The following is a 54,356-nucleotide window of genomic DNA, read 5'->3' as shown; positions in this document are numbered from 1 at the left end:
CGTACCTTGTGTACGGGGCGTTTTTTGTTGTCTGTCGTCATTACGGTCTGTACCTGGTGCCCTGCTGATTATGTGCCAGGGGATGGTGGCAGGTGCGTTAACCGACCGGAGCAGCGGGATCGAGCCTGTGGGCGTTAATTACGAACCTTGCCAAAGAAACCGTCGACCGATGCCCGTAGCGACTGAGCGCTGGCGGTTAGTTGATGTGCGGCGGCTGCGAGTTCGCTTGCGGTAAGCTGGCTTTCGGAAACCGCAGTTTTGATTGTGCCGGCCTTTTGTGCGGCCTGATAAGTGCCATCAGATGCGTTTTGCACATTTTGGGCAATGTCGCGGGTGGCATCGGCCTGCTGGCTCATGGCGGTGGCGATAGAGGACGAAATATCGTCCATGTTGGAAATGATCCGCGAAATTTCCTCGATCGCGGTAACGGATTCCCGCGTGGCCGTTTGAATATCGCCAATCTGTTTGCTGATTTCCTCGGTTGCGCGGGCGGTTTGGGTGGCCAGGTTTTTCACCTCGGATGCAACAACGGCAAATCCCTTGCCCGCATCGCCCGCCCGGGCGGCCTCGATGGTGGCGTTTAGCGCCAATAGGTTGGTTTGATTGGCGATATCGGAAATTAGGCCCAGAACCTCGCCAATATGTGCAGCCGAATTGGCCAGCCCGGCAACCAGCTGGTTGGTGTGATCTGCCTGTGACACAGCCTGTCGGGCAATTTCGGATGATGTATTGGCCTGCTGGGTAATGTCGCGAATGGAATGGGTCAGTTCCTCGGCGGCGGCGGCAACGGTTTCAACGCTGCCATTGGCATTTGACGATGCATGATTGACCTCTTCGGCCATTGCCATGTTTGCCTTGCCATTTTGGGTCAGCGCGCCGGATGTCTGGTCTATTTTGCTGGCGGCGGCTGAAACACTGGAAACCACGGTGGCAATTTCGCGATCGAACTGGCTGATGGCATCGTTACGTTTTTCATTGGCGCGATTAAGCTGTTCCTGGTTTTTGGTTTTTTCCTGCGACAGTTGTTCTGTGTGTTCCATGTTGCGTTGAAAAACCTGAACAGACCGGGCCATGTCGCCAATTTCGTCAATGTCATCGGTGTAGGGGATGGGGGTGTTTGCGTTCCCCGCCGCCAGGGTTTTCATGTCGCTTGATAATTGATCAATCCGCCGGGAAATGTTTTTGCGCGCATGGATCGAAAACAGGGCAGCAACCACAAAGCCGGCTATGGTAATCACAATCATCGTCAGGACAGATATTTGAACACGGTCGTGCAAATTCTCGACCCCGGCATCCATGTCATCATGGATCAATTCTTCGGCTTCGTCGGCCAGTTCAATGAAATGGTCAAACGAAGTATCGAATTTTTCATCGGCACTGCTGCCAGCGGTAAGATTGGTGCTGTTACCCTGTTGCTGTTTGGCATCGTATCGTTGATGGGCACTGGCGGTAAATTCGGCAACAGATGATTTTACTTCGATCATCTTGTTTTGCACACCGGCGTTTTGGCTGGCGACAAAGGTGCCTTCGTCATTTTGTCCGCCCGAAATGATGGCATCGACATACCATGCACATTCCGCCAGCAGGTCCCATACTTCCTGGATATCCTCGCTGCCGTCGCCTGACATTATTTCTTCGAAAACAAGGTGGGCACGGGTTGCCGTCAGCTTGATTTCCATTGCCGCATCACCAAGCGGTGCCAGTTCGACCGCCACCTTGTCGGCTTCCTTGCCCATGCCAAGGGTGAAAATTACCCCGGCGCTGCCGGTAACTGCGGTGATGACCGCCATAATAATAAAGGCAAACAACAGGCGCTGGCTGATATTTTTGTTGAATGGCATTGTGACGGTCCCCGAATGCGAATGTGTTTCTATACATTGGGGGGCCGGCCCGCTGTTCAATGACCGAAATTTTCAATTGCACCATTTAAGGGCATAAACAGGCTTTGAAATATATTTTTATCGCAAAATATTTGCCGCAAATGTGCTTTTGATCCCGATATTTCAGATCTGTGGATGCTTAAAAACAGGTTCGGGCGGGTGGTAAGGGGCACCCGCCCGAACCTGTAATCGATATATCATGTATATTTCCCGGGGTGTTTCCGGCTACAGGAAAAAAATCATCAGAAGCAGTAACGTTGCTGCTGCCGCCAGCACGTTGGTAAAAAGAAACCAGACAAAGTTGTGCCAGGTCTTTTCGTGTTCCTGAACCAGATTAGGGTCGTATCCGCTACCTTGCATGTCATCCTCCGTAAAGAATGGTGTCGCAGTTGGTTACTTTGGATGTAACCGGTTTTTGATGGTTTTATTAAGCAACACCAGCGGGGTGAATTTGTGCCGGGAATGTAACTATTTAATGGCGAGAAAATCTTTGGATTTAATGCAAATATTGAAGTTTTCCGGCATGAGAAATGATGTTTCCCGGGCCTTGTTGCCTGACGAAAGCTGGTGATTTCGGACATAAAAAAACCGCCCGATAATATGGGCGGTTTGAATTAGTTTCAGGCGTGCGTGAAGCACAGCACAAAAAGCCAATATGATTAATTGACTGAAATTACAGTAAAAAAAGTGCCATCAAAACCACAAGAGCAATGACGCTGCCGGTCGAATATTTTACAAAGCGGGTATAACCGGCATAGATGTCTTTGTGGGTGTTGGTCAGTTCGTAATCGTTTCCCTGCACAGGGGCCTCCATTTTATAAAAGGGCACGGCCAGAACAATGTGGCACCAAACTGCCATAATGTAATTCATGCATCATGGCGAAACCGAAAAACCCCCAACTAAAATTCGGTGGCAGATTGTTCTGGAGTCTTTCTTGTTATAAACGGCTGCTGCATCGCGTGCAAGACGGGTTTTTATCGCCCAATTCAACCATTTGCGTAAAACGCGATGGTTGAATTGGGTTCGGTAGCAGACATAAATCAAAGCTGGCACCACCATTGACGCCAGCGGTGCTTTCATCCCTGTCGGGTGACCGGGTTGATTTGGGCAAAATCCGGGCTGTGCGAATCGCGAACGGTAACCCGGCCATCATCGCCAACAACCACCCGGTTTTCCGCAACCCAGCGGATCACTTGCGGGTAAATCCGGTGTTCCTGGCGCAAAATGCGCTGGCCAAGGCTGTGGGCGTCGTCATCGGCCAATACCGGGACAACGGCTTGGGCAATAATCGGCCCGGCATCCATTTCGGGCACGACAAAATGCACCGTGCAGCCGGAATATTTAACCCCGGCGGCAATGGTTTGTTCGTGGGCATGAAGGCCCTTAAACGATGGCAGCAGGGACGGATGAATATTGATCAGCCGTCCTTCCCAGCGTTTAACGAAACTTTCGCTGACCAGGCGCAAATACCCGGCCAGCACCACAAGGTCCGCCCCGCTTTGCGCAATCAGTTCGCTTACCGCATGGTCATAGGCCTCGCGTCCGCCGGGATAACCCTTATGGGCCAGGCTTTTGGCCTCGATCCCGGCGTTACGGGCACGGTCCAACCCTTTGGCATCGGGCTGGTTGGAAAAAACCAGCACAATTTCCGCCGGATAATCGGCGCTATTGCAGGCATCAATGATAGCCTGCAAATTGCTGCCGCTGCCCGAAACCAGAACCGCCAGTTTCAGCCGGTTTACTTTTCCCATGCCCGGCCCATGTTTTTAATGATCACCTGGGGGCCATCGCCTGCGCGCGGGCCGATGGTGCCAATCTGGCTGATGGTTTCGCCATGTTCGCGAAAAAGGGCCTCGGCTTCGTCGGCTTTGTCTGCCGGAACGACAACGCACATGCCGATGCCGCAGTTAAAGGTGCGGGCCATTTCAACTGACGGAATGCCGCCTTCTTTGGCCAGCCACTTGAAAATCGGCAGGAAATCCCAGCAATCGGCATCGAAAACGGCGGTCGCATTTTCGGGCAGAACACGCGGGACATTTTCGGTCAGGCCGCCGCCGGTAATATGGGCAAAGGCCTTTACATAACCGGCCTTATGGGCGGCAAGGCAGCTTTTGACGTAAATTCTGGTCGGTTCAAGCAAGGCTTCGCCAACCTTTGTGCCCGGTGCAAACGGGGCGTCATCGTCATAGGCAAGGCCTGCTTTTTCAACAACCTTGCGGACCAGCGAATAACCGTTGGAATGCACACCACTGGATGCCAGGCCCAAAATAACATCGCCTTCGGCAACGTTGCTGCCATCAAGCAGGTCGCCGCGTTCAGCCGCACCCACGGCAAAACCGGCCAGATCATATTCGCCATCGGCATACATGCCCGGCATTTCGGCGGTTTCGCCACCGATCAATGCACAACCGGCCTGCTTGCAACCTTCGGCGATACCGGCAACCACATCGGTTGCTTTATCGACCGCCAGTTTGCCGGTGGCGAAATAATCCAGGAACAACAGTGGCTCGGCACCCTGAACAACAAGGTCGTTCACGCTCATGGCAACCAGGTCAATACCAACGGTATCGTGCTTGTCGGCGAGAAAGGCGACTTTCAGCTTGGTGCCGACGCCATCGGTGCACGAAACCAGCACCGGGTCGTTGTAACCTGCGGCTTTAAGGTCGAAAAGTGCGCCGAATCCACCCAGTCCGCCGGAAACACCGGAACGGCTGGTGGCCTTGGCCAATGGTTTAATTGCATCGACAAGGGCGTTACCGGCATCAATATCAACGCCGGAGTCCTTATAGGTGAGGCCGTTGCGGGCGGTCATGGGCGATCCTCGCACTCACTGAATTTAAAAGGGAAAGCGGATAAGCCCGCGTTTATCATCGTCACCCCGGCAGTGATAACATGGTAGCGATGATAAACGCGGACTTGATAAATTCCGCTGGCCCGAAAATACTCAAACCCGTGATGAATGCAATGATCTGCTGTGCATGGGAGACTTTTCTTTCCGTCATGCGTTACCTATGCAACAAGGTCTTTGTAAAGCCGCGCTGGTAAAAGGCACAGGCAAACCATTTTCAGGGGCCTGAACCATGACAAAACGGGCAAAGAGGCAAACGTGCTGGATCGATTAAAACCAATTCATCTGCTGGCCGGAATGATCGCCGGAATTCTGGTTCTGGTTACAGCGGCGGCAACGCCTGCTGTTGCGCAGGATTTGTATACTGTTAGCGGCGTTCATGTGGATGAACGCGCCGATAGTGCAACCAAAGCCCGTGATGTGGCGTTGGCAAGCGGGCAGCGTGCAGCATTTTCGCGCCTGATCAACCGGTTAACGGTTTCAGACGGTGGGGCAGGTGTTGCTACACCCGATCAACGTACGATTACCAATATGGTGCGTGATTTTGGCGTCTCAAACGAAAAAACCTCGTCGGTGCGCTATATCGCCGACATGACGGTGCGCTTTAAGGCCGACCAGGTGCGGGCATTCTTGCGTAATCGCAATGTGCCCTTTGCCGAAACGACGGCCCGCAAGGTTCTGATTTTGCCGGTATATTCTGATCAGGGATACACGAACCTGTGGGATGACCCCAACCCGTGGCGCGATGCCTGGAACCAGGTAAGCAACAATAGCGGACTGGTGCCTGTAACACTTGCTGTGGGGGATCTGGGCGATATCGGTACGGTTTCGGTGGAACAGGCCCAAGGGGGTGACCAGGCGGCAATTGACAAAATCGGCCAGCGTTACGGGGCCAATGTTGCCGTTGCGGATGCGACCATGAGCGGCAGTGGCAATGGCCAGGCAGTGGACGTGTCGGTGACGCGGTATGATGCTGGCGGGGCGCCGCAGGTTTTTGGTGTGCATGAAAGTCAGGCTGAGGGCGAGTCGGTTTCGGCGATGCTGCAACGGGCCGCCGCCGACGTGCGTGCCCGGCTGGAAAGCAGCTGGAAGCAGGCCAGTATGATTGATTACAGCGCCAGCGGCGAATTAATGCTGTTTGTACCAATTACCAGCATGGATGACTGGGCCGGTATTGAAAGCCGCCTTGAGAACCTGCCGGTGATTAAACTGATGCGGGTCGTGGCGATGTCGCGGCGCGAAGTGCAGGTTGATGTTGAATTTGCCGGGACTCCGGACCAGTTCCGTGTTGCGTTGGCACAACAAAACCTTGATTTGCAGCAAATTGACCAATTGTGGTTTGTTGAGCCATCGGGCAGTGACCGGCTGGCTAAATTAATGGGCAATCCCTAAGCCGGGGCAATTTGGCTTTGTTGTTGATGCGGCAATGATATAAGGCAGCATCAACCAGTCCGGTTGTGCCGGTTGGACCGGGAAAATTTAACGGGCGCACGGCCATGGGACGTGTGCCCGTCTGTTTGCGATGCAACATTGTGTTATGATGGTGCTGCAAATATCTATCGCCGCCGCCAAATGGGGGCACAGGGGTGGCTGTTGCCATTGAACGTCGCAGGGAAGACAGGAAACTGACATGACGATCCGCGATCAGATGCGTTTCTGGCTTTTTGCCCTTGGGGCGTTCTTTTTTCTGGTGTGGTTATTTTCCGGTATTTTATTGCCGTTTGTCGCGGGAATGGCGATTGCCTATTTTCTTGATCCGCTGGCAGATAAACTCGAGGCGCGCGGCCTTAGCCGCACGGTGGCAACGGCGATTATCACAGCGCTGTTCTTTTTATTCCTTGTTTTTGTGTTGCTGTTGATCGTGCCGCTTATCGGCAGTCAGCTTGCCGGTTTCCTGGAACGCCTGCCGGGTTATATTTCTGATTTGCGGACGCAGGCGGGGCCTTATATTCAGCATATCGCCGATAAAATTGCCCCTGAGACGCTTAATAGCGTTGGCGAATCGATCAAGGGGCAAACGGCCAATGCCATTAAATGGGCCGGTAACATTCTGGGCAACCTTTTGACAGGAAGCCTGGCGTTGTTGAATTTCCTGAGTTTGGTTTTCATCACGCCGGTGGTTTCGTTTTATCTGCTGCGCGACTGGGACAAAATTGTTGCCAAGATTGATAGCTGGTTGCCGCGCCGGCTGGCAGGCGATATTCGCCAATGCGCGCGCGATATTGATCTTACCCTTGCCGGGTTTGTACGTGGGCAATCCACGGTCTGCTTGTTGCTGGGCCTGTTTTATGGCGTCGGGCTAACCCTGGTAGGGTTGGAATTCGGGTTTCTGATTGGCCTGATGACCGGTATTTTGTCGTTTGTCCCTTATTTTGGCATGCTGGTTGGCTTTGCCGTGGGGCTGGGGGTGGCGATTGCCCAGTTTGGCCTTGGGCTGGATGTGGTGTTTGTCGTTGGTGTGTTTTTGCTGGGCCAGTTAATGGAAGGCAACTTCCTGACACCGAAACTGGTTGGCGATAAAGTTGGCCTGCATGCCGTTTGGGTGATGTTTGCCCTGTTGGCTGGTGGCGCGGTGTTCGGGTTGCTAGGGGTGATGCTGGCGGTGCCGGTTGCTGCCGCGATTGGTGTGCTGGTGCGATATGGCCTGGCGCAATATCTCGATAGTCGCCTGTATGATCATGCGCCACATCCGATTGCCGCCGGGGCGGGAACCGGCGTTGACGGGAACGGCGAAGTAAACGTTATTGCCACCCGGCAGGAAGGCACTGCATCGCCGGATACGAATGCGCACGTCAAGACGCCGCCGCCTGCATCTGCACCCGATACATCCAAAAATGACACGACCGAAGACCCCCGCGGATGATGAAATTGAAACACAAACAATGACTGCACCGACGATGGAACCCGTAATGCCGCAGCAATTGCCCCTGGCGCTGGAAATGCGCCCGGCCTTGGCACGGGCGGATTTTATGGTGACCAATTGCAACCGCGAAGCTGTTGCCTGGATTGACCGTTGGCCAGCCTGGCCGGTACCGGCCCTGTGTTTGTATGGCCCGGCCGGGTCCGGGAAAAGCCACCTGGCCGAGGTGTGGCGGGCGCTGTCCGGGGCATCAAGTGTCGCCGGGGCGGACCTGATCGGCGCTAACCCTGATAAATTGCTGGGCGAAGATACCGGGCTTGTCATTGAAGATGCCGATATGGCCCTGGATGAAACGGTGTGTTTTCATCTGTATAATATGTTGAAAGAACGCAACGGGCACTTGTTGCTGACAGCACAACAGCCGCCCTCGCGCTGGAATGTAAAACTGGCCGATTTGCGCTCCCGCCTGGGGGCGGCGCTGGTGTGTGAAATATCCCCGCCCGATGATGATTTGCTGGTGGGATTGCTGATAAAGCTGTTTGCAGATCGTCAGATTGCACCGGCCCCGCAAATTGTCGCCTATATCGTGCCGCGTATTGAGCGTTCCTTTGCGGCCCTAACCCAGCTTGTCGCGGCAATTGACCGCCGCGCCCTTGCCGAAAAGCGCGCCGTTACCCTGCCACTGGTGCGTGCCGTGATGGAAGATAACCCATAGCCGGCCAATGGTCGCCCGGGGGCAAAAGCACAACTGCATAATCCATTGTTGGAACCGTGTGGTGTCGCAGGCGTTTACCAGTCACCAAGGGATGGGGACGAAACAGCGCGTCCTTGTATTACGTGGTTGCCATGCCAAAGTGGAGAAACTCTGTGTTTTGCAATAGGTAGCTGAAACTGTTGGCGCTATACAGGGTATTCCAATAACAGGCAGGAACAGTTGTGTGATCGAAAAACGCAATGTCGTGAAAAAATCCCTTAAATCGCAAACCGATGCCCTGGTGGCGGGTGGTCATGTGTTAGGGTGGCGGGAATGGATCGGGTTGCCAGATTTTGGCGTGCCCCTGATCAAGGCAAAGGTTGATACCGGGGCGCGGACATCATCAATCCATGCGACCCATATCGAAGTTGTTGAAATTGATCATAAAAAATTCGTCAAATTTGTCTTGCCCCATTACCGCGGTGACGGGCATGGTCGGGTAAACTGCCAGGCGCCTTTATTGGCTATTCGCCACATTCGCAGTTCCAACGGCAAACAGGATGAACGCTATATTGTTGCCACCCATGTTGCGGTTGGTCACCATCGGGTGAAGGTGGAAATATCGCTGGCGAACCGGTCGTTAATGGGTTTTCCGATGTTGCTGGGGCGCACAGCGATCAAGGCCGGAAGATTTTTGGTTCAACCGGCAAAATCTTATCTGGCGGGAAAGCCGGAACACGTTTATATGGCCGAACAATCGGTCGGTGAATAACGCTCGCCTGTGTTGCGGTGTTGTTGGCGTTCCACATAGTTTTGCTTTAACGGGAGTCCATTTTATGAAAATCGCGATGCTTGCACGCAACGCCAATCTGTACTCCCACAAGCGGCTGGTGGAGGCCGCCGAGGCACGCGGCCACCAGATTGATGTGATCAACACCCTGCGGGTGACGATGAACATCACGTCGATGAAACCGGAAATTTATTATGGCGGTGAAAAGCTGAGCGGTTATGACGCGGTTATTCCGCGTATTGGTGTGTCGGTGACGTTTTTTGGTCTGGCGGTGTTGCGCCAGTTTGAAATGATGGGCGTTTATCCGCTCAATGAATCGGTCGCCATTGGCCGGTCGCGCGATAAATTGCGTTCGTTGCAAATTCTGGCGCGCCGGGGCATTGGCCTGCCGGTTACCGCCTTTGCCCACGACCCGCGCAAAACGGACGAGGTTTTGTCGATTGTCGGCGGAGCGCCTGTGGTGATCAAGTTGCTTGAAGGGACCCAGGGCATTGGAGTGGTTTTGGGTGAAACCGAAAAGTCGGCCAAATCCGTGATCGAGGCCTTTCGCGGCGCCAATGTTGACATCATGGTGCAGGAATTCATCAAGGAAGCGGGTAATTCCGATATTCGCTGTTTTGTTGTTGGCGGCAAAGTGGTTGCCAGCATGGAACGAACCGGCGCACCGGGTGATTTCCGATCCAACATCCATCGGGGGGGATCGGCCAAGTCCATACGTATTACCCCGCAGGAACGTGCAACAGCCGTTGAAGCCGCCAAGGCAATGGGGCTTAATGTGTGCGGTGTGGACATTTTGCGTTCCAACCACGGGCCGGTTGTGATGGAAGTAAATTCCTCGCCGGGGCTGGAAGGCATCGAAGGGGCAACCGGAAAAGATATTGCCGCCATGATTATTGAATTCATGGAGCGCGACTATCGGCCCGGTAAGGTAAAGACAAAAGGCAAAGGATAACAAGTTGCTGGAATACGACGAAACGGTGGCGCAGCAGCGCCGGAAAAATTCCGACTTTGAACTTGGAAACAAAAAAGTCGCACCCGGCACCCGTCAGCTTGTTGATATTCCAATTTCACTTTTATCGAACCATACCCCGGTTAATTTGACGGTAAATGTCGTGCATGGCAAACGACCGGGGCCGACCCTTTTTGTCAGTGCAGCTGTGCATGGCGACGAAATTGTCGGTGTTGAGGTTATTCGCCGGGTTTTAAAATCGCCGGTATTGCGCCATTTGCGCGGCACATTGCTGGCGGTGCCGGTGGTAAATGCATTTGGGTTTTTAAATCACACCCGTTACCTGCCTGACCGGCGCGATCTTAATCGTTGCTTTCCGGGCAGTGCCCATGGCTCGCTTGCCGGGCAGCTTGCCCATCTGTTCTTGAAAGAAGTTGTCCAACGGTCCGATTTCGGGATTGATTTGCACACCGCTGCCGCGAACCGCGTGAATTTGCCCCAGGTGCGGGTGAATGAAGGCGATGATCATATCATGTCCTATGCCGAATCGTTTGGTGCGCCGATTATCCTGACATCACCCTTGCGCGAAGGGTCCTTGCGCCAGGCGGGCAAGGATATTGGCGTGCCGATCCTGCTTTATGAAGCGGGCGAGGGGCTTCGTTTTGACGAAATGGCCATTCGGGCCGGGGTTTCGGGTGTTTTACGTGTGATGCGTGAATTGGGCATGGTGGCCGCACGGTCGGTGCGTGCGCCGCGTTTGCCATCGTTTAAATCATCGGGCAGCCAATGGTTGCGCGCCCCGGTTGGCGGGTTGTTGCGAACGTTTAAGCTGGCGGGTGATTTTGTGCGCGCAGGCGATGTTGTTGCCGCAGTGTCTGACCCGTTTGGCCAGACTGACACCGAGGTGCTGGCCCGGCAGGATGGCCTGATCATCGGGCGGACCAATTTGCCGATTGTTAATCAGGGTGATGCGCTGTTTCATGTGGCATCGATCAAGCGTCCGGCGGAATTGCAGGAACGGCTTGATGCCATTGAAACCCATCTTCAGTCTGATCCGCTGCTTGATGAAGATGAAATTATCTAGGTCCATTGACCATTTTCCGTATGATAACGGGCAAGCCACTGGCGAACTTTGCCGGGCAATGTTATAGCAGGGTTCATGGAAACGATTACAAAAACAGAAGACCTTCGCGTGCTGTGCGACAGGCTGCGGCAATTTGATTATGTTACGGTCGATACCGAATTTATGCGGGATTCGACCTATTGGCCGCAACTGTGCCTGGTTCAGGTATGCAGCCCCGAATTTACCGATACCGGTGCCGCGATTGACCCGCTGGCCGATGGCATTGATTTAACGCCCCTGTTTGATCTGATGCAGGATGAAAGCGTGATCAAGGTTTTTCACGCGGCCCGGCAGGATATTGAAATATTTGTTCATCTAAACGGCAAGGTGCCGCACCCGGTGTTTGATACCCAGGTTGCCGCCATGGTTTTGGGCTATGGGGACCAGGTTGGTTATGAAACGCTGGTGAACAAGGTTGCTCGTAAAAACATCGATAAGTCGATGCGTTTTACCGATTGGTCGCGCCGCCCGTTATCGTCAAAGCAGCTTAGCTATGCGATTTCGGATGTGACGCATTTGCGCACCATTTATGAAAACTTCCACGAACGTCTGGCGGCCAATGACCGCGCACCGTGGCTGTTTGAAGAAATGGAACGCCTGACCGACCCTGGCATTTATACCATCGACCCGGCACAGGCATGGCTGCGGCTAAAAACCCGGTCCAACAGCCCGAAATTTCTGGCAGTTGCCAGGGCATTGGGCGAATGGCGCGAAACCGAAGCCCAACGCAAAAACCTGCCGCGTAACCGGGTTTTGCGCGACGATACCTTGCTTGATATTGCAGCCCGTCAGCCGCAAAACGAAAATGATCTTGATAAAACCCGGGGTGTTGGCCGCAATTTTGGTGCCAGCAAACAGGGGCAGGCAATTATCGATGCGATAAAGGCCGCCCTTGCCGAGCCGCAGGAAAGCTGGCCCGTGCCCAAGGTTCGTACTGAATTGCCCGCCGGTATTGGCCCGACGGTGGAATTGCTCAAGGTATTGTTAAAGCTGTGCAGTGAAGAAAAAGGTGTGGCGCAGCGTTTGGTCGCATCAAGCGATGATTTACAAAACATTGCTGCGGACGATAACGCCGATGTTGCCGCCTTGCATGGTTGGCGCCGCGAACTTTTTGGCCAATACGCCCTTCGTCTGAAGCATGGGCAGATTGCCTTGAAGCTTGAAAACGGTGAAGTTGCCCTGGTTGAACTTGAAACGGCATCTGATACGCCCCCCAGGCAGGATGCCAAAACAGAAGCCGTTGCGGAAATTGGTGTCGACGCCGACGTCTGAGCCGGTTCGGTGTGCGCGCAAACATTTAAAACCCCGCCAATTCACAATTGAATGGCGGGGTTTTGTTATTTGGGTGTTTTACAAGGGCGGCAGGTGTGATTGCCATACGTGCCATGTGCCACATTGGGCGTGTTGCGCCTGGCTAACGTTCGGTGAAGGGGCCTTGTATTGCCCCGCTATTTAAACAGTTGGCACGGTTCCGCCATCAATTGTGTATTCCGCGCCGTGAACTGACATTGCCCGGTCTGACACCAGAAATGCGGCAAGTTCGGCAACTTCATCGGGGCGGCCGGGGCGACCAATGGGAATGCCGCCCAGTGACTGCATCAGGCCATTGCGGGCAGCATCAATGGTGCTACCTTGTTGCCCGGCAAGCCGTTCGATCAGGGCGCTGGCCGCGGTGGTTTCAATAAAGCCGGGTGACAGGGTGTTGATGCGAATGCCTTTGGGCCCCATTTCCTTCGCCAGCCCCTTGCTATAGGTACTAAGGGCGGCTTTGGCAGCGGCATAGGCCAGTGTGGCTTCAAACAAAGGTAAACGTCGCTGGATAGAGGATATATGCAGGATAACACCGTTTTTGCGCGCAATCATGCCGGGTAAAAAACCGCGATCCAGGCGCACGGCAGCCATCAGGTTGGTGTTAAATGTGTTTTCCCAATCATCGTCGGACAGGCCAAGTGCCCCGCCACCAGGTGCGGATGAGCCACCGACATTATTGATCAAAATATCCAGCCCGCCCCATTGCGCGATAATGGTATCAATTACTTCCCGGGTGCCTGAAACGGTTGAAACATCGGCGCTGATAAACAGGCCCGGGTGATTTTCGGGCGCGCTTCGGGCCGTGCAGGCAACAGTTGCCCCGGCATTATGCAGGCGGTGCAACATGGCGTGTCCCATGCCTTTGGTCCCGCCGGTTACCAGAACCCGTTTGCCGGTAAATTCTGTCGGGTCGATTTGATAATGAATGTTATGCATCAGCCAATTTCCAGTGCTGTAATTTTACCGGCGTGCAATGTGAACAGATAGGTCAGATTGACAGGCGAGCCTTTGAAATTACCTGATACATCGGCGGTGACGCGAAGCTGCCCATCGGTGATATCGGCAAGGGATTGCCGGTTTGCGGCGGGGGTATCGGGCAGGGCTGTGGCCGAGGTGACAACGTGAACGGCGTCGGTGCTGCCAATGGCATGTGTAATCCATTTTTCGATGGCAGCATGGCCGTTGATATTTTGTTTTTCGTCGTAAACATGGGCATCGGGGCTAAAACAGGTGCAAACACCGGCAAAGTTGCGCGCCGTGCATTGGTCAAAAAATCCGGCGATGGCAGCGGGAAGAAGGACTGTCATGGGGATGCCTTTTTGTCTGTGATGCGCGGGGGTGCCACGCGGTCGTTGTGATGCCTGCAAGCTGGCGCTATGCTGGGAAAAGCACAAGAACCGACAAAAAAGTAAGGTACTTACCCGTGAGTAAGAAATGGGGTTTTGGGGCGGAAACACCGGCAGCCGGTGTTGAAGAAATTTTGAAGATGCTTGAGGGACGCTGGAAGCTGGTGATTTTGTTTCATCTTTTTGGCGGGCAGGTAAAGCGATTCTCGGAGCTGGAGCGTGCAATTGACGGCATTTCGCAAAAGATGCTGATCCAGCAATTGCGCCAGATGGAAGCCGACGGAATTGTAAAACGTATTGTTTATCATCAGGTGCCGCCCAAGGTGGAATATTGCCTGACCGATTGGGGGCAGCGCCTGTGCCCGGTACTTGATGCCCTGTTGAAATGGGCCGATTTGCGCCCGACAGATCCGGCATCAGACCAAAACGACACCCCGACAGCAACCAATGTAGGGTCGACAGTATAAAAAAGGCGAATGATCCCGGGTGGGAGCATTCGCCTGTGGTGGTTTTAAACGGCTGGTTCGATGCGGGAATTACCCTTTGTTCAGGGCGTGTTTTAAAAAGTCATCCACCGATTGCGGTTGGCGACCAAGGATGCTGGCGGCATCCGTGCTGACCGTGGCGTAGTCACCATTTTTTGCCGCCAGATAAAGACCGGCAACTGCGATGACGGCATGTTCAGGCAGGCCAAGGCTGCGTAAAATTCCTTCATAAACATCACCCGGCAAATCGGCAAAGGCAATGTCCTTGCCCGTCGCGCTGGCGATGATGGCGGCAATTTTGGCATGGGTGATGGCCTTGGTGCCGGTCAGATCATAGGTTTTGTTGGCATGCTCTGCCGGGTTGGCAAGGATGATGGCGGCAATTTCAGCCAGATCGTTACGGGGAATGTAGGTAATGCCTGCATTGCCTGCCGGTGCTGCATATTGCCCGGTTTCAAGCGCATGGGGAACGCCGCCTAATAACAGGTCAGCATAAAAGCTGTTGCGAAGAATGGTGTAAGTTAGGCCGCTTTGTTTGATAAAGGCCTCGGTATCGGCATGGATGGCGGAATAGGTAAAGGCGCTGTCAGCACGCGGATCAATCACGCTGGTATAAATAACGTGTTTTACACCGGCATTTTTTGCGGCTGTGATCGCGGTGCGATGCTGGCGGATGCGGGTTTCGTTGTCGGCTTCGGCGGAAACGATCAGGGCGACATCAATTCCGGCAAAAGCCTGTTCCATCAAGGTTTGGTCGTCAAAATCGCCTTGGCGGACTTCAATGCCGTTGGCGCGAATGTCGGCAGCTTTGTCCGGGTTACGAACACTGACGACAATTTCGCCTGCCGGGATACGGGTGCTTAAATGGCTCAGGGCAAGGGTGCCAAATTGGCCGGTGGCGCCAGTAATCAGTTTTTTCATCATTTTTCTCCAAAAATCATGCGGTCAACCGCAATGTTGGCGCTGATCCTGCCGTGAATTTGGCATATGATCAATTCGATGAAATGAATGGAAAACATGCATGAATATCGATGAATTGGATCTGGATTTTCGGTTGCTGCGTTTATTTATAACCATTTACGATCAGGGATCGGTCACAGCGGCAGCCACGTTGCTTGGGGTGGGGCAGCCCACTGTCAGTCATGGCCTGGAACGGTTGCGCCAGGTTGTTGGCGATCCGTTATTTGTGCGTGCAGGGCGGGGTATTACCCCGACGGCCCATGCCCATGACCTGGCACCCCGTATCCGCCATTTGCTGGAAGATATGCGCAGCCTGACCCGGATCGACCAGTTCGACCCGCATAATCCGCAACATCACCTGCATTGCACAATTGGTGCGAACGATTACGAGGCAGCCGTGCTGTTACCGACGCTGTTTGCCCGTGTTCAGGCACTGGCAGCGGATATTACCTTTAAAATTCGCCCGGTACGCCGCAAGCAGGACATGATTGACAAATTGCGTGATGGCAAACTTGATATGGCGATTACCATTGATTATGGCGGTGATGCCAGCGACATCATGCAGCGCTCGTTATTTGATGAAAATGTTCAATGTTATTTTGATCCCCGCTTTCATTCTGCCCCGCCTGATACGCTGGACCGCTATTGTGCGGCATCACATGCGCGTGTTGTTTTTGACGATGACGACGAAGCATCAGCCATCGATACGGAACTGGCACGGATAGGGCGGTCGCGGCGCACCGTGTTGCAGGTGGCAACATTTGGTAATTTACCACGGCTGATTTCAGGCACCCCGGTAATTACCACCCTGCCGATACGTCTGGCTGATAGCGTGATGGCAGGGTATGCCGTTTGCAGGTGCCCGGTTGTATTGCCATCATACGTATTTTGTCAAAGCTGGCATGTACGCAATGCGGCTTCCCGTTCGCACCAATGGCTGCGCGACGAGATATTTCGTATTGCCCGCACAATAGCCGGCAGAAAATCAAAACAGTAAAATCAGGCCAGTCCCGATGGGGTTTTGTAAGTTTGCAGGATCAAACAACAACCTTGCGCGCGATATCCCAATGCGGGCAGTCGGGATCTGCGGTGATTTTTACGCCCCCCACCCAGCGTGTGCCGGTGTAGGTTTCAAAAAACCGTTTGGTCCCACGCATGATCCGGGTGCCGGTTTCGGTCAGGGTCAGGGTGCGATCCGGCCAGGGCAGGGTGGTGTCGTCGATGCTAAAGGGTGGTTCTGTGCCGTCTGCCACTGTCGCCATATCAGCGAGAATATGCCACAGCATGATGTCGCCCAAAAATGGCAGGGGTTCCTTGTCTCGCATCAGGCGGCCAAATACGCGCCCCGCGCTTAGCGGGCCTGCTTCGGCCAGAATTTCCAGAACCAGTTGTTGCGTCAGCGACAGGTCATTGTGGCTGGCGGGCAATTCGGCCAAATGGCGTTGCAGGGCTTTTGCCATCAACCCGATCGGGCGGGTGGCTGAGGCCGATTTGGCAAATGTTGCCAGATCGGCGGGGTTGGCGGCGCGCACCGCTTTCCAGACCTTGCGCCCCAGATCGTAATGGGAATCGCCAATTGGTGCGCGGGTGTTTTCCCATGCCCAGCGCAATTGATCGGGGGTAAGCTGGCCCAGGCCGGTGAATTTATCAACATCGGGCACGGAATTTATGCAAATCAGTTCGACCTTGGCTGCAAGGCGCAAGGCACCGAAAAAATCGAGCAGAAAGGCCAGAATAAGCTGATCGTAGCTGTCATGTTCAAACCACAAAACAATATGGCGATAATCGCCGGCGGCCATCAGCGCGCTGTATTCGGCGTGTTGGCGGTTTTGGGTTTGTTCGGGGTCCAGTCCATAGGCGCTGGCAATAAAATCGGCCCGTAATTGCATTAAAACAGGCAAGGGAACATCGGGCACGGGCCCCTGACAGAACGGATCGGAAAATTCCTGAAAGTGGCCTTTGAAACCGGCCAGTTCCAGCGTGTTGCGAATGTCCGAACCACAACGGATATGCAAGGTGCCCGGTGTATCGGGCACAGTCATCCAGCCGGTTGCAATTTGTTGTTCGGTTAGCACCATCTGGTCGATGTGGGTTTTCATTTCCGGCCAGCTGATAAAGCCGTTCTCACGCGCCAGAATTTGCTGAGCATCCGACACCTTGATCTCGGCGGCTTTGCGGTTGGCGGCCTTGGGATGATGTTCCTTCAGGCGTTCGCGGGCATCGGCGTCGTCGGCACGCAGGGATTTCAGCAAATTGCGCGATTGCGTTTTTAACGCATCGACATCCAGGACACCGCGGGAAATATTGCCATTTACCGTTTTCGTGCCAGCCATTTCGTTGCATTCCCTTTGTGCGCCATAATCACCTGTCGGTATCGCCCGCCCATACCGGCCGCACGATGATGGGTTATCGGGTACAGGGGCGGGCCGATCAGGACAAGTGATGCTTTCACATATCAGGTTGGATCAAAAATTTCTATTTTACTGTCACATTCCATCAGTTTTGCCAGTTTTGACAGGCGCTGGTCGACGACTTCACCGTTCAGGTCACCAATGGTGCGATCCAGACGCAAGGTCAGGGTTTTGTCGTTCAGTATCAATTCGCAATGGGGCAAAATACCTTCGACCCCGCCTGACAGTGTATGACCCAGGCGAATGGCATGACCAAACAGGCGGCCGGTTTTACGTGTATCTTCGTCAAGCAATCGTTCGCTGGCGGCATCGCCCCGGAAATTGCCGGTATAGCGCGAACCGATGGTATAGGCCAAAAACACCCGGTCAACATGGCTAAGATCCAGATAGGGGTGGCGTACAATGCGGTTATAGCTTTGCTGGGCACGGTAATCGGGGTGGTCGTTCCAGCCGATATCGCCAATGATGCAGGCGGCGAGGCGTAAACGCCGTAAGTTCGCGGGTTGTTCACGAAAAATGGGATCGGTCCAGCGATACAGTTCTTCGCCATGCTGATGAAAACGTTCGCTGTCTTCGGCAAAGCCAAGGCAGGTTTCAAGCAGCGGGTCACGGTCGCGGACTTCTTGGGGCAGGGCTTCAAACATCCAGCCTTCACGCAGGCCATGCCCGGAAAATATCACTTCCTTTGCCTTCATGCGACCCAGCAAATGGTGCATGACAAGGGCGGCATGGGGCAGGCTGTCGGTCCGGCGTTTTGAGACGCCACCAATTTTTTCAAGCGAGGCCCGGCTTTGTTGTGAAATGATTTTGGTCAGGTCGGAAATTTCGCTGTTGGGCATGGTCATGTTGTGGACCACGGAAATCGGATAATCTTCTTGTGCGATATAAAGTTTGGCAATGGAGCGCCACGACCCACCCACGGCATAAAGCGGCAGTTTTTGCGGTTGGCCCAGCCATGGTACGGTATCAAGATAGTGGTTTACTTCGGCTTCCAGTGCATCGCGTTTGTTGCCAAACACCGCATGCAGGCGCATGGCGCCGAGCGGCAGGCTGACCCGTTGCTGTATTTGCCCCTGATCAAGCAAAACCAGTTCAAGCGACCCGCCCCCGATATCGCCCATGATGCCGGTTACATGCGGATCACCCGATATAATGCCAAGCCCCGACAGGCGGGCTTCTTCAAGGCCATCAATGACCTTTACCTGCAGGCCGGTTTCATCGCGCACACGTTGACAAAAAATGTCACCGTCGCTGGCGGCACGCACGGCGGCGGTTGCCAGCACATCAACGCGCGATATTTTCATCGCGCGCAAAAGGGTGGCAAACCGGCGCAGCGCACCGATTGCCATTTCAACCCCTTCGGCATTCAGCTTGCCCGATCCATCGGGGTCACGCCCAAGGCCGCACATGACCTTTTCGTTGAAAATCGGGGCCGGTGCGCGGGTTTGACCATCAAATACCACCAGTCGGACCGAGTTCGACCCGACGTCGATAATGGCAATGCGCTTGGACACCCTGTGATCGGTAAGCATATGTCTGAATGTACCTGGTTATTCTATTCGTCGAGGACCAGAACCGGCACCGAAGACACGCTGTCTTCGTCAAGGGCACTGCCCCGGCCCGAAAGGGACGGGTTGGTCATGAAATAATCGTTGGCCGAAAACGCATCCTTGCCCGCTTCACAACGTTCATAGGAACCATCTGGTTGTAGATACCAGCTTTGCGCGGTGTCTTTCAAATTCGCAATCATGATTTGTTCGATGATCTGGCGATGGCAAGTGGGGTTTTCAATTGGCACCAGACATTCGACCCGGCGATTAAGGTTGCGCGGCATCCAGTCGGCCGAGGAAATAAACGCCTTGGCTTTGCGCGATGGCAGTTTTGCGCCATTGGCAAACACCACAATGCGCGAATGTTCCAAAAACCGGCCAACGATGGATTTAACCCGAATATTTTCCGACAGGCCCGGTACACCGGGGCGCAAACAGCAAATGCCCCGCACAACCAGATCAATTTGCACCCCGGCCTGCGAGGCACGATACAGCGCATCAATCACAACCGGGTCCACCAGACTGTTCATTTTCGTCCAGATGCCCGACGGTTTACCAGCTTGTGCGTTTTCAATTTCTTTTTCGATATTGGCGATCAGGCTGGGGCGCATGGTGTGCGGGGCAATGGCAATTTTTTCAAGCGAACGCGGGGTGGCGTACCCTGTCATGAAATTGAAAATGGCACCGGCATCGCGGCCCAGGGCCGGGTCGCACGAAAAGAACGAAATGTCGGTATAGAATTTTGCCGTGATCGGGTGGTAGTTGCCTGTGCCAAAATGGCAATAGGTACGAAGCCCGTGGGTTTCGCGGCGCACCACCAGTGAAATTTTGGCGTGGGTTTTCCATTCAAGGAAACCATAAACCACCTGGCATCCGGCCCGTTCAAGGTCGGCCGCCCAGCGCAGGTTGGCTTCTTCATCAAAGCGGGCTTTTAGTTCGACCATCGCGGTCACCGATTTGCCAGCTTCGGCTGCCGCAATCAGGGCCTTCACAATCGGGCTGTTTTCCGATGTGCGATACAGGGTTTGCTTGATGGCAACCACTTCGGGGTCGCGCGCGGCTTGCAGCAGGAACTGAACCACCACGTCGAAATCTTCAAACGGGTGGTGAACCACCAGGTCCTTTTTGCCAATGGCGGCAAAACAGTCACCGCCAAAATCGCGCACCCGTTCGGGGTAACGCGCGGCATAGGGCGGGAACAGCAAATCGTGATGCAGGTCGGAATCAATCAGCTGTTTAACGTCAACCACGCCCAACAGCCCGTCAACTTTAACAACTTCTTCCGGGGCGACATGAAGTTCGTCGATCACGAAATTCAAAAGATCTTCCGGGATCGAGGCATTGACCTTAAGCCGGATGATGCTGCCACGACGGCGGCGTTTAAGCGCGGTTTTAAACACGCGCACCAGATCTTCGGCTTCTTCCTCGATTTCCACATCCGAATCGCGAATAACGCGAAACAGGCCATGTTCGATCAGATCAAACCCGGGAAACAGTTTGCCCAGATACATCAAAACCGCTTGTTCCAGCGGCAAATAACGTTCGGTTTTGCCCGGCAGGCGCAAAAAGCGGCCTATTTTGGGCGGCATGGGAATAAGCCCGCGCATATTGTGCCCGTCAGAGGGGTCAAACAATTGCATGACGATGGCAAAACCCAGATTGGGAATAAACGGAAACGGGTGCGACGGATCAATTGCCAGCGGCGTTAATGTGGGGAAAATTTCGCGCATGAAATACCCGTCCAGCCATTTATGGTCGGTCTGGGTTAAATCATCGGGTTCGATCACGGAAATGCCCAGCTGGTGCATATCACCGCGCAGTTTTTGCCAGATGCGTTGCTGGTCCTGTAACACCTGGTTGGCATCATAGGTAATGGCGCGCAGCTGTTCGTTCGGGCTTAATCCGTCCTGGCTGATATTGGTCATGCCGGCGCGGACCTGACCGACCAGACCAGCCACACGCACCATGTAAAATTCGTCCAGATTGCTGGCCGAAATCGACAAAAAGCGCAACCGTTCAAGCAACGGATGATTTGGATTCTGTGCTTCTTCCAGAACGCGGCCATTAAAGGCCAGCCAGGAAAGTTCGCGATTGATAAAGCGCTTTTCCGAATCAGTGGTGATTGCACTTGATTGAATTGCCGCAGCGTGTGTCACGCAATGTCTCCTGCCATGAGCCATGTGGTACTGGAATTAAGACGCCACCATGTCTTTCGATCGCGAGTATACGATAACTGTTTGTTAAACTGCAATTTGTAACCCGGAAAAAGAATATGCCCCTGATGGCGTGATATGTGAGTCGACGTGGCAGAATAGCCAATAACGCGCGCAGAAAATCCTACAGTTATATGTCAGTTTTTTACGTGGAACCGATGCGCCTGTTATGGCATTTCTGTGCCTTATAACATTGACCCATCACAAACGAGCCGCTTGTTTATGAAGACCCTGTTGTTATTGCGCCATGCCAAATCAAGCTGGGCTGATCCGGGAAGGGCCGACCATGACCGCGACCTGAATGCGCGCGGGGAAAAGGCCGCACCGGTGATGGGGCGGTTTTTATACAAACAAAACCTGATCCCTGACCTGGTGTGGTGTTCAACCGCACAACGCACGGTGCAAACGGTTGGTTTGTTAGGGCGCAGCTTTGCCAATGAGGCCAAGGTGATTTACGCGCGCGACATGTATATGGCGACCGAAACCGCATTGTTAAAATGCCTGCATCAAACCCATGACGAGGCCGCAACCGTATTGATGGTGGGGCATAATCCGGGGCTGGAAAGTTTTGCCATGCAGCTTGCCGGTGCCGATGAAAACGGACTGCGCGACGATATGGCGGCCAAATACCCGACCTGTGCCCTGTGCCAGTTTGAATTTGATGTTGATGCCTGGGGCGACGTGGGCTGGGGGCAGGGGCGGCTGGCGCGGTTTGTAAAAGTTCGCGATTTGCAGGCTGATATCGCCAGTGTAACAGACAATATTTCGTCCGATGGTGATAGCGGGTCTGCCGATACTTGACGCGGGCAGGCGAGAAGCGTTTTATACGAACAAATTCATATATGCGCGGCAATGCCCGGCACGATCACGCCGTGATCCGCCCCTGTTTGTTGCGCGTTTGGTGGCGCAAGGTTTGATTTTGAGCGTTTTTTGTTTGACAGCGCCGGTCAGCCATGCACCTTTGCGGCCAATTCGCGGCCCAAAATATAACGAAACCTGGAAAGACCATGCATCCTTATCGCTCACATAATTGCAATGCGCTTCGCGTTTCCGACGCCGATGCCCAAATCCGCCTTTCAGGCTGGATTCACCGCAAACGCGACCACGGCAACCTTCTGTTTGTCGATTTGCGCGATCATTATGGTATCACCCAGGTCGTGATCGACATTTCCAGCCCGCTTTTTGCGGTTCTGGAAAAATCACGCGCCGAAAGCGTGATCACGGTTGACGGCAAAGTCGTTAAGCGGACTGCCGAAACCATCAACCCGAACCTGCCAACCGGCGAGATCGAGGTTTATGCATCGGAAATCACCGTTCAGTCCTCGGCCGATGTTTTGCCGATGCCGGTATTTGGCGATGTTGAATATGGCGAAGAAGTTCGCCTGCGTCACCGTTACCTTGATTTGCGCCGCGACAGTGTTCACAAAAACATCGTGCTGCGCTCTCAGGTGATTTCGGCGATGCGTCAGAAAATGACCGCGCAGGGTTTCCTTGAAATCCAGACGCCGATCCTCACCGCGTCCTCGCCGGAAGGCGCGCGCGACTTCCTTGTGCCGTCACGCACCCATCCGGGCAAGTTTTATGCCCTGCCGCAGGCACCCCAGCAGTTTAAACAGCTGTTGATGGTTTCGGGCTTTGATAAATACTTCCAGATCGCACCGTGTTTTCGCGATGAAGATGCCCGTGCCGACCGGTCGCCGGGCGAGTTCTATCAGCTTGACTTCGAAATGGCGTTTGCCACCCAGGAAGATGTCTTTGCCGCGATCGAGCCGGTGCTGCACGAGATTTTTGTCGAATTTGGCGGTGGCCGCACCGTTACCGATTATCCGTTTCCGCGCATTCCGTTTGATGAATCGATGGCGAAATACGGATCGGACAAGCCCGACCTGCGCAATCCGCTGGTTATTTCCGATGTGACCGAAGCCTTCCGCGGGTCGAATTTTGGCATTTTTGCCAAAAATATCGAAACAGGATCGGTGGTGCGCGCCATTCCGGCAACCGGTGCTGCCGGTCGCCCGCGCAGCTTCTTTGACAAGCTTAACGCCTGGGCGCGTGACGAAGGGGCCGCTGGCCTTGGCTACATCGTTTATGATGAAAACGGTGATGCCAAAGGCCCGATTGCCAAAAACCTGGACGCCGAACGTATTGCCCTGATCAAGGAAACCACCGGCGTTGCCAATGGCGATGCGGTTTTCTTTGCGTGTGACAAGCCGCTGGCGGCTGCCAAGTTTGCCGGTAAATCGCGCGAAAAAATTTGCAATGACCTTGGTCTGCGCGAAGAAGGCATGTTCAAGTTCTGCTGGATTGTTGACTTCCCGATGTTCGAGGAAGACGACGATGGCAAGATCGAGTTCAGCCACAACCCGTTCTCGATGCCGCAGGGCGGGCTTGACGCGCTTGAAAACATGAACCCGCTTGATATTAAAGCATGGCAGTATGACATCGTTTGTAACGGTATCGAGCTGTCATCGGGGGCTATTCGTAACCACCGCCCGGACATCATGTACAAGGCGTTTGAAATTGCCGGTTACGGCAAGGACGTGGTCGAAGACCGCTTTGGTGGCATGTTGAACGCGTTTAAATTTGGCGCCCCGCCGCACGGTGGTTCGGCCCCGGGTGTTGACCGTATCGTCATGCTGCTGGCCGATGAACCGAACATTCGCGAAGTCATTGCCTTCCCGCTGAACCAGCAGGCACAGGATTTGATGATGAATGCACCTTCAGTGGTTGATGATCGCCAGCTCAAGGAACTGCATTTGCGGGTTCAGTTGCCGCCGAAGGCCAAAAAAGACTGATTTTGGTCTTTGCGATGGCCATTGTGATGGCATTAATTTGAAAAAAGAGCGATCGGCGGGGCTGATCGCTCTTTTTTGTTGCGAATTTGCAACCGGTGTTACCCTTATATTAAGGTGCTGTGCGTCAAAATTGGATGAAGACGGTTTTATCGATGGGAGACGGACCGTGAAAAGGTTCCTGATAGCAGCAACAGCCCCTCTGTTTCTGAGCGCATGTGGCGGGTCAGGGGATGGCACGACATTATCGAAAATGGCGGATGATCTGATCAGCTATGTGACGACGGGGCGCACCGTTGCCGAAAATCAGCGTGCGCTGGTTGCCGGGCAGGGATGTGATACCCAGGCGTCGCTGTTTGGTAATGGCGATTGCAAGGTGGGGTCTGACGCGGCATCGGGTTTTGCTGCGCGCGACAGACGATCCGTTGCGGACCAGTTGTCAGGGGCCAGCACAACAATTTATGCCGTAAATGCCCCGAAAGAGGACTGGAGCCAGCCGGGGCGTTATGCCAGCCTTCATCCCTATCAGAATTCGGCTGACATGGTGATTGTCGCCGTTCCCCCGGCCGCAAGCCAGCTTGATCAACCTAAAAACCTGTTGGGTGACAAGGTGGACACGGGCGACAGCAATGATCCTTCAGGTAATGCCAAAGCCGATATTCCCGGCGCGGACGGGGGGATGACAGCGCCAGTGGGCGATGGCGCAAGCGTTGCCAAAACCGGCCCGGAGCATGATGCGAGTGGGCAGGACGACGGTGTTGACGGGAATGCTGATAGCAGCAGCAGCGCGCCGCAAACAATGCCCGAACCTGCCGGGGTTAAAAAGACCAGTGCACAGCAAAAATCTGCCCTGCCACCGTCACCTGTTGCCACACCGGTAAAAACGGCCGCCAAAGGCAGGATTATTACAGGAAAGGATGCTGGTAAAGACGATGCGCGTCAGGCATCCGGGCGGGATGCGCTTGAGAAAGTAACGCCAGATCGTGTTGCCGGGAAAGCGGCTGCGGGTAAATATGTGGTTCTGGGAAGCTTTACCAGCAACAGGCGGGCGCAAATCGCCCTGAATCAGTATGCGGAATATCATCCGCAATTGATTCCTGCGACAGTAGAGGGTACGCCTTATCTTAGAATTGCAGTAGGTCCAATGGATATGTCGCGTGCAAATGATCTGCGCCTTGTTACTGCCAAAAATGGCATCAAGGATTCATGGATCGTAAGTGTCGTGGACAGCGGAGAATAGATTTGCCAAAAAAATTGCGAAAAGCAGCAGGCCGTCAGATGACAATTGCGCTGACGGTGGTATTTGGTGCTGCGTTGGCGGGATGCAGTGCGCAGGCAGGGCCTTCTCCGGCGGCAAACGGTTTGGTGTCGCACGTGGCAGAATATCGGTTGCGCCTGGTTTCCACCAGTGCCAACAGCTCGGTTATTGCGGCGCGCGGGGCCTTTGGTTTTCGGTTTGAAAAGGTGTGTGACGGCTGGATTTCGGAATTACGCAATTCGCTGATTTTGCAAGGCCCGCAAGGCGGCGCGATTAATTCATCCTATAGCATGACGCAGTGGGAGGATTTCGCCGCGAAACATTACCGGTTTCGGGTGCGTGATTTTCAGGATGGATATTTGACCGACGAGATTAACGGTAATGCTGAACGCCAGGACGACAAGGTTGTTGTGCATTATGAAAAGCCGGTCGATATAACCGAGGAGCTGCCGGTTGAAACCCTGTTTCCGACCCAGCATTCCATCAAATTATTACAGCACGCGCTAGATGGCGATGCCTTTGCCAGCGACCGGGTTTTTGATGGCGGGGGCGATACGCCAACCTATCAGATATCTGCCGTGGTTTCGGGCGCAAAGAAGGCCGATAACAAGGCCAGGGATGAAAATCATATTGCTGATAAACCGTTTCATCGGATTAGCATGGCGTTTTTCCCGGTCGATAGCGATGATGACCGGCCTGCTTATGAAATGTCTATTGATTACGGTAAAAACGGTGTGGCCCAGGGGCTGGTGCAAAATTACGGTGATTTCAAGCTTAAGGGCGATTTGATCCGGGTGCGTGAATTGCCTGCCCCGCAATGTGACTGATCTTATTTTGATATCTTTGGTTCGCGATGTTGTCGGTTTAACCTGGATTGCATAACAGATAAAAAATGGCCTGCCGGAAAATTGTCGCGGCAGGCCATTTTTGAGAAAGCATATTTTAAATGCAGTGGATTAAGCCACAACGGTGTCCTGATCGTCGCGGCAATAAAGGTCATATAACGTCGTGATAACGCGAATGGCCTCGTCTCCATGCAGGGAATAGAAGATCGTCTGTGCTTCTCGGCGGGTTTTGACCAGATGGTCACGCCGCAATCTGGCAAGGTGCTGGGACAGCGCAGACTGACTAAGCCCGATAATCCGTTCCAGTTCGCCAACCGATCTCTCGCCAGTATGCAATTGGCATAATATCATCAGCCTGCTTTGGTTGCTCATGGCTTTTAATAGTCCACTCGCCCGTTCGGCTTGTTGTTCTAATTCTTTTATTTCCATTTGCCTCACTTCATCCCGGATTTACTCCCGGTTGCGAAAGTATGATAGTTTACCCCGCTATCACAGATGAGACTATGCTCATTTTTTCACAACCTTGGCGTTTTATAGACTTATGGCGGCAAGAGCAATCCCGTACGCGCCGAAAATGCTGTTCTAAAGTATTGCTTTTCACCTTTATGGACAGGTTATATCTGGAGATTTCGAGTATTCGCAGTATTTTATGGGAAATTTGCGAAAACTGTCAAAATTCAACTTTGGTCGAGGTTATTTTGGCTGGCGTAATGATCTATGCCAAGGCAGGTTGCATCGAACGACGCAATGATTGCCAAATCTGCCGCCGATTCTTCTTTGCGTCAAGCCAAGTGTTACGTAGCGTTACATGGATGTGGCACAGGTCAGCCCCGACATGGCGCGTAACCAGGGGCAGGGTGGCGTCGGCCAGCAACAGGCTGCAAAACAAAAAAAGGGAGGTAACAGACGGCAATGGCGACACTGTTTGTCACGCATCGTACCTGTATTGAGCATGACCCCGGCCCCGGCCACCCGGAGCAGCCAGACCGCCTGCGCGTGATTCAGCGCGTGCTTGAGGGCGAGGAATTTATGTTTTTGCATCGCGAGGAAGCTGTTCGCGCAGATATTGATCTGGTGAAACGGGTGCATGACCCGGCCTATGTTGATGGTGTGTTTTCCCGTATTCCGGCGAACGGGGCCGTGTCGCTTGATGGTGATACCTATATATCGCCCGCATCTGGCGAAGCGGCATTGCGGGCCGCTGGCGGGTGTTGTGTTGCGGTAGATGCGGTGATGGAAGGGCATGAACGTAATGCCTTTGTCGGGGTGCGCCCGCCTGGTCACCATGCCGAATACGAACGGGCAATGGGATTCTGCCTGTTTAATAATGCTGCGATTGCCGCCCATTACGCGCGTGAAAAATACGGCATCAAACGGGTCGCGGTGATGGATTTTGATGTTCACCACGGCAATGGCACACAGGATCTTTTTTATAACGACCCGGACCTGTTTTATTGTTCAACCCATCAATGGCCGCTTTACCCCGGCACGGGCGACCCGGCAGACCGTGGTTGCGCCAACAATATATTAAATGTGGCGTTGCCCGCAGGGGCCGGCACAGAGGCAATGAAAACAGCTTTTCACGATTATGTTTTGCCTGGTCTGACCGGGTTTAACCCCGAATTGCTGATTATTTCGGCCGGGTTTGATGCCCACCGGAACGACCCGCTGGCGGGGCTGTCATTGGTTGAAAACGATTTTTCCTGGATGACAGAACAGCTTCTGGCGGTGGCAAGCCAGTGCTGTGATAACCGGGTTGTGTCGATTCTGGAGGGCGGATATGATTTGCCGTCGCTGGCTTCGTCGGTCGTTGCCCATGTGCGCGCCCTGATGATGGGGTAGATTTCACCAGTTTCGTGCGGGCAATGTTTTTTTCCGGCACCGGGGGAATTAATCCCGGGGGCTTTGTATTGCCCTGATCTATCCTTGCGCGTAAACTCCGCGCCAGCCAATAAAAAGGAGCAAACATGTCCGATGCAAACCCTGTTATTCCCAAAGATATCGCCAAATTAAGTTTCGAGGAGGCCCTGGGCCAGCTGGAAACACTGGTGCGGCAGCTCGAACAGGGGCAGGTCGGCCTGGATGATGCGATTGCTTCATATGAACGCGGTGCTGCATTAAAACGCCATTGTGCCGAAAAATTGCGCGCCGCCGAGGAACGTATCGAAAAAATTACGCTGGGTGCCGATGGCCGCCCGAGCGCCACAGCCACCGAAATCGAATAATTCACATTCAAGGCGGAGTCCCAGGTGAGCTATGACCTGATTTCTGCATTGGGAGAGGCTTCTGCCGATCTTGGTGCCATGCTTGACAAGATTTTGCCGCGTCCCGATGGACAGATTGAACAGCGTCTGTTTGAAGCGATGCGCTATTCGACAATGGGTGACGGTAAACGGTTGCGGCCTTTTTTAGTGATGGCATCGGCCGGGCTTTTCCGGGTGTCGCGCACATCCGCGCTGCGCGTTGCGGCGGCCATTGAAATGGTGCACACCTATTCGTTGATCCATGACGATTTACCGGCAATGGACAATGATGATTTGCGCCGCGGCAAACCCAGTTGCCACAAACAGTTTGACGAAGCGACCGCCATTTTGGCCGGTGATGCCCTGTTAACCCAGGCATTTGAAGTGCTGGTGGACGAAGAAACCCACCCGGACCCGCGTGTTTGCACCCAGCTTGTGCGGGCAATGGCGGGTGCAGCAGGGCCGCACGGCATGGTTGGCGGGCAAATGATTGACCTGGCAGGCGAAGGGCAAAACCTGAGCGAGGCACAGGTGACCCATTTGCATTTGTTAAAAACCGGGCGGATGTTTGCTTTTGCCTGTGAAGCAGGGGCGATTTTAGGCAAGGCCCCGACCAGCATGCGCATGGGTCTGCGCGCCTACGCCCACGATATGGGCCTGGCTTTTCAGATCAAGGACGATTTGCTTGATGTGGAAGCCAGTAGTGCCGACCTTGGCAAAACGGCGGGCAAGGATGTTGAGCAGGAAAAATCGACCTTTGTGAAACTGCTGGGGCTGGATCAGGCGCGCGAGCAGGCGCAAATGTTGTGTGATCAGGCAATTGACCATCTGGATGTTTTTGATGATGAAGCGGAATCGCTACGTGCTGTTGCCCGGTTTGTGATTAGCCGCCAACGCTAGTATGTGACGGCTTTGCGCCCATGATGCCTTCATCTGACAAGCCGCCTTACACTGCCGGATTTCGGGATCGGGTTTTTGACCGGGACCCGTTTCCGCTGGCGTTGTGGTATCCGGCCGTTGCCGCGGAAACGCCGGTGCGTCATATGGGAGTTGCCAGCACGGCGGCGCGCAATGCCCCCTTTGCCCATGCCGGAACGTTTCCTTTGGTGATGATTTCGCACGGTTCGGAAGGGCATCGGTTTGTGCATTTCTGGCTGGCGGAATTTTTGGCGCGACGGGGCTTTATTGTCGCAGCACCACAGCATGTGGGCGATAACTACCTTGATGCCAGCGATGCCCGGTCATTGACGATTATTGAACGTCGGCCGCTTGAAATGCGACAGGCGCTTGATCTGTTGCTGGATCATGATGATATTGCCCCGTATATCGACACTGACAAAATTGCCGCCTTGGGACATTCAGCGGGCGGGGCCACGGTTTTAAAGCTGGGCGGGTGGCAGTTTGATGCCAGTGCATGGACGCAATATTGCAATGTGAACCAGGATGGTGATCGCGTGATTTGCGAATTTGCGCCAGGTGATGCTGCCCTTGGCCGCCTGACCGACCTGCACGGCGCCCCGGTTGTTCTGGCGCGGGATGATCGTATTTCCGCGTTGATTATGATTGCACCGGCATTTGGCGTTGCGGCGACAAAGGAAAGTGTCGCCCCCCTTGATATGCCAATGCTGTTTATCGAGGCCGATACGGACGAAGTATTATTGCATGATGTCAATGCTGTCCGGTTTCGTGCGCTGCTGCAAGGCCGGGCAAAATTTGCACGGATAAAGGGTTCAGGGCATTTTTCGTTTTTACCGCCCTGTACGGAATATATTGCGAAAAATTTTCCCCATTTATGCCGGGATTTTGGCCGGGAAAGGCACCATATCCACGATAGTGTGCAACAACTGGTACATCACTTTTTAAATCGGCTTTATTCGCGTTGAATTTGCCATAATTTCGGGGTCGCTAATTTTGCATAACCTCGCTATTTTACGCCCCTTGCAATGAAGCTATCAAAGCGTCACCCTGTTGGAATGATATTCAACGCTGAGAGAACACAAAAATCGAGTTCGGCATGATCACCTCCAAGACCCCGCTGCTTGACACTGTTACGATCCCGTCAGACCTGCGCAAGTTGCAGCCCGCACAATTGCGCCAGCTTGCCGATGAATTGCGACAGGAAACCATTGATGCCGTTTCGGTTACCGGCGGCCATCTGGGGGCCGGGTTGGGCGTTGTCGAACTGACTGTTGCCATCCATTACCTGTTTGATACCCCGCATGACCGGCTGATCTGGGATGTGGGCCATCAGTGTTATCCCCATAAAATCCTGACCGGGCGGCGCGATCGCATTCGGACCTTGCGCCAGGGCGGCGGGCTTTCGGGTTTCACCAAACGGTCGGAATCCGAATATGATCCGTTTGGGGCCGGTCATAGCTCGACATCGATTTCGGCCGGGTTGGGCATGGCGGTTGCCAACCAGTTATCAAGTGATGACCGTAAAAACGTTATTGCCGTAATCGGGGATGGCGCGATGAGTGCGGGCATGGCCTACGAGGCGATGAACAACGCCGCGGCCACCGATCAACGGTTAATCGTGATTTTGAACGATAACGATATGTCGATTGCCCCGCCGGTCGGCTCGATGTCGGGGTATTTATCACGTTTGATTTCGGGCAAAAGTTATCAGGGCTTGCGCAATGCTGCCAAGGGCCTGACCAAACATTTACCCCGCCAGATCGAGGAAGCTGCCCGCAAAATTGAAGAATATACCCGGGGTATGGTAACCGGCGGGACCCTTTTTGAAGAAATGGGTTTCTTTTATGTCGGGCCGATTGACGGGCATAATCTGGACCATTTATTGCCGGTATTGCGAAACGTACGTGATGCCGACCTTGATGGCCCGGTTTTGATCCATGCGGTAACGCAGAAAGGCAAGGGGTATGCCCCGGCCGAAAATGCGACCGATAAATATCACGGTGTTGCCAAATTTGATGTGGTGACCGGCAAGCAGGCCAAGCCAACCCCCAATGCGCCATCTTACACCAAGGTGTATGGCGAAACGCTGGTGAAGCTGGGCGAGAAAGACGAAAAAGTTACCGCCATTACAGCGGCCATGCCATCAGGCACCGGTGTTAACCTGTTTGCCGATGCCTTCCCCGAACGTTCATTTGATGTTGGCATTGCCGAACAACATGCCGTCACCTTTGCGGCCGGTATGGCATGCGAAGGCTATAAGCCGTTTTGCACCATTTATTCGACGTTCCTGCAACGCGGGTATGACCAGCTGGTGCATGATGTGGTGGTGCAAAACCTGCCGGTACGCTTTGCGCTGGACCGTGCCGGGCTGGTTGGGGCCGATGGTGCAACCCACGCCGGGGCCTATGATCTGGCGTATCTGGGTTGTTTGCCCAACATTGTGTTGATGGCAGCGGCAGATGAAGCTGAACTTGTACATATGACCACAACGGCCTGGTCCATTGATGATCGGCCCAGTGCATTTCGCTATCCGCGTGGCGAAGGCGTTGGTGTTGAAATGCCGGCCGAAGGGCAGGTGCTGGAAATTGGCAAGGGCCGTGTTTTACGTGAAGGCAGCAAGATTGCGATCCTGTCTTATGGTACGCGCCTTGCCGAATCTTTGTCAGCGGCTGAAGATCTGGGCGCACGTGGTTTGTCCACCACGGTGGCCGATGCCCGGTTCGCCAAGCCGCTGGATGGTGAATTGATTGCACAATTGGCCCGAAACCACGAAGTATTGATCACGATTGAAGAGGGGGCGATAGGTGGTTTTGGGGCGATGGTTCTGCAGCATATGGCCGGTGAAGGTTTGCTTGATCACGGGTTAAAGGTGCGGACAATGGCATTGCCGGACCGTCTTTTGGACCATGACAAACCGGAAAAGCAATATGCTGAAGCAGGCCTGGATGCGAACGCAATTGTTCGTACGGCCCTTGATGCCTTGGGGCTTTCGGAAAATAAAGCCCGGGCATAAATTATCATTTACGGGCCAAATTCAGGCTTTTTAGCCGATTTGGAAACAAGACTTTGAAACGCCGCCAAGTTTATTTTGGCGGCGTTTTTCTTTGCCGGTGGAGGAATTCGGCGCAGGGTTGTATGAAATGATCTCGGGATTTTTCCGAAGTTTTACTTGATAAAATCTATTTTTATTTCAAGTAGTGAAGGTATTTTTTGGGTTTATGTTTTAATTATGTCTTTTTAATTTGGTAAAATTAAGTAATTTTCGGATATTTATTTATTGTTGATTGACTTTTTTATTTAAAAGGCGCAACGTTGGTTTACTAAGTCAGATTCCTGGCTTTCAAAATGGAGGAAGCATGATGAGTTTCCAGAAATTCTCTGCCTCTCAGAATAAATCAACTGCTCCTGTTGCCAATCAGCCGGCGAAGGCCGCTCATCCGGTTGACTCCGCTGTGCCAAAGGCAAAGCCGGAAGCAAAATCAGCCAAAAAAAGCTAGCTTTCAGGCGAATGGTGGAAGGGGAATTTTCCCCTTTTTCCGTTGTTCATTTGATATTTTAAAGGTGATGAAAATGCCAATCACGCGCGTAAGCCATAAGCAGGTTGTCTTTTTTGGATCCTTTAAATTGAAGGGTTACGACGAAACCTTTCCCGGTGGCGATTATGACGTTGAAACTGAAGAAGAGCTGATCGAAGGGGTTTCGTTTCTTGCCTATCGTCGGACAGCAACGTTGTTGCATGTGCGCGGCCAGAAGGGCAGCGCGATCGTGGAACGGACGTTGCCTATTGATCCGCGTGCGCTTGACCATGCCATTTTGATCGATCAGGGCCAATGCAACGTTACCGGGCCGTCAATATCTGCCAGCGACAATAAGCAGGATATTCCTGTGTTGCATCCCGATAATGGCAACGGAACGCTGCAGTGATATTTGCCGTGGCAAGTTTAAATGAAAATGGCCGGTATGTTGCCCGGTGCGTTCACGAACCCTGGGAAATGTTTGTTGCCAAAGCGACCGTTTTACTGACAGGGATGACGTTGGCGACCTTGTTTATACTTGGGAACGGATAAGGTTAGCCTGCCAGTTGTGACAAATGCCAAGTCCATTCGCCAAAAATGAAACGCCACCCGGTTAAAGGGTGGCGTCTGTTTTTGTGTAGATGGCAGATGAATTAGAAATCAACCGTTAGCGAGACTTTTGCGGTTAATGGCGCGCCCATCGTCAGATACCCGCCATTGGCCGACGCCCAATAGTCGTTATTGGTGACGTTCTCGACATTGGCACGCATGGTAACCGGATAGTTGCCAACTTCGGTTTCATAACGTGCGCCAAGGTCAAGACGCGTCCATGACGGAATTTCAAGGGTGTTGGCAGCATCGGCATATTGTGACGCCGTATGGATGACACGGGCATTGACCGTTGCACCATGAAGGAAGGGCAAATCATATTCCACGCCCAGTTTTGCGACATAGTCGGGCACGGCAATGGGGCTATTGCCATTATTGGTGCCGTTTTGGGTGTCGGTTAGCTGGGCATCGAGCAGGGTGACGCCACCCAGAATGCGGGTGCCTTGAACCGGTTCGCCAAATACCTGAAGTTCCAGACCGCGGTTGCGTTGTTCGCCATCGGCGGCAAATGTGTTGCTGGCATTTTTATAGGCTGACGGCTTTTCGATCTGGAACAGGGCGATGCTGCCGCCAATGGTGCCGTAATCGGCTTTGACGCCGATTTCATATTGTTCGGACGTGTAGGGGGCAAGCTGTTCGCTGGGGTTGGTCAGGGTCGGGTCAGAACCGGCAGAAGGTGCTGTTTCACCCGGCGAAAGTGATTCCATGTAATTGGCATAGACGGAGACCTGTTCGGTCACGTTTCCGACGACACCAAACATCGGCGTGTATTCATCGGCGCTGTAATTGATGGTGCGCGCACCACTGGTCAGGTCGAACTGCCGTGTGGTGACGGACTGGCGACGGACACCGGCGGTAAAATGTACGCGGTCATCAAGGAAGTTAAGCGTATCAGCGATGAAATAGCTGGTCAGGTCATTGGTGTTGCGCAGGCCGGGATCGTTCAGATCGCCGGTGGCAGCCCCCAGTGCCGGGTAGGATGATGGTGTTTCCCCGTAGATATTGCCGTTGTTACGCGCAAAGCCGTTGGCAAAGGCCCAGGCCTGATGGCTTTTGCTCCACATGCCCGATGCACCAACATTGAGTTCGTGTGAAATATCAAGGGTATCGAATTTTATCCGCGCGCCACCCATGGCGCTGTTGGTGGTGTCTTCACGCACGATATAGGAGCTGCTGTAGCTCATGGTGCCATCGGTGCCATCGATGCGCGAGGTGGAATAAATGCCGGATTCTTCCATATGGCGGGTGCCAATGGCGGCGTAACCCATGATATTTTCGCTAAAATCATGTTCGATGCGACCCTGGACAAAATCATCCTGCAGGTCGGCCCAGGTGCCATCGGCGTTAAAATTGTGGGATGCGGACGGGGCATCGGGGATTGCTGTCAGCGCGCTGTTAAGCGTGATGGATGTGCGGCCGTGATCGGTGTTTTTTTCGTTATGGCCGCTATCGATGGTGATGCGGGTGTCATCGCCGCGATAATCAAATGACAGGGCACCGGCGATGGTTTCGCGTTCTTCATCATCAATGGATGTTTCGCCGTCGCTGTATTTCAGATTGGCGCGGATGCCAAACTGGTTGTCCTTGCCAAAACGGCGGCCCACATCAAGGTGGGTGCCGACTTCGCTGTCCATGCCATAGGTCGTGGTCAGGCTGGTAATCGGGGTGTCGGTGGCACGTTTGGGAACCAGGTTGATGGCACCGCCAATGCCGCTGCCGCCCGGTGACATGCCGTTGATAAAGCCCGATGCCCCCTTGGTGACTTCGACGCGATCATACATCGATACATCCACCAACTGGCGCGGTGCCGTGCCATACAGGCCATCAAGCGAAACATCATCGCCATCAAGGACAAAACCGCGGATCATGTAACGATCGCCCGACCCGCCATAGCTGTAGGATGTGACAACACCGGGGTCATTATCGACCACATCGGCAATGGTATCGGCCTGCTGATCCTTGATCAGCTTTTCGGTATAGGAAGATGTGTTGATTGCCGTATCAAACGTATCCTTGTTCCCCAGAATACCGGCACGGCCACCTGTGGCAACCTGGCCGCCGGCATAGACGGGTGGGGTTGGGTCGCCAGCTTCCTGCTGTGCCTGGCCTTCGACTGTAATAGGATCAAGCTGGATGGTGTTGTCTTTTGTTTTGGTCGTGGATGCTTCCTGTGCCAAGACAGTGCCGCTTGATAGTGCAAGCAGGCTTGCAGATGCCAAAAGGGCCAATCCCAACGGGCCATAGCATTTTGCAGAAAGTGACATATCGGTTCCCCAAGAATTTTACGCAGGCCTTCGTGCCTGCAAAACTGACCCTCCGATAACATTATTAATAATCAATCGCAATGATAATGATCATGATTATCAGTAGCGATATAAAAGCTCAGTTTTTCAATTCTGTGGTTTGTGGAACGGCCACTTTTACGTGTGAAGAATGGAAGGGGTATAGGGGATTTACGCTTTTTGCGTGTGATCTGACGCGAAAATAAATAACAGCCCCTGGCTATATCGGCTGACAGGGGCTGTTATTTGGTGTTGTTATTTAACAATGCGAACGAGTCGCACTGTTGGAGGCGGGCGGATTTAATCCTGATAGATCATTTTGTGTGTCATGCCGCCGTCAATGCGCAGGGTTTCACCGGTAATGAAGCCGGACTTTTCGCCATCCAGCAAAAAGGCGACGGCGTGGGCAATATCATCGGGGATACCAACCCGGCCGGCGGGGTGCTGCTTTTTGTCGCTTTCGCTATGGTTGGGCTGTGTTTTTTCCGACGCTTTTTTCCAGTCGCCCACCTCGATCCAGCCCGGGGCGATGGCGTTGACGCGAATATCCCCTGACAGACTGATGGCCATTGCATGGGTGAGCGACACAAGCCCGCCCTTGGTTGCGGCATAGGCTTCGCTATTGGCTTCGGATTGAAAGGCGCGTGTCGACGAGATATTGACGATGGCACCATGATGTTTTCGTAAATGCTGGGTCGCATGTTTTGCCACCAGAAAGGCACCGCCCAGATTAACATCTATGATACGACGCCAGGCTTGCCAGTCCAGATGTTCAAACGATCCGTTATCGGGGTTGGCGATACCGGCATTGTTAACCAGCCCGTCAATGCGGCCAAAGCGGTCAACCGTGCGCTGAACAGCAATGGCCACGTCCTGTTCATCGGTTACGTCACCGGCAAAAAACAGGCAGCGTGTCCGACTTTTTTCGTCCAGGGCATCCATGGCGTCGCGGCCGGCTTCTTCATCGCGGTCAAACATCATGACTTTCCAGCCATTATTTAATAAATACCGGCTGATGCCCAATCCCAAGCCCTGTGCGCCGCCGGTAATGAAGGCAACCTGTGCGTGGTTTTGATCGCTCATAAATGTTTCCTTGTGGTGATTGGATGGGAACGGGGCCGTAGACGTTTAACGGGACTAAATCGGAGGGGTTCCAGATTAAAACTGCAAAACCGGTTTTTCGGCGCGGCCGGGCTGGTTGAAATATTCAATTGCAGCTTGCCAGTTGGCAAAATCGTAAATTGCCAATGGCGGCAGGAATGTAGCGCGCAGCACTGGTCAAAGCTGATCAAACCAGCTTTGCCATTTTGCCGGTGATACCGTTTCCAGCCGGTCCCGTAAATGAAAGCGGTGGATTTTGGCGTGGGCATTTTCCGGCAGGGCAAACAGCTTAGCCGATAGCAACCCGTAAGAAACCAGCGATGATCCTTGTGGCATATGCCCCAGCAGCAAACGGGCCAGATCACCACCGACAGCATCAAACACAATATCGGTCTGTGCGGCGAGCGTTTCGATGGCCGGTTGATTGGTCATATCAATTGCGGTGGCACCAAGGGCCACGATTTCTGCCTTGCGTGACGCGCTGCGATATATGCCATGTACCGAGGCGGCCCCGTTTGCGATTGCCCACTGGATCAGCAACCCGGCACAGGACGATCCCGCTGCCGTGACGACAATGTGTTTGTCCTTTACTGGCCATAAATCCAGCATCAACCATGCCGCTAACGGATTGATATAGCCGCGCAGGGCAATTTCATCGTCGATATCATCGGGCACAGCAACCATCCATGCCGGATCGGCATCGACGTAATTTTGCCATGTGCCGTTGGCGCGTAATGGTAAAACGCGTTGCCCTGCCTTAAACGGGCAGGCGGTGCTGGCCGATATTTCGGTGACGACCCCCAGGCCCTCGTACCCGGCAATTTGCGGCGGACTGATCCGGTGACGATAGGCGCCGGTGATCGGGATCAGATCGGACGGGTTAAGGGGGGCTGCCAGCATTTGCACGCGGGCAAGGCCACCCGCCAGTGGCTTTAGGGCCCTGGTTTCAAAGGTCAGAACATCTTCCGGGGTACCAAACTGTCGATACCATAGGGCCGAATTATCCATTCAAATGCTGCCTGTTGTCGGGTTGGTTTTGGGACACCCTAATGCGTTTGATCGCGAACAGCCAGAAGGTTCCCCGTTATCCGCAATCGTGGCGCGAATAACGGGGAAAGATGGATAAAACAGGTTGGTCAGTTGTATTTAGGGGATCAGCAAAATTGGTCCGGCGCTGGACCGGCTTTCGGCCAGTTCGTGGGCCCTGGCAGCTTCATCAAGGGGAAAGCGTGCGCCAATGCCTGCTTTGACGTAGCCCCGGCCAATTGCATCAAACAAATCGGCGGCATTGGCCCGAAAACGGTTTTGTTCGGCATTATGCGGGAATACCGATGGGCGGGTTAAAAACAGGCAGCCCTTTTTGTTCAGTATTTCGGGGGCAATGTCGGGGGCGGGGCCAGATGCCGCCCCATAAAGAACCACCATGCCAAACGGTTGGGCCAGATCCAGCGAATGTATGAAGGTATGCTTGCCAACGGCATCATAAACCACGCGGGCTTTGCGCCCATTGGTGGCGGCCAACAGGGCGTCCACCCAGTTTTCGTGGCGATAATTTATCGCAATGTCGCACCCTGCTGTTTTTGCAATGGCACATTTTTCGTCTGACCCTGCTGTACCAACCACAAAAGCACCCAGTGCCTTGGCCCAACCCGACAGGATTTGGCCGACACCACCGGCGGCAGCATGAACAATCACCATGTCCCCCGCCTGGACCGGGCAGGTGTGTTTAAGCAAATATTGCGCTGTCATTCCCTTAAATATCAGGGCGGCAGCGGCTTCGTCGGACACATTATCGGGCAGGGGAACAAGTTTTTCGGCGCTAACATTGCGCATATCGGCATAGGCACCCAGCCCGGCATTCATATAGGCAACCCGGTCGCCAATACCAAAATCGGTAACATTATTGCCAACGGCCTCGACGATACCGGCGGCCTCGTGGCCCAACGGGCTGGGCAAGGGCAGGGTATAGGCCCCGCTGCGCTGATAGACATCGATAAAATTAAAGCCGATGGCCGTATGGCGAACGCGAACTTCGTTTGGTCCGGGCGCAGGCAGGGAAACTTCCTTAACGGCCATGTTGCTGGCGGGGCCATGGGCTTCAATTAATATCTGACGGGCGTTTAGTGCGGTCATGGGGCAGTTCTCCGCAAAAGGATCACAATAAGGATGGCCGTATTGGAGCCGATAAAAAGACGCCGGACAACAGCAATTGTTGCCCGGCGCAGTCAGGTGAAACAATGTTATCGGCAGGTGCTCAACGCACCGTGCCGGTAGATCACCGGGAAGTCAGTTTTTGCCGCCCGTAAAGGTTTCGGCATATTGAGAGCGCAACTGGGCCTTTTGCACTTTACCCATGGTGTTGCGGGGCAATTCATCAATTGTCCAGATCCGCTTGGGAACCTTGAATTTTGCCAGTTTGTCCTGGGTGCGTTTGATAATTTCCTGTTCATCAAACCCGCTGGCACTGGCCGGGACAATAACGGCAGCAACCGCTTCGCCAAAGTCGGGGTGGGGTAAACCAAAGACAGCGACTTCGCCCACTTCGTCATAGTCGCCAATGATTTCTTCGACTTCCTTGGGATAGACGTTAAAGCCGCCCGAAATGATCAGGTCCTTGTCGCGCCCAACAATGGTGATGTAACCGTCATCGCCCAGTGTTGCCAGATCGCCGGTAATAAAGAAGCCATCGGCGCGAAATTCCGACGCGGTTTTTTCAGGCATTTGCCAGTACCCCTTAAACACGTTGGGGCCACGGACTTCCAGCACACCAATTTCGCCGTGCGGCAAAATATTGCCATCCTTGTCGCAAACGCGGGCTTCTATGCCGGGAAGTGTTGGGCCAACGGCACCGGGGCGGCGTTCGCCATCCAACGGGTTGGATGTGTTCATGCAGGTTTCGGTCATGCCATAACGTTCAAGAATTTTAAGACCGGTACGCTCGAAAAACTGGTCGTGGGTTTCAGCCAGAAGCGGGGCCGAGCCCGAAACAAACAAACGCATGTTTGACACAACATCGCGGTTAAAACCGGGATGTGCGAGAAGGCGGGTATAAAAGGTGGGGACGCCCATCAGCACAGTTGATTTTGGCAGGCGTTCCAAAACATCGTCGGCATCGAATTTCGACAGCAAGATGATTTTGCCACCATTAAGCAGCATGATATTGACCGCAACAAACAGCCCGTGGGTATGAAACAGCGGCAGGGCGTGCAACAGCACATCATCGGGTTGAAAACCCCATGCCTTGTGCAAGGTCAGCGCGTTCGAGGTCAGGTTGCCGTGGCTAAGCATGGCCCCCTTGGAGCGCCCGGTGGTGCCCGATGTGTAAAGAATTGCTGCAATATCGTCGCTTGTAACATCGGCAATATCGGCTAAGGCCGTGGCTGTGGCGGCTTCGTCGTTAAGGGAACCATCGCCATTTGTGCCAAGGGTCAGCACGGCAGCAACATCATTTTGTGCGGCAAGTGTCTGTGATGTTTCCAGCCGGTCAGGGCGACACACAAAAACGCGCGGGGCGGCATCGCCAAGGAAATAGGCAATTTCATCGCCGGTATAGGCGGTGTTGAGTGGCAAATGAATGGCACCAAGTTGTAAACAGGCCAGATACAGCGCAATCACATCGGACGATTTATCGACCTGAACGGCAACGCGGTCGCCCTTGATTACACCATGACCGGCAAGAACGCTGGCATAGCGCCCGGTGCGGTTTAAAAGGTCGGCAAAGCTAACGTCTGATCCGTCATATTCTGTGAGGAAAGGGCGCGAGCGATCGGCCGGGAACCGTTTGATAAATTCGTTAAGCAGGTTTTCTGACATGGAAGGCTATCCTTGGTTACCGGCAAGCTGCGATACGGCGCGCGATACGGCGATTTTGCCGTCATTGACCAGTGATTCGTGGTTTCGTTCAATATTATCAAGATGATAGGCATAATTTACCATCAACCCGCCTGCCTGGCGCAAGCCTTTGGTCGAGATATCGCCCATCCAGTTCAGGCGTTCCAGCCGTGCCCCGTTGCCCAGATGGAAGCGGGCCGTGGGGTCCAACGGGGATTTGCCGCGTTTTGCATGGGCGAGGTAGCGCGCACAGAGTTGCAAGGTGGGTTTTTTAAGGGCGTCGGCGCGCGTGCTATCATTTACCCAGCTGTGATCTTCCATTGCTGCCAATATTTCGGCCGCCTGTTTGGCATCGTCATTGTCTGACTTTTGCCGGGTGCGTAACCAGCCCATAAAACCGGGAATGGGTGACAGGGTTGCGAACTGGTCCAGCTTGGGAAATTCGCGTTTCAGTTCCTCGACCACCTGTTTGATCAGGAAATTGCCAAATGAAATACCGCGTAACCCGGTTTGGCAATTGCTGATCGAATAGAAAATGGCGGTGTTGGCTTTGGATTGCGCCGTTTCGTCAATTTCCGGGGCCAGCAGGGCCTGCACGCTGTCTGCCAGACCATGTACCAGGGCGACCTCGACAAAAATTAGCGGGTCGTCGGGCATGGCAGGGTGGAAAAAGGCAAAACATTTGCGGTCATCGGCCAGTCGGCGTCGCAAATCATCCCAGCCCTGAATTTCATGCACCGCTTCATAGCGGATCAGTTTTTCCAGGATTGATGCCGAGGTTTCCCAGTCGATATGACGCAGTTCGAGAAAGCCACGATTAAACCAGCTGGTCAGCAAATGCTGCATATCGGCATTTAACGGTTCAAGATGGCGGTTGGTCTTGATCAGATTTAGCAGGGAATTACGCATATCGACAATGGCACGTGTCCCCCCCGGTGCCATGTTGATCCGGCGCAATAATTCCTGGCGGTCAGGTTCCGATGCCTGTGTTAATGCCGCCAGATTAATTTCATTTGGATCGGCTTTATAGGCATCGGCTGCGGCAATAACGGCGGCCTGATCGGCTGAAAACTCGTTTTGCATCATTTCGAAAAAACGCAAATGGTCGTCTTCTTTAAGGTTTTCCCAGCCACGCACGACTTCACGGGCAAGGGCAGTGCCCCGTGCTTCGCCTTTTTGCGACACCAGATCATGACACAGGGTTGCCAGCCGCAGGAACGGGTCCTGCGGGGTGCTTAAAGGCAGATCAAGCAATTCACGCCCGCGGTCGGCAATGGATGAAATCCAGTTGCGAACAGAAATTCCAGACATTAGCGGCCTCCTCCGATCATGGCATTGGGCAACCAGGTGGCAATTTCAGGGAAGATACAGAGAATGATAATGGCAACGATCATGCACGCGACATAGGGCATGGCCCCTTTCAGGATGGTTTGCAGGCGAATGTCGGGGGCAATGCCGTTGATGACATACAGGTTCAAACCAACTGGCGGCGTGATCAGGCCGATTTCCATATTGATCGTCAGAATTACGGCAAACCAGTAGGGGTCAAAGCCGGCGCTGATGATAACGGGCAACAGGATGGGCGCAGACATCAGGATTACGGCGACCGGCGGCAGGAAAAAACCGCTGATCAACAGGAATACATTGATGAACGCCATCAAGACCCAGCGATTAACATCAAGATCGGAAATCCAGTGGGCAATCGACTGGGTGATAAACAGGCTGGACAGCATATAGCTAAACAAACCGGCTGCCCCAATGATCAGAAGGATCATGACCGATTCACGGGTGGTATCGCGCAGGATGTGCCACAGTTTGGAAGGCTGCCACATCCGGTAAACCACAACCGCAGTCAGCAGGCAGAACAGCGCGCCAACACCTGCTGTTTCAGATGGGGTGGCAACACCGCCATACAGCGCAAACAAAACCGCCGCAATGATTACAAGAAACGGCAGGATACGCGGCAGGATTTCAAATTTTTCTTTCCAGCTATAGGAAACAGATGCCAGCGCGGTGCCGGCATGGCCCTGACGCCAGGTGGAGTAGATCGACCAGGTCATGAAAAGGGCCGTCACCATCAGGCCTGGCATTAACCCGGCCAAAAACAGCCGCCCGATCGAGGTTTCGGTGGAAATACCATAAATGATCATGGTGACGCTGGGCGGGATCAAAATACCCAGCGTGCCGCCTGCGGCAATTGACCCGGCGGCAACCGTATCGGGAAAACCGCGCTGGCGCATGGCCGGAATGCCCATTTTGCCAATGGCCGCACAGGTTGCAGGCGACGAACCTGACAGGGCCGAGAAAATGGCGCAGGCCCCAAGGTTGGAAATGACCAGCCCGCCGGGAACGCGGGTAAGCCAGCGATCAAGGGCGGAATAAAGGTCACCCCCGGCGCGGGACGATGCCACAACGGCACCCATTAGAATAAACATGGGAATGGCAAGAACCTCGAAACTGTCGAGTTTGCCAAACAGGATTTCAGGCAGCAGCGGCAGCGAGCCGACACCATCGAAAATCATGATAAAACCGACGCTGATCACCAGAAGGCCAATGCCCACCGGAATGCCGGAGAAAAGAACAAGGGTGGTTGCAATGCCGACAAGGGCAGCAAGAAGCAAGGGATCCATCAGGTGCTCTCCTTATACGGCGTCTTCGGGGATATCAAACGGGGTGGTACGGTTTGTGATCAGGCCCAAAAGATCGGCCAGAAACTGTAAAAACAGCAGGCAAAAACCAATCGGAAGTGCGCTATAGGGTTTCCAAAGAGCAACACCCCATACTGTTTCCGAACGCCAGCCGCCATTATGGGCTTCGATAACCAGTTCGATACCGTAAAATCCAAACAGCGCACTGATCGCCAGGCCCAGAAGCAAAATGATCACAGCCAGAATTTTGCGATTACCGCGTTTTAAATACATCGGCAGCAAATCAACATTTACATGGCCGCGGATCATTTGCACATAAGGCAGGCCAACCAGTGTGGCCCCAATCATCAGAAAAATAACCGCTTCGGTTTGCCAGACGGTGGATGCGTTTAACACGTAGCGCATATAAACCAGTTGGCAGATAATCAGCATGGCAATCGTAAACATGCCTGCCGAGGCGGCACCGCAAATTTTTGACAGCATGTGAACGCCGTGAATAAAGGCCCCGATAGCGCCGCCTTTTGGTGGGGTGGTGCGATCAGAATGCGTCGTTGAATTTTGCGACTTTTCCGGCAGCGGTTCTATATCGGGTGGCGGCGGAAAAGGTGAATTTGAAGATTTGGTCTGCACAATCCGGGTACTCCCGTGCGGGTCGGGCATGTCAATCGGAAGCGACGTAGAATGAACGGCTGCGTTGTTCACGCGTGGCCTCCTTATGTTAAGGTCCAGGCCTGTTAATACGGAGACATTGCTTGATCGAGGGGCAACTGTTCGGGGGCTGGGACCACCGTTAAATTCCTTGATCGGGGATGTTTCGATTTATGGGTTTTTGCTTGTATTTCGCACCCATAAAAGTTGCCTGTCCGCTTATATTAACAGGTATGGACCCTCAAACGCGTGTCGGGAAATCCGGCGTCGCAGCTGTGCGACGCCGGAAAAACATCATTTCACCGACAGGGCCAGATCAAGAAGTTCCTGACCACCCGGGGTTTCCTTGACGAATTCGGCATAGGAGGTTTTCTTTGCCAGATCCTGCCATTTCTGGAAGTCTTCGTCGGTCAGATCGGCGATTTCAACGCCGTTTTCCTTAAAGACCTTAACGCTGGTCTCGTCTTCCTTCCGGCCTTCGGCATCATAAAATGCCTCGGCTTTTTTCGCAGCCGCAGCCAGGGCTTCTTTTTGCGCGTCGTTCAGCGCGTCATAGCTTTTCTTGGACATCAGAACCGGCTGATACATGAACCAAAGGGCGTTGGCACCGGCCGGGGTATAGCATTTTACCTGTTCGTAAATACGATAGGAAACGAAGCTGGATGAGCTTGTGTTGGTGGCATCGAGAACGCCGGTTTGCATGGCAGGATAAATTTCCGAGCTGGGCATCGCGGCGATGGAGGCACCAGCCCCCTGCAACATCTGTTCAAACGATTTGCCTGCGGCACGAATTTGCAGGCCCTTCACATCGTCCGGGGTGCGAATGCAGCCCTTGGTCGAGGCAAAACCACCGGCCAGCCAGCCATGGGCAACCGTGACAACGCCACTGTCATTCAGGATTTTTTCCAGACGCGCCATGAATTCAGATTTGTTCATGCGGTTGGCGTGATCGTGGTTTTTGATCAGGGCAGGCATCAGCGTCAGGTTGAATTCAGGGTGGCGACCACCGGCATAAGCCAGCGGGTAAACAATCATGTCAAGCTGGCCACGTTCCATCGGGGTCCATTGTTCTTTGGCTTTGAACAGCGAACCGGACGGAAAAATCTGGATTTCCAGATCAACATCGGCAGCTTTGACTTCGTCAGCAATGATTTCGGCAACCTTGTTGCGAACATCGCTGGTTGACCATTGGTGCGACAGTTTAAGGGTCGTGGCCGAGGCAATACCCGACATGCCAAAAGCTGTGGCGGCCAGGGCAACAGCTGCCACAGATGCTTTCAAAGTAGCATTAAAAATCTTCATCAAATCCTCCCGGATGAAGCTGCGTTTCATGTAATCGCAATGCGCGTTGTGCGCTTTTTTGTTGTGGCGCTTTTCGCCATGAGAGAAAGCGTTACAGATTTCTGGCATGCTGTCTATCTGTTTTTGTATACCAGATTGGCCTTTTGCAATGCCACATACGGAAGGTGCGCTGGAATGCTGAAAAACGCTGTTTAAAAAGACTTTTGATTTTGCAATGCAGCGAAATTGCCTGCGTTTTTGCTTCTGAATTTCTTTGAAACGGGCCGGAATTTATGTTCTGGTATACCACGCTTCGGCTTTTATGGAGGACGCCTGATGGCGCGAAACGGCAAACTGGCAGAAGATCTGGTGCAGGCACTGGAGCGCGATATTGTTACCGGGTTGCTTCAGCCGGGCGACCGCCTTGACGAGCGCGGCCTGAGCGAACGCTTTAATGTTTCGCGAACGCCGGTGCGCGAGGCCCTGCAATCCCTGGCGCGAAGTGGGCTGGTGGCAACATTACCCCGGCGTGGAACGGTTGTTGCATCAATCACGGTTGGCGAACTGATCGAGATGTTTGAGGTTATGGCCGAGCTTGAAGCCATGTGTGCCCGGCTGGCCGCGCGGCGCATGGCAAAGGCCGATATCGACCGGCTTTATGAACTTTCCGCCGAATGCGATGCCCTGCGCGGGCAGGTGGATGCCGATGCCTATTATGCGGCCAATGTGCGTTTCCACGAGGCAATCTATTCCGGATGTCGAAATTCGTATCTGGAGCGGCAGACCAAAACGGTGCGTAACCGGTTGTCGCCGTATCGTCGTTTGCAGCTGCATCGGCCGGGCCGGGTGGAAAAATCCAATAATGAACATGCTGAAATTCTCGAGGCGATTGCCAGCGGCAAAGCCGACAATGCGGCAGATTTAATGCGTGCGCATTTGGCAGTGCAAGGGGAAGCCCTTAAGGATTTGCTGGCAATGGTGCCGCGCGCCTATCTGGAACCATTGGCGAGCTAGCGCCAGTTCCCGCAGGTAAATTTGCGTAAACCGCGCGTGATTTTTTCATACAGGTACGTTACAAACCCGCATGGCAAAAAAACGTTTGGATCAGATGCTTGTCGACCGCGGCATGGTCGAAAGCCTTGGCAAGGCCCAGGCCCATATTATGGCCGGGGATGTATTTACCCGCGAGCAGCGGCTTGATAAACCCGGGATGCAGGTGCGCGAGGATATATCCCTTACCTTGCGCGGCCAGCCGCACCCGTGGGTATCACGCGGCGGGTTAAAGCTGGAAAAGGGCCTGGGCGAATTCGCCATCGATGCCACCGGTTTTACCGCCATCGATGTGGGATGTTCGACGGGCGGCTTTACCGATGTATTGCTGCAAAATGGGGCGACAAAGGTTTATGCCATTGATGTCGGGCAGGGTCAGCTGGACTGGAAACTGCGCAATGACGACCGCGTGGTGGTGATGGAAAAAACCAATGCCCGCCATATTACCGCTGAACAGATTACAGACCCGGTTGATATTGTGGTGTGCGATGCCAGTTTTATTGGCCTGCGCACGGTTTTACCTGCGAGCATGGATTTTGTAAAACCCGGCGGATATTTGGTCGCATTGATCAAACCGCAATTCGAGGTTGGCAAGGAACGGGTTGGCAAAAAAGGCGTGGTACGCGAACCCGAATTGCATCAGGAAGTGTGCGATACTATTTCCGACTGGCTGGCCAATGTTCCTGGCTGGCGCGTACTGGGTATTGCGACCAGTCCGATTACCGGCCCGGAAGGAAATGTTGAATTCCTGATTGGGGGATGCAAGGACGGCGGGGTGTCTGATCGGACGTCTTAACGTGTCCATGGAGGAGCCCAGCGCCGGGCGACTTTTTCCAGTGAGCGATACAGATTTTGCCGATCAACGGTTTGGTCGCCGTGTGGCTTTTCGGCGCGTAATGACTGGATATAGCTATAGGCGTAGCTGTAGATTGTGATCAGGTTATAGCGTTCATTGATGCGAATAAGTTTTTCGTCAAAATCGCGCCGCAGAATGCCGGAGCATAAAAACTCATAGTGGTTCAGGCAGGCCCTCATTCCCGATTGCCAGTTTTTATATTCGTCGTTTTCGGGGATGGGGTAACGGTTTTGTTTGACGTAATCACGAATGATGGCCGCCCCTTTGCGAAATTCTGCGTCATCTAGCAAAGCAGACATTGTATGTTGTTTGCGGCTGAGCTTACGAGTAAGGGAAGCGGAAAAAATCCATCCTGTTGTCGCCAGAGCCCCGGTAATAAGAACCGCTTGTTGAGGAAGAAGGTTTTTACTCCAGTCAACAATTGCAGAAATTACCGGTATGATCAGGTCTGTTGAAATATCCATTGTTTCATCGTTACCTTGAATATATCACGATATCTGATTATATAAGTTTTACGTTAACTGGTTCTACTATGCTGATGGAGTGGTCTGTAATGGAAACTGAACGTGGGTTTTAGAGATATCGATTATTCGTCGTGCGCTCTGTCGGAAATGATAACGCCCTGGACACATGGAAAATAAAGACCCACACAAAATTGTGTGGGTCTTTTGCGTTAGATGACCAAAGGTTAGTGCCCGTAAACCAGATTGGGCAGCCAGGTGACAATGCCGGGTAAAAGAATGCACATTGCCAAACCCAGGGCCTGTAGGGCCAGAAAAACCAGAGACGACTTAAAGATGGTCGCCATTGATATTTCAGGCGGGCAGACACCGCGAATGTAAAACAGGGCATAGCCAAATGGCGGGCTTAGGAATGACATTTGCATATTAACCAGATACAGCACACCAAACCACAGCACCACATCATCGCCCGCGACAGCAGGCAGGCCAAACAGGCCATCAAAGGTTAACGCCTTGACGATAGGCACAAAAATGGGCACGGCAAGCAGCAGAATGCCGACCCAGTCCAGAAACATGCCCAGAATAACCAGCAACACCATCAGCAAAAACAAGATGCCATAGGATGACATGCCGGTGCCAAGGATGGCTTCGGTAATGAAAGTCTGCCCCCCTTGCAGAATGTAAAACCCGACAAAGATCGACGCGCCAAACATGATCCACAAGACCATCGCCGAAGCCTTGAGCGTACCGATCGAGGCTTCGCGAAGGGCGGTGAGTGAAAATCTTTTATGCATCATGGCCACAATGACCGCGCCAAACGATCCGATCCCGGCGGCTTCAACCGGTGTTGCAACCCCGGCGAACAGCAACCCCAAAACCAGAAACACCAGAATAAGCGGTGCGATCAGATCACGCAGCAGGCGTAGCTTATCGGCAAAGCTGATGCGTTCGGATACTGGCACCGGAGGCCCCAGTTTGGGGTTTTTAATGCTACGCACCACGACATAGGCAATATACATACCCGATAGCAAAAGCCCCGGAACGACAGAGCCCAGATACAGTTCGCCCACCGATTGCTGGGCCACCACGGCATAGAGAATGGCCAGAATGGAAGGCGGAATAAGAATACCAAGGGTACCACCCGCCATGATGGAGCCGATGGCGATTTGTGGATCGTAATTGCGTTTTAACATGGCGGGCAGGGCAATAATGCCCATGGTGACAACGGCGGCGCCGATGACACCGACCATGGCAGCAAGGATGGTTGATGCCAGAATGGTGGCTGCAGCCAGCCCGCCACTAAGCCCGCCCAGCCATTTATAGACAACGTTGAACATTTCCTCGATCAGGCCGGCGCGTTCCAGCATGGATGCCATGAAAATGAACAAGGGGATGGCGGCAAGGTCCGAATTGGTCATCATCGGGAAGATGCGACCGGGAATGATGTTTAACATGGTGGAATCCCCCACCAGATAGATAAACACCACCCCAAGCCCGCCGGTAACAAAGGCCAGCGGCAGGCCCATCATCAGCACCACGACCAATGATCCGAACATTATCCAGGTTAATGTGCTGATATCGACACTGGCAAGGATACCGGCACTGCGAAACAGGAAAACCTCGTCGCTCCAGGGATCATAAAGCAGAATATTGATCACCTCGACGATGACAACAAAAGCAGCCAGCACGGATGCGATGATTAAAAGCCAGGTCCCGAATTTGCCCATTGCGCTGTTGGGGCGCGGGGTGCGGGGGGCTGTTGGTGATGTTGCAGACGAAGTCATCGTGCGCCCTCCTTGCCCATTTCAACAAACAGCATGATGTCCTTGATCAGTTTGGACACACCGGCAAGCAGGATAAGGACGGCACCTAGCAACATCATGCCTTTGACCGGCCAGTATTGAATGCCCCAGGTTTCAACCGTGGTTTCACCCATGTCGTAGGAATCGGTAAAAAATCGCAAGGATGTCCCGGCCAGCGCCAGCGCGAAAATAAAGAAAAAGACCGATGTAAAAACATCCATGCCCACCCGGCCCCGGTCCGGCAGCAGGTTGTAAACGATATCAACCCTTACATGGGCACCGTGCAGCATGGCATAGGCCCCTGCCAGCAAATATTGCATACCAAACAGCAGGAACGATGCTTCATGCACCCAGATGGTTGGCATATTGAACAGGTAGCGCATCACCACTTCAAAGAAGTAAAAAATCACGGTGTTGATTGTCCAGAATGCAATGAACAGGCCGGATTTTTCGCTAAGACAGTCAATGATACGGGTAACGATATTGCCCTTGATCCCATAGCGGATCAGCGGGTCTTCCTCGGCAAGCAGATCTGCCGCCGGATCTTGATGGTCCGGTTGGGGGGCTGTTTTTTTTGATTGGCGGCTTTCCCACGCAATCATGATCAGGGGCATGACGGCCAGCCATCCCCAATACAGCCAGTGCGGCATGACAAAGCCGAAACCTTCTTGAAGGCCAGACATGAATTCCTCCCACGCAAAAAGATACCGGGGGCAGGGCAAGGCGATATTCGCACAAAGCGGCCCCCGGTTTGCTCAGATCAAAGCGACTGGCCCTTGATGTCGTCTTGCGAGATATAGCCAACAATATCGTTCATCAGGAAATCAAGCTGGAGCTTGAAAATTTCCTTGGCATCGTCATTTTTGTTGGCCCAGCGATACCAGACCGGGATGGCCGCACGGCGGAATTCCTGCATGTCTTCGGCGCTCAGACGGGACACTTTTGAACCTGCCTGTTTGAATTTTTCCAGTGCTTCGACATTACGTTTCTGGATGGTGACATAGTGATGCAGCGAATAGGCATGAACCTGGTCTTCTACCAGTTGTTTCATCGGGTCGGGAAGCTGCATCCAGGCCCGCATGTTTACTGTCAGGTCCATCAAATCGACCGGCTGGTAAACCGACATCACACCAGGGGGGCCAAACAGAATGTAATTGGTTACCTGGGCAAAGCCCAAATCCCAGTTCACGGCCGGTCCGACATAATCGGCAGCATCAATGGTGCCTTTTTCAAGGGCGGGGAAAATATCCGATCCTGGCAGGCTGACGGTGGAAACGCCGAACTGTTCAAATACTTCGGCAACCATGCCGCCGGGCAGGCGAATTTTCATGCCTTTAAGATCGGCCAGGCTGTTGACCGGTTTTTTGGAATGGATAACGTTGGCATCGTGATGGATGGGGCCGACATAAAAAAGGCCGTATTTTTTATAAATTTCGCGGGTTTTTTCCAGCATACCCAAGCCGTAAAACATGGTGTCCCACTGGGCGGGCTGGTCTGGTCCGGCGGGGTAGGATGACAAAAACACCGATGCCGGAATTTTACCTGACCAATACAGGGTAAAGGGGTTCATGGCCTGCAAAACGCCGGTGCGTACCGAATCAAACAGGGCATTGTTATCGGCGGCAACGGCTTTGGCCGGGAATGGCTTGAAGGTTAATTCGCCACTGCTTTTTTCGGCCATGTTGTTACACCATTCTTCAAACAGGGTGTAACCCACCGTGCCCGCATCCCACACTGACTGGATTTTCCAGGTGGTGCCGGCGGCAAGGGCAGTATTGGACAGGAACGGCGCACTAACAGCTGCCCCCGCAGCGGCAAGTGTGGTGGTACGTAGAAAATTCCGGCGATCCATGCCGGTTTTGGTTACGTCACTCATCAGTTCTTCCTCCCGTTGAGGTAAAGGACGCATGCCGTGATTTTTATTGATCGGTCGGCGTCCGGGGTGAAATGGCACGTCATGTGCCATTTCGTATTCTGCGATGGGCAGTCTCCCATTCCTTGTCGCGGTTGCAGCACAGCGTTGCTGTGCTGCGAAGTTTATGCGGTTCGGTTAAAGCCGGGCCAAAAAATGATCAATCCCGGCCTGCGCGCATTCCATATCCTGTTGCGGGGTGCCTGAACTCAGACCGATGCCGCCAACAACCTCGCCATCAACCGATACCGGGATTCCGCCGCCCACAATCGATAGTCGCCCGCCGACCTCGGTGTGGATGCCAAAGGCCAGGCTACCGGGTTGGGCCGATGCGTTATAATCGTGTGTTGCCTTGCGTGCGGCTGCGGCAGTGAAGGCTTTGTCCTGGGCAATAACCGTGCTGGTTACTTTGCCACCATCCATGCGTTCAAACGCAATGAGCGTGCCTGATTCATCAACAATGGCAATGCACATCGGCACGCCAATGTCGGTAGCTTTCGCCCGTGCGCCATCGATCAGTATTTTTGCATCATCAATTGAAAGGCGTTTGATCGTTAGCATGGAGTCTCCGTTATGCTTTTGAATTTTGTGGTCAGGCACAGATGGCTGCGCGCTGTGTTTCTAAAATATCGGCATCAAAACAACCGCCACGCCATAATGCTGGCGCAACCAGTTGATGCCGGTTGGCGGTGTGCCGGGCTTTTCGCCTCCCTTTACGGGTTGTCCATTGCGGGTAGAAAAATGCGATTGGTCTTCTTCAACCCTGGGAAGCTATTCTGTTTATCAAATTCTATTTGAAGGTCTTTCATTGACGCAAATGTTTTAAATTTGCTTTTCGCATCGTGGAAAGACCAGGGACACCAGACACAAAACAGCTTTCGGATTTTCAAGGTGAAAAACCGACTAACTAATTGTTTTTAAAGCATTATTATGATGTTTCAGGGTGCCGTGCGCAAACAGGTCTAGGCGGCGTTGTTTTCGCGGCCTAGCGCGGCAATGGCACTGATGGCAAGTTCGCGAAGCGCCGGGCTTGCCTGATCGCGTATTTTTAACGCGATGTCGATGGCGGGCAATTGGGGCAGGTCGGGGCTTGTCACAATTGTAAGCCCTTCATGGCGGGCAGTGCAGGCGGGCATAACACCCAGGGCATGGCCACCACGAACCGCAGTCACCAGCATGGAATTTGCGTTGCTGCTATGGCTGATGCGGTGGTGGATTTCATCGCGGCGCAGGGCCGCCAGGCCACTTCTGCGAACCGAACAATGATCATGATACACCGCAACAGGCAGCGGGCGTTGTGACAGGGCAAAATCAGGGTTTGCCACCCACACCAACGGTTCGGAAATGACATGCAGGCTTTCACCATCGGATTCTGCGGTCATGATGGCAAGGTCAAGTTCGCCTTGTGCCACCCGTTTTGCCAGGGCGGTGCTGTAGCCCGAATGACAGCTGATTTCGGTTTGCGGCAGGCGCTGTGCGGCTGAACGCAAAATCTCGGGCAGGAAAATGGCGGCATAATCGTCGGGCAGGCCAATGCGTAAAACAGGCGGGGCACCTTCCAGCAGGTCGGCAACCATCCGGTCATTCAGGCCGATAATGTCTTCGGCATAGGATTTCACCACAAGGCCGGTGGCGGTTGGTAAAACCTGATTGCGATGCCGGGACACAAGGGGTGTTCCAACCGTTTCTTCCAGACGTTTGATTTGTTGACTGATTGCAGGCTGGGTGCGCAAAAGAATTTCGGCCGTGCGGGTAAAACTTTGCGTTTCCAACACAGTTAAAAAGGTTCTTAGCCAATCAATATCGACATTTAATAACGCCATAAGAAGTTGTTATTTCCGCTATAAGTCAAACCGATTTCCCTTTGCCCGCGACTGCAGGCATGGTGAGGCCACGCTTGCTCCGGCACAGGGTAATCTGGCTGGTGTTGCGCAATATCACAATGTCTTTATTAATCGAGGCCCCGGTTATGCACAATTCCGCCTGTATGTCAGTTTCGCCCGCTTGCCCTGATCGCAAGAAAGCCGGGCATGGCGAATATGCAGATGATGTAAACGGTGTCGAGGCGGCAGATGGGGCCGATACGACCGGCAGGTCAGATGCCCGCACGAATAATAATGACCAAAATGCAAAAGCCCCGGCTGATTCAGAAGTTGAAATGGGTGTGTCAGCCGCGTCATTTAAAGATGAACAGGCGGCCGGTGCGACAGATGAAAAAACGCCCACCCCACGCACCATGTTGTGGCCGGTATTGGGGCTTTTGCTGGCGGCAAGCCTGATGGGGCTGGGCCCAATTTTTGTCCGGTTGTCGGGTGTTTCGGCCGAGGCATCGGCATTTTGGCGGTCAATGTTATCGGCCCCGGTTTTTTTGATCGCAAGTCAGGTACTGATTTTACCATTATTCGGCGCAAAACGGCGTTTAGGGGGTGGCAAGGCAGCATTGGACGCTGTAACGCCCCAACAGGGCACGCATTTTGCCCCGCATACCAAACGTAAAACCGGGTTGCTGATATTTGCAGGTGTTTTGTTTGCTGCCGATTTAATGTTTGCCCATCTGGCGATTGGCATGACAACCGTTGCCAACGCGATTTTGCTAAATAATCTGGCGCCGCTTTTCGTTGGCTGTTTTGGCCTGATGGGATTGGCGCGCCGCCCCAGTCGACGGTTCTGGCAGGGCTTGCCGATTGCCATGTTGGGGGCAATGTGCCTGTTTTTTGCCAGCGCACGGGGCAACGGGTCGGTTTATGGGGATGTTCTGGCGATTGTTGCGGCAGGGTTTTATGGCGCGTATTTCGTTGTTATTGCCCGTCTGCGCCAGGATCATTCCGCCTTGCAGATCATGCTATGGAGTACGGCGGTTACGTGTTTAGTCCCGGCATTTGA

The 54,356-nt window shown here is 53.6% G+C and carries 49 protein-coding genes; 22 read left to right on the top strand and 27 right to left on the bottom strand.

What is annotated here, in order from left to right:
- Window positions 1-134: 134 nt before the first annotated feature.
- The 5 genes from THS27_RS19500 to purM form a co-directional block, all read right to left on the bottom strand.
- Entirely contained in the window at window positions 135-1,841 is a 1,707-nt protein-coding gene (locus THS27_RS19500) for a methyl-accepting chemotaxis protein (RefSeq protein ID WP_085593734.1), read from the bottom strand.
- A gap of 264 nt (window positions 1,842-2,105) precedes the next feature.
- The gene (locus THS27_RS26710; protein ID WP_139835666.1) at window positions 2,106-2,240 is read right to left on the bottom strand and encodes an aa3-type cytochrome c oxidase subunit IV; all 135 of its coding nucleotides are present in this window, start codon (window positions 2,238-2,240) and stop codon (window positions 2,106-2,108) included.
- 313 nt (window positions 2,241-2,553) lie between these two features.
- On the bottom strand, window positions 2,554-2,739 hold the full coding sequence (locus THS27_RS19490; protein ID WP_168184950.1) for an aa3-type cytochrome c oxidase subunit IV: 186 nt from the start codon (window positions 2,737-2,739) through the stop codon (window positions 2,554-2,556).
- A gap of 218 nt (window positions 2,740-2,957) precedes the next feature.
- On the bottom strand, window positions 2,958-3,632 hold the full coding sequence (purN, locus tag THS27_RS19480) for a phosphoribosylglycinamide formyltransferase (RefSeq protein WP_085593730.1): 675 nt from the start codon (window positions 3,630-3,632) through the stop codon (window positions 2,958-2,960).
- Window positions 3,620-4,693: a phosphoribosylformylglycinamidine cyclo-ligase gene (gene purM / locus THS27_RS19475; RefSeq protein ID WP_085593729.1), complete on the bottom strand. Its 1,074-nt coding sequence runs from the start codon at window positions 4,691-4,693 to the stop codon at window positions 3,620-3,622. The genes purN and purM overlap by 13 nt, the downstream gene beginning before the upstream one ends.
- A gap of 294 nt (window positions 4,694-4,987) precedes the next feature.
- On the opposite strand from purM, the gene THS27_RS19470 reads away from it, so the two are divergent.
- The 7 genes from THS27_RS19470 to rnd all read left to right on the top strand — a co-directional run bounded on the left by THS27_RS19470 (window position 4,988) and on the right by rnd (window position 12,417).
- Window positions 4,988-6,121 carry a DUF2066 domain-containing protein gene (locus THS27_RS19470; RefSeq protein ID WP_246833035.1) on the top strand — a complete coding sequence of 378 codons (1,134 nt, stop codon included), beginning with the start codon at window positions 4,988-4,990 and terminating at the stop codon, window positions 6,119-6,121.
- Between the two features lie 238 nt (window positions 6,122-6,359).
- On the top strand, window positions 6,360-7,592 hold the full coding sequence (locus tag THS27_RS19460) for an AI-2E family transporter (RefSeq protein ID WP_085593727.1): 1,233 nt from the start codon (window positions 6,360-6,362) through the stop codon (window positions 7,590-7,592).
- Window positions 7,593-7,611: 19 nt separating this feature from the next.
- Entirely contained in the window at window positions 7,612-8,304 is a 693-nt protein-coding gene (locus THS27_RS19455) for a DnaA ATPase domain-containing protein (RefSeq protein WP_246833034.1), read from the top strand.
- 223 nt (window positions 8,305-8,527) lie between these two features.
- Complete coding sequence (locus THS27_RS19450; protein ID WP_085593725.1) at window positions 8,528-9,055, top strand: RimK/LysX family protein; 528 nt, start codon at window positions 8,528-8,530, stop codon at window positions 9,053-9,055.
- A gap of 64 nt (window positions 9,056-9,119) precedes the next feature.
- Window positions 9,120-10,025, top strand: coding sequence for a 30S ribosomal protein S6--L-glutamate ligase (gene rimK / locus THS27_RS19445; protein WP_085593724.1), 906 nt, complete (start codon window positions 9,120-9,122; stop codon window positions 10,023-10,025).
- Window positions 10,026-10,029: 4 nt separating this feature from the next.
- On the top strand, window positions 10,030-11,106 hold the full coding sequence (locus tag THS27_RS19440; protein ID WP_210402950.1) for a succinylglutamate desuccinylase/aspartoacylase family protein: 1,077 nt from the start codon (window positions 10,030-10,032) through the stop codon (window positions 11,104-11,106).
- Between the two features lie 75 nt (window positions 11,107-11,181).
- The gene (gene rnd / locus THS27_RS19435) at window positions 11,182-12,417 is read left to right on the top strand and encodes a ribonuclease D (RefSeq protein ID WP_085593723.1); all 1,236 of its coding nucleotides are present in this window, start codon (window positions 11,182-11,184) and stop codon (window positions 12,415-12,417) included.
- Window positions 12,418-12,597: 180 nt separating this feature from the next.
- On the opposite strand, the gene THS27_RS19430 is transcribed toward rnd, so the two are convergent.
- Window positions 12,598-13,392, bottom strand: a complete 795-nt coding sequence (locus THS27_RS19430; RefSeq protein ID WP_085593722.1) for an SDR family oxidoreductase — start codon at window positions 13,390-13,392, stop codon at window positions 12,598-12,600.
- Window positions 13,392-13,763, bottom strand: a complete 372-nt coding sequence (locus THS27_RS19425; protein ID WP_085593721.1) for a nuclear transport factor 2 family protein — start codon at window positions 13,761-13,763, stop codon at window positions 13,392-13,394. The genes THS27_RS19430 and THS27_RS19425 overlap by 1 nt, the downstream gene beginning before the upstream one ends.
- A 179-nt stretch (window positions 13,764-13,942) precedes the next feature.
- Here THS27_RS19425 and THS27_RS19420 point away from each other — a divergent pair, with 179 nt between their 5' ends.
- Window positions 13,943-14,269 (top strand): helix-turn-helix domain-containing protein, encoded by a 327-nt coding sequence (locus THS27_RS19420; RefSeq protein WP_246833036.1) that lies wholly within the window; start codon window positions 13,943-13,945, stop codon window positions 14,267-14,269.
- A 69-nt stretch (window positions 14,270-14,338) separates the two neighbouring features.
- Here the strand turns inward: THS27_RS19420 and THS27_RS19415 are convergent, their stop codons facing one another.
- Window positions 14,339-15,211: an SDR family oxidoreductase gene (locus THS27_RS19415; RefSeq protein WP_246833033.1), complete on the bottom strand. Its 873-nt coding sequence runs from the start codon at window positions 15,209-15,211 to the stop codon at window positions 14,339-14,341.
- A gap of 97 nt (window positions 15,212-15,308) precedes the next feature.
- Between THS27_RS19415 and THS27_RS19410 the strand changes: the two genes are divergently transcribed.
- Complete coding sequence (locus THS27_RS19410; protein ID WP_085593718.1) at window positions 15,309-16,244, top strand: LysR family transcriptional regulator; 936 nt, start codon at window positions 15,309-15,311, stop codon at window positions 16,242-16,244.
- A gap of 40 nt (window positions 16,245-16,284) precedes the next feature.
- On the opposite strand, the gene THS27_RS19405 is transcribed toward THS27_RS19410, so the two are convergent.
- The 3 genes from THS27_RS19405 to THS27_RS19395 form a co-directional block, all read right to left on the bottom strand.
- The gene (locus tag THS27_RS19405) at window positions 16,285-17,580 is read right to left on the bottom strand and encodes a DUF1835 domain-containing protein (RefSeq protein WP_085593717.1); all 1,296 of its coding nucleotides are present in this window, start codon (window positions 17,578-17,580) and stop codon (window positions 16,285-16,287) included.
- A gap of 122 nt (window positions 17,581-17,702) precedes the next feature.
- Window positions 17,703-19,190 carry a Ppx/GppA family phosphatase gene (locus THS27_RS19400; RefSeq protein WP_085593716.1) on the bottom strand — a complete coding sequence of 496 codons (1,488 nt, stop codon included), beginning with the start codon at window positions 19,188-19,190 and terminating at the stop codon, window positions 17,703-17,705.
- 23 nt (window positions 19,191-19,213) lie between these two features.
- On the bottom strand, window positions 19,214-21,364 hold the full coding sequence (locus THS27_RS19395; RefSeq protein ID WP_085584964.1) for an RNA degradosome polyphosphate kinase: 2,151 nt from the start codon (window positions 21,362-21,364) through the stop codon (window positions 19,214-19,216).
- 279 nt (window positions 21,365-21,643) lie between these two features.
- Between THS27_RS19395 and THS27_RS19390 the strand changes: the two genes are divergently transcribed.
- The 4 genes from THS27_RS19390 to THS27_RS19370 all read left to right on the top strand — a co-directional run bounded on the left by THS27_RS19390 (window position 21,644) and on the right by THS27_RS19370 (window position 26,298).
- On the top strand, window positions 21,644-22,222 hold the full coding sequence (locus tag THS27_RS19390) for a histidine phosphatase family protein (RefSeq protein WP_085593715.1): 579 nt from the start codon (window positions 21,644-21,646) through the stop codon (window positions 22,220-22,222).
- 206 nt (window positions 22,223-22,428) lie between these two features.
- A complete protein-coding gene (gene aspS, locus THS27_RS19380) occupies window positions 22,429-24,216 on the top strand; it encodes an aspartate--tRNA ligase (protein ID WP_085593714.1) in 1,788 nt (595 codons plus the stop codon).
- A gap of 166 nt (window positions 24,217-24,382) precedes the next feature.
- A complete protein-coding gene (locus tag THS27_RS19375) occupies window positions 24,383-25,453 on the top strand; it encodes an SPOR domain-containing protein (protein WP_139835665.1) in 1,071 nt (356 codons plus the stop codon).
- Between the two features lie 38 nt (window positions 25,454-25,491).
- Complete coding sequence (locus tag THS27_RS19370; protein WP_246833032.1) at window positions 25,492-26,298, top strand: EipB family protein; 807 nt, start codon at window positions 25,492-25,494, stop codon at window positions 26,296-26,298.
- Between the two features lie 129 nt (window positions 26,299-26,427).
- On the opposite strand, the gene THS27_RS19365 is transcribed toward THS27_RS19370, so the two are convergent.
- Window positions 26,428-26,745, bottom strand: coding sequence for a helix-turn-helix transcriptional regulator (locus THS27_RS19365; RefSeq protein WP_085593711.1), 318 nt, complete (start codon window positions 26,743-26,745; stop codon window positions 26,428-26,430).
- Between the two features lie 483 nt (window positions 26,746-27,228).
- Between THS27_RS19365 and THS27_RS19355 the strand changes: the two genes are divergently transcribed.
- From THS27_RS19355 to THS27_RS19330, 6 genes are all read left to right on the top strand, one after another.
- Entirely contained in the window at window positions 27,229-28,158 is a 930-nt protein-coding gene (locus THS27_RS19355) for a histone deacetylase family protein (RefSeq protein ID WP_085593709.1), read from the top strand.
- Window positions 28,159-28,283: 125 nt separating this feature from the next.
- A complete protein-coding gene (locus THS27_RS19350; RefSeq protein WP_085593708.1) occupies window positions 28,284-28,541 on the top strand; it encodes an exodeoxyribonuclease VII small subunit in 258 nt (85 codons plus the stop codon).
- Between the two features lie 78 nt (window positions 28,542-28,619).
- A complete protein-coding gene (locus tag THS27_RS19345; RefSeq protein ID WP_085593737.1) occupies window positions 28,620-29,459 on the top strand; it encodes a polyprenyl synthetase family protein in 840 nt (279 codons plus the stop codon).
- Window positions 29,460-29,479: 20 nt separating this feature from the next.
- Entirely contained in the window at window positions 29,480-30,442 is a 963-nt protein-coding gene (locus THS27_RS19340) for a hypothetical protein (protein ID WP_246833031.1), read from the top strand.
- Window positions 30,443-30,573: 131 nt separating this feature from the next.
- A complete protein-coding gene (dxs, locus tag THS27_RS19335) occupies window positions 30,574-32,490 on the top strand; it encodes a 1-deoxy-D-xylulose-5-phosphate synthase (protein ID WP_085593707.1) in 1,917 nt (638 codons plus the stop codon).
- Between the two features lie 557 nt (window positions 32,491-33,047).
- The gene (locus THS27_RS19330; protein WP_085593706.1) at window positions 33,048-33,401 is read left to right on the top strand and encodes a hypothetical protein; all 354 of its coding nucleotides are present in this window, start codon (window positions 33,048-33,050) and stop codon (window positions 33,399-33,401) included.
- A 244-nt stretch (window positions 33,402-33,645) separates the two neighbouring features.
- Here the strand turns inward: THS27_RS19330 and THS27_RS19325 are convergent, their stop codons facing one another.
- The 9 genes from THS27_RS19325 to dctP (THS27_RS19285) all read right to left on the bottom strand — a co-directional run bounded on the left by THS27_RS19325 (window position 33,646) and on the right by dctP (THS27_RS19285) (window position 45,413).
- Window positions 33,646-35,865: a TonB-dependent siderophore receptor gene (locus THS27_RS19325; protein ID WP_085593705.1), complete on the bottom strand. Its 2,220-nt coding sequence runs from the start codon at window positions 35,863-35,865 to the stop codon at window positions 33,646-33,648.
- 318 nt (window positions 35,866-36,183) lie between these two features.
- On the bottom strand, window positions 36,184-36,966 hold the full coding sequence (locus tag THS27_RS19320; protein ID WP_085593704.1) for a glucose 1-dehydrogenase: 783 nt from the start codon (window positions 36,964-36,966) through the stop codon (window positions 36,184-36,186).
- 195 nt (window positions 36,967-37,161) lie between these two features.
- Complete coding sequence (locus THS27_RS19315) at window positions 37,162-37,992, bottom strand: zinc-dependent alcohol dehydrogenase family protein (protein ID WP_210402948.1); 831 nt, start codon at window positions 37,990-37,992, stop codon at window positions 37,162-37,164.
- A gap of 138 nt (window positions 37,993-38,130) precedes the next feature.
- Window positions 38,131-39,117, bottom strand: coding sequence for a quinone oxidoreductase (locus THS27_RS19310; RefSeq protein ID WP_085593703.1), 987 nt, complete (start codon window positions 39,115-39,117; stop codon window positions 38,131-38,133).
- Window positions 39,118-39,270: 153 nt separating this feature from the next.
- Window positions 39,271-40,797, bottom strand: a complete 1,527-nt coding sequence (locus THS27_RS19305; protein WP_085593702.1) for a malonyl-CoA synthase — start codon at window positions 40,795-40,797, stop codon at window positions 39,271-39,273.
- 6 nt (window positions 40,798-40,803) lie between these two features.
- Entirely contained in the window at window positions 40,804-42,126 is a 1,323-nt protein-coding gene (locus THS27_RS19300; RefSeq protein WP_085593701.1) for a malonyl-CoA decarboxylase, read from the bottom strand.
- The gene (locus tag THS27_RS19295) at window positions 42,126-43,445 is read right to left on the bottom strand and encodes a TRAP transporter large permease (protein ID WP_085593700.1); all 1,320 of its coding nucleotides are present in this window, start codon (window positions 43,443-43,445) and stop codon (window positions 42,126-42,128) included. The genes THS27_RS19300 and THS27_RS19295 overlap by 1 nt, the downstream gene beginning before the upstream one ends.
- 12 nt (window positions 43,446-43,457) lie before the next feature.
- Window positions 43,458-44,165 (bottom strand): TRAP transporter small permease, encoded by a 708-nt coding sequence (locus THS27_RS19290; RefSeq protein ID WP_246833030.1) that lies wholly within the window; start codon window positions 44,163-44,165, stop codon window positions 43,458-43,460.
- A 240-nt stretch (window positions 44,166-44,405) separates the two neighbouring features.
- The gene (gene dctP, locus THS27_RS19285; protein ID WP_085593699.1) at window positions 44,406-45,413 is read right to left on the bottom strand and encodes a TRAP transporter substrate-binding protein DctP; all 1,008 of its coding nucleotides are present in this window, start codon (window positions 45,411-45,413) and stop codon (window positions 44,406-44,408) included.
- A gap of 315 nt (window positions 45,414-45,728) precedes the next feature.
- On the opposite strand from dctP (THS27_RS19285), the gene THS27_RS19280 reads away from it, so the two are divergent.
- Window positions 45,729-46,406, top strand: coding sequence for a GntR family transcriptional regulator (locus THS27_RS19280; RefSeq protein WP_085593698.1), 678 nt, complete (start codon window positions 45,729-45,731; stop codon window positions 46,404-46,406).
- 70 nt (window positions 46,407-46,476) lie between these two features.
- Window positions 46,477-47,238, top strand: a complete 762-nt coding sequence (locus THS27_RS19275) for a TlyA family RNA methyltransferase (RefSeq protein WP_085593697.1) — start codon at window positions 46,477-46,479, stop codon at window positions 47,236-47,238.
- On the opposite strand, the gene THS27_RS19270 is transcribed toward THS27_RS19275, so the two are convergent.
- From THS27_RS19270 to THS27_RS19245, 6 genes are all read right to left on the bottom strand, one after another.
- Complete coding sequence (locus THS27_RS19270; protein WP_085593696.1) at window positions 47,235-47,762, bottom strand: DUF4760 domain-containing protein; 528 nt, start codon at window positions 47,760-47,762, stop codon at window positions 47,235-47,237. The genes THS27_RS19275 and THS27_RS19270 overlap by 4 nt on opposite strands.
- Window positions 47,763-47,986: 224 nt before the next feature.
- Window positions 47,987-49,543, bottom strand: coding sequence for a TRAP transporter large permease subunit (locus THS27_RS19265; protein ID WP_085593695.1), 1,557 nt, complete (start codon window positions 49,541-49,543; stop codon window positions 47,987-47,989).
- The gene (locus THS27_RS19260; RefSeq protein WP_085593694.1) at window positions 49,540-50,244 is read right to left on the bottom strand and encodes a TRAP transporter small permease subunit; all 705 of its coding nucleotides are present in this window, start codon (window positions 50,242-50,244) and stop codon (window positions 49,540-49,542) included. Before THS27_RS19260 ends, THS27_RS19265 begins: the two co-directional genes overlap by 4 nt.
- A gap of 77 nt (window positions 50,245-50,321) precedes the next feature.
- Window positions 50,322-51,437 (bottom strand): TRAP transporter substrate-binding protein DctP, encoded by a 1,116-nt coding sequence (dctP, locus tag THS27_RS19255; protein ID WP_085593693.1) that lies wholly within the window; start codon window positions 51,435-51,437, stop codon window positions 50,322-50,324.
- Between the two features lie 174 nt (window positions 51,438-51,611).
- On the bottom strand, window positions 51,612-52,034 hold the full coding sequence (locus THS27_RS19250; protein ID WP_085593692.1) for a heme-binding protein: 423 nt from the start codon (window positions 52,032-52,034) through the stop codon (window positions 51,612-51,614).
- Between the two features lie 401 nt (window positions 52,035-52,435).
- Window positions 52,436-53,296, bottom strand: coding sequence for a LysR family transcriptional regulator (locus THS27_RS19245; protein WP_085593691.1), 861 nt, complete (start codon window positions 53,294-53,296; stop codon window positions 52,436-52,438).
- 119 nt (window positions 53,297-53,415) lie between these two features.
- On the opposite strand from THS27_RS19245, the gene THS27_RS19240 reads away from it, so the two are divergent.
- A partial coding sequence (locus THS27_RS19240) for a DMT family transporter (protein ID WP_168184949.1) occupies window positions 53,416-54,356 on the top strand: 941 nt, incomplete at its 3' end.

This window comes from Thalassospira sp. MCCC 1A01428, assembly GCF_002115825.1.
In the GTDB taxonomy this organism is placed as follows: domain Bacteria; phylum Pseudomonadota; class Alphaproteobacteria; order Rhodospirillales; family Thalassospiraceae; genus Thalassospira.
This window is presented reverse-complemented; position numbering and strand designations above follow the sequence as displayed.

What these genes read in the sequence shown, in the direction of transcription:
- THS27_RS19500 (WP_085593734.1), bottom strand. Translation starts at nt 1,841, where the DNA reads ATGCCATTCAACAAAAATATCAGCCAGCGCCTGTTGTTTGCCTTTATT.
- THS27_RS26710 (WP_139835666.1), bottom strand. Translation starts at nt 2,240, where the DNA reads ATGCAAGGTAGCGGATACGACCCTAATCTGGTTCAGGAACACGAAAAG.
- THS27_RS19490 (WP_168184950.1), bottom strand. Translation starts at nt 2,739, where the DNA reads ATGGCAGTTTGGTGCCACATTGTTCTGGCCGTGCCCTTTTATAAAATG.
- purN (WP_085593730.1), bottom strand. Translation starts at nt 3,632, where the DNA reads ATGGGAAAAGTAAACCGGCTGAAACTGGCGGTTCTGGTTTCGGGCAGC.
- purM (WP_085593729.1), bottom strand. Translation starts at nt 4,693, where the DNA reads ATGACCGCCCGCAACGGCCTCACCTATAAGGACTCCGGCGTTGATATT.
- THS27_RS19460 (WP_085593727.1), top strand. Translation starts at nt 6,360, where the DNA reads ATGACGATCCGCGATCAGATGCGTTTCTGGCTTTTTGCCCTTGGGGCG.
- THS27_RS19455 (WP_246833034.1), top strand. Translation starts at nt 7,612, where the DNA reads ATGACTGCACCGACGATGGAACCCGTAATGCCGCAGCAATTGCCCCTG.
- rimK (WP_085593724.1), top strand. Translation starts at nt 9,120, where the DNA reads ATGAAAATCGCGATGCTTGCACGCAACGCCAATCTGTACTCCCACAAG.
- rnd (WP_085593723.1), top strand. Translation starts at nt 11,182, where the DNA reads ATGGAAACGATTACAAAAACAGAAGACCTTCGCGTGCTGTGCGACAGG.
- THS27_RS19430 (WP_085593722.1), bottom strand. Translation starts at nt 13,392, where the DNA reads ATGCATAACATTCATTATCAAATCGACCCGACAGAATTTACCGGCAAA.
- THS27_RS19425 (WP_085593721.1), bottom strand. Translation starts at nt 13,763, where the DNA reads ATGACAGTCCTTCTTCCCGCTGCCATCGCCGGATTTTTTGACCAATGC.
- THS27_RS19420 (WP_246833036.1), top strand. Translation starts at nt 13,943, where the DNA reads ATGCTTGAGGGACGCTGGAAGCTGGTGATTTTGTTTCATCTTTTTGGC.
- THS27_RS19415 (WP_246833033.1), bottom strand. Translation starts at nt 15,211, where the DNA reads ATGATGAAAAAACTGATTACTGGCGCCACCGGCCAATTTGGCACCCTT.
- THS27_RS19410 (WP_085593718.1), top strand. Translation starts at nt 15,309, where the DNA reads ATGAATATCGATGAATTGGATCTGGATTTTCGGTTGCTGCGTTTATTT.
- THS27_RS19405 (WP_085593717.1), bottom strand. Translation starts at nt 17,580, where the DNA reads ATGGCTGGCACGAAAACGGTAAATGGCAATATTTCCCGCGGTGTCCTG.
- THS27_RS19400 (WP_085593716.1), bottom strand. Translation starts at nt 19,190, where the DNA reads ATGCTTACCGATCACAGGGTGTCCAAGCGCATTGCCATTATCGACGTC.
- THS27_RS19390 (WP_085593715.1), top strand. Translation starts at nt 21,644, where the DNA reads ATGAAGACCCTGTTGTTATTGCGCCATGCCAAATCAAGCTGGGCTGAT.
- aspS (WP_085593714.1), top strand. Translation starts at nt 22,429, where the DNA reads ATGCATCCTTATCGCTCACATAATTGCAATGCGCTTCGCGTTTCCGAC.
- THS27_RS19370 (WP_246833032.1), top strand. Translation starts at nt 25,492, where the DNA reads ATGACAATTGCGCTGACGGTGGTATTTGGTGCTGCGTTGGCGGGATGC.
- THS27_RS19365 (WP_085593711.1), bottom strand. Translation starts at nt 26,745, where the DNA reads ATGGAAATAAAAGAATTAGAACAACAAGCCGAACGGGCGAGTGGACTA.
- THS27_RS19355 (WP_085593709.1), top strand. Translation starts at nt 27,229, where the DNA reads ATGGCGACACTGTTTGTCACGCATCGTACCTGTATTGAGCATGACCCC.
- THS27_RS19350 (WP_085593708.1), top strand. Translation starts at nt 28,284, where the DNA reads ATGTCCGATGCAAACCCTGTTATTCCCAAAGATATCGCCAAATTAAGT.
- THS27_RS19345 (WP_085593737.1), top strand. Translation starts at nt 28,620, where the DNA reads ATGCTTGACAAGATTTTGCCGCGTCCCGATGGACAGATTGAACAGCGT.
- THS27_RS19340 (WP_246833031.1), top strand. Translation starts at nt 29,480, where the DNA reads ATGATGCCTTCATCTGACAAGCCGCCTTACACTGCCGGATTTCGGGAT.
- dxs (WP_085593707.1), top strand. Translation starts at nt 30,574, where the DNA reads ATGATCACCTCCAAGACCCCGCTGCTTGACACTGTTACGATCCCGTCA.
- THS27_RS19330 (WP_085593706.1), top strand. Translation starts at nt 33,048, where the DNA reads ATGCCAATCACGCGCGTAAGCCATAAGCAGGTTGTCTTTTTTGGATCC.
- THS27_RS19325 (WP_085593705.1), bottom strand. Translation starts at nt 35,865, where the DNA reads ATGTCACTTTCTGCAAAATGCTATGGCCCGTTGGGATTGGCCCTTTTG.
- THS27_RS19320 (WP_085593704.1), bottom strand. Translation starts at nt 36,966, where the DNA reads ATGAGCGATCAAAACCACGCACAGGTTGCCTTCATTACCGGCGGCGCA.
- THS27_RS19315 (WP_210402948.1), bottom strand. Translation starts at nt 37,992, where the DNA reads ATGGATAATTCGGCCCTATGGTATCGACAGTTTGGTACCCCGGAAGAT.
- THS27_RS19310 (WP_085593703.1), bottom strand. Translation starts at nt 39,117, where the DNA reads ATGACCGCACTAAACGCCCGTCAGATATTAATTGAAGCCCATGGCCCC.
- THS27_RS19305 (WP_085593702.1), bottom strand. Translation starts at nt 40,797, where the DNA reads ATGTCAGAAAACCTGCTTAACGAATTTATCAAACGGTTCCCGGCCGAT.
- THS27_RS19300 (WP_085593701.1), bottom strand. Translation starts at nt 42,126, where the DNA reads ATGTCTGGAATTTCTGTTCGCAACTGGATTTCATCCATTGCCGACCGC.
- THS27_RS19295 (WP_085593700.1), bottom strand. Translation starts at nt 43,445, where the DNA reads ATGGATCCCTTGCTTCTTGCTGCCCTTGTCGGCATTGCAACCACCCTT.
- dctP (WP_085593699.1), bottom strand. Translation starts at nt 45,413, where the DNA reads ATGAAGATTTTTAATGCTACTTTGAAAGCATCTGTGGCAGCTGTTGCC.
- THS27_RS19280 (WP_085593698.1), top strand. Translation starts at nt 45,729, where the DNA reads ATGGCGCGAAACGGCAAACTGGCAGAAGATCTGGTGCAGGCACTGGAG.
- THS27_RS19275 (WP_085593697.1), top strand. Translation starts at nt 46,477, where the DNA reads ATGGCAAAAAAACGTTTGGATCAGATGCTTGTCGACCGCGGCATGGTC.
- THS27_RS19270 (WP_085593696.1), bottom strand. Translation starts at nt 47,762, where the DNA reads ATGGATATTTCAACAGACCTGATCATACCGGTAATTTCTGCAATTGTT.
- THS27_RS19265 (WP_085593695.1), bottom strand. Translation starts at nt 49,543, where the DNA reads ATGACTTCGTCTGCAACATCACCAACAGCCCCCCGCACCCCGCGCCCC.
- THS27_RS19260 (WP_085593694.1), bottom strand. Translation starts at nt 50,244, where the DNA reads ATGTCTGGCCTTCAAGAAGGTTTCGGCTTTGTCATGCCGCACTGGCTG.
- dctP (WP_085593693.1), bottom strand. Translation starts at nt 51,437, where the DNA reads ATGAGTGACGTAACCAAAACCGGCATGGATCGCCGGAATTTTCTACGT.
- THS27_RS19250 (WP_085593692.1), bottom strand. Translation starts at nt 52,034, where the DNA reads ATGCTAACGATCAAACGCCTTTCAATTGATGATGCAAAAATACTGATC.
- THS27_RS19245 (WP_085593691.1), bottom strand. Translation starts at nt 53,296, where the DNA reads ATGGCGTTATTAAATGTCGATATTGATTGGCTAAGAACCTTTTTAACT.